Source organism: Segatella oulorum F0390, from assembly GCF_000224615.1.
GTDB lineage: Bacteria > Bacteroidota > Bacteroidia > Bacteroidales > Bacteroidaceae > Prevotella > Prevotella oulorum.
Map to the genome: position 1 here is coordinate 118,899 of NZ_JH114216.1, position 57,671 is coordinate 176,569.

46 protein-coding genes (1 of these 46 only partly in view) are annotated in these 57,671 nt (G+C 45.3%); 22 read left to right on the forward strand and 24 right to left on the reverse strand.

Annotated features, from left to right (window positions below; translation table 11 throughout):
* The 4 genes from HMPREF9431_RS06960 to HMPREF9431_RS06975 form a co-directional block, all read right to left on the reverse strand.
* The coding region (locus HMPREF9431_RS06960; RefSeq protein ID WP_004380496.1) for a transposase at positions 1 to 342 on the reverse strand (342 nt) is incomplete at its 3' end.
* 76 nt (positions 343 to 418) lie between these two features.
* On the reverse strand, positions 419 to 1,417 hold the full coding sequence (locus HMPREF9431_RS11975; protein ID WP_050795640.1) for a glycosyltransferase family 2 protein: 999 nt from the start codon (positions 1,415 to 1,417) through the stop codon (positions 419 to 421).
* An 82-nt stretch (positions 1,418 to 1,499) separates the two neighbouring features.
* On the reverse strand, positions 1,500 to 2,456 hold the full coding sequence (locus HMPREF9431_RS06970; RefSeq protein WP_004380498.1) for a lysophospholipid acyltransferase family protein: 957 nt from the start codon (positions 2,454 to 2,456) through the stop codon (positions 1,500 to 1,502).
* Positions 2,453 to 4,426, reverse strand: a complete 1,974-nt coding sequence (locus HMPREF9431_RS06975) for an LTA synthase family protein (protein WP_004380499.1) — start codon at positions 4,424 to 4,426, stop codon at positions 2,453 to 2,455. Before HMPREF9431_RS06975 ends, HMPREF9431_RS06970 begins: the two co-directional genes overlap by 4 nt.
* Positions 4,427 to 4,714: 288 nt before the next feature.
* Here HMPREF9431_RS06975 and HMPREF9431_RS06980 point away from each other — a divergent pair, with 288 nt between their 5' ends.
* Together HMPREF9431_RS06980 and HMPREF9431_RS06985 are read left to right on the forward strand one after the other, a co-directional pair.
* On the forward strand, positions 4,715 to 5,899 hold the full coding sequence (locus tag HMPREF9431_RS06980; RefSeq protein ID WP_004380500.1) for a glycosyltransferase family 87 protein: 1,185 nt from the start codon (positions 4,715 to 4,717) through the stop codon (positions 5,897 to 5,899).
* Positions 5,892 to 7,019, forward strand: coding sequence for a glycosyltransferase family 4 protein (locus HMPREF9431_RS06985; protein ID WP_004380501.1), 1,128 nt, complete (start codon positions 5,892 to 5,894; stop codon positions 7,017 to 7,019). The genes HMPREF9431_RS06980 and HMPREF9431_RS06985 overlap by 8 nt, the downstream gene beginning before the upstream one ends.
* On the opposite strand, the gene HMPREF9431_RS06990 is transcribed toward HMPREF9431_RS06985, so the two are convergent.
* Genes HMPREF9431_RS06990 through HMPREF9431_RS07000 form a run of 3 tightly spaced genes read right to left on the reverse strand, consistent with a single transcriptional unit; the run spans position 6,994 to position 9,197 of the window.
* Positions 6,994 to 7,401, reverse strand: coding sequence for a GtrA family protein (locus HMPREF9431_RS06990; protein ID WP_004380502.1), 408 nt, complete (start codon positions 7,399 to 7,401; stop codon positions 6,994 to 6,996). The genes HMPREF9431_RS06985 and HMPREF9431_RS06990 overlap by 26 nt on opposite strands.
* A 10-nt stretch (positions 7,402 to 7,411) precedes the next feature.
* On the reverse strand, positions 7,412 to 8,356 hold the full coding sequence (locus HMPREF9431_RS06995; RefSeq protein ID WP_004380503.1) for a glycosyltransferase family 2 protein: 945 nt from the start codon (positions 8,354 to 8,356) through the stop codon (positions 7,412 to 7,414).
* Positions 8,349 to 9,197: a polysaccharide deacetylase family protein gene (locus HMPREF9431_RS07000; RefSeq protein ID WP_262502403.1), complete on the reverse strand. Its 849-nt coding sequence runs from the start codon at positions 9,195 to 9,197 to the stop codon at positions 8,349 to 8,351. The genes HMPREF9431_RS06995 and HMPREF9431_RS07000 overlap by 8 nt, the downstream gene beginning before the upstream one ends.
* 854 nt (positions 9,198 to 10,051) lie before the next feature.
* On the opposite strand from HMPREF9431_RS07000, the gene HMPREF9431_RS07010 reads away from it, so the two are divergent.
* Entirely contained in the window at positions 10,052 to 10,600 is a 549-nt protein-coding gene (locus HMPREF9431_RS07010; protein WP_040561421.1) for a glutathione peroxidase, read from the forward strand.
* 258 nt (positions 10,601 to 10,858) lie between these two features.
* Here HMPREF9431_RS07010 and HMPREF9431_RS07015 read toward each other — a convergent pair whose 3' ends face one another.
* From HMPREF9431_RS07015 to HMPREF9431_RS07035, 5 genes are all read right to left on the reverse strand, one after another.
* On the reverse strand, positions 10,859 to 13,003 hold the full coding sequence (locus HMPREF9431_RS07015; protein WP_004380506.1) for a glycoside hydrolase family 97 protein: 2,145 nt from the start codon (positions 13,001 to 13,003) through the stop codon (positions 10,859 to 10,861).
* Between the two features lie 29 nt (positions 13,004 to 13,032).
* The gene (locus HMPREF9431_RS07020) at positions 13,033 to 14,487 is read right to left on the reverse strand and encodes an alpha-galactosidase (protein WP_040561300.1); all 1,455 of its coding nucleotides are present in this window, start codon (positions 14,485 to 14,487) and stop codon (positions 13,033 to 13,035) included.
* A 94-nt stretch (positions 14,488 to 14,581) separates the two neighbouring features.
* Positions 14,582 to 15,421 (reverse strand): SusF/SusE family outer membrane protein, encoded by an 840-nt coding sequence (locus HMPREF9431_RS07025; protein ID WP_004380508.1) that lies wholly within the window; start codon positions 15,419 to 15,421, stop codon positions 14,582 to 14,584.
* A 295-nt stretch (positions 15,422 to 15,716) separates the two neighbouring features.
* Entirely contained in the window at positions 15,717 to 17,450 is a 1,734-nt protein-coding gene (locus HMPREF9431_RS07030; RefSeq protein ID WP_040561302.1) for a RagB/SusD family nutrient uptake outer membrane protein, read from the reverse strand.
* Positions 17,451 to 17,476: 26 nt separating this feature from the next.
* Complete coding sequence (locus tag HMPREF9431_RS07035) at positions 17,477 to 20,461, reverse strand: SusC/RagA family TonB-linked outer membrane protein (protein WP_004380510.1); 2,985 nt, start codon at positions 20,459 to 20,461, stop codon at positions 17,477 to 17,479.
* A gap of 221 nt (positions 20,462 to 20,682) precedes the next feature.
* Between HMPREF9431_RS07035 and HMPREF9431_RS07040 the strand changes: the two genes are divergently transcribed.
* Together HMPREF9431_RS07040 and HMPREF9431_RS07045 are read left to right on the forward strand one after the other, a co-directional pair.
* A complete protein-coding gene (locus HMPREF9431_RS07040; RefSeq protein ID WP_004380511.1) occupies positions 20,683 to 22,344 on the forward strand; it encodes a DUF6377 domain-containing protein in 1,662 nt (553 codons plus the stop codon).
* A gap of 490 nt (positions 22,345 to 22,834) precedes the next feature.
* Positions 22,835 to 23,560, forward strand: a complete 726-nt coding sequence (locus HMPREF9431_RS07045) for a nitroreductase family protein (protein WP_004380512.1) — start codon at positions 22,835 to 22,837, stop codon at positions 23,558 to 23,560.
* A gap of 441 nt (positions 23,561 to 24,001) precedes the next feature.
* Here HMPREF9431_RS07045 and polA read toward each other — a convergent pair whose 3' ends face one another.
* Positions 24,002 to 26,764, reverse strand: a complete 2,763-nt coding sequence (gene polA / locus HMPREF9431_RS07050) for a DNA polymerase I (protein ID WP_004380513.1) — start codon at positions 26,762 to 26,764, stop codon at positions 24,002 to 24,004.
* A 105-nt stretch (positions 26,765 to 26,869) separates the two neighbouring features.
* Between polA and HMPREF9431_RS07055 the strand changes: the two genes are divergently transcribed.
* Positions 26,870 to 27,847: a polyprenyl synthetase family protein gene (locus HMPREF9431_RS07055; RefSeq protein ID WP_004380514.1), complete on the forward strand. Its 978-nt coding sequence runs from the start codon at positions 26,870 to 26,872 to the stop codon at positions 27,845 to 27,847.
* Between the two features lie 202 nt (positions 27,848 to 28,049).
* Here the strand turns inward: HMPREF9431_RS07055 and HMPREF9431_RS07060 are convergent, their stop codons facing one another.
* The 9 genes from HMPREF9431_RS07060 to mnmG all read right to left on the reverse strand — a co-directional run bounded on the left by HMPREF9431_RS07060 (position 28,050) and on the right by mnmG (position 37,527).
* Positions 28,050 to 29,429 (reverse strand): WG repeat-containing protein, encoded by a 1,380-nt coding sequence (locus HMPREF9431_RS07060; protein ID WP_004380515.1) that lies wholly within the window; start codon positions 29,427 to 29,429, stop codon positions 28,050 to 28,052.
* A 29-nt stretch (positions 29,430 to 29,458) separates the two neighbouring features.
* Positions 29,459 to 30,814 carry a WG repeat-containing protein gene (locus tag HMPREF9431_RS07065; RefSeq protein ID WP_004380516.1) on the reverse strand — a complete coding sequence of 452 codons (1,356 nt, stop codon included), beginning with the start codon at positions 30,812 to 30,814 and terminating at the stop codon, positions 29,459 to 29,461.
* A 99-nt stretch (positions 30,815 to 30,913) separates the two neighbouring features.
* Entirely contained in the window at positions 30,914 to 31,843 is a 930-nt protein-coding gene (gene deoC / locus HMPREF9431_RS07070; protein WP_004380517.1) for a deoxyribose-phosphate aldolase, read from the reverse strand.
* Between the two features lie 28 nt (positions 31,844 to 31,871).
* The gene (locus HMPREF9431_RS07075) at positions 31,872 to 32,198 is read right to left on the reverse strand and encodes a nucleotide pyrophosphohydrolase (RefSeq protein WP_025069954.1); all 327 of its coding nucleotides are present in this window, start codon (positions 32,196 to 32,198) and stop codon (positions 31,872 to 31,874) included.
* Between the two features lie 11 nt (positions 32,199 to 32,209).
* Positions 32,210 to 32,350: a hypothetical protein gene (locus HMPREF9431_RS12950; protein ID WP_004380519.1), complete on the reverse strand. Its 141-nt coding sequence runs from the start codon at positions 32,348 to 32,350 to the stop codon at positions 32,210 to 32,212.
* A gap of 149 nt (positions 32,351 to 32,499) precedes the next feature.
* Positions 32,500 to 32,952: a D-aminoacyl-tRNA deacylase gene (gene dtd / locus HMPREF9431_RS07080; RefSeq protein ID WP_004380520.1), complete on the reverse strand. Its 453-nt coding sequence runs from the start codon at positions 32,950 to 32,952 to the stop codon at positions 32,500 to 32,502.
* Between the two features lie 20 nt (positions 32,953 to 32,972).
* Entirely contained in the window at positions 32,973 to 34,820 is a 1,848-nt protein-coding gene (gene uvrC / locus HMPREF9431_RS07085; RefSeq protein WP_040561304.1) for an excinuclease ABC subunit UvrC, read from the reverse strand.
* Between the two features lie 76 nt (positions 34,821 to 34,896).
* Positions 34,897 to 35,427 carry an adenine phosphoribosyltransferase gene (locus HMPREF9431_RS07090; protein WP_004380522.1) on the reverse strand — a complete coding sequence of 177 codons (531 nt, stop codon included), beginning with the start codon at positions 35,425 to 35,427 and terminating at the stop codon, positions 34,897 to 34,899.
* Between the two features lie 228 nt (positions 35,428 to 35,655).
* Positions 35,656 to 37,527: a tRNA uridine-5-carboxymethylaminomethyl(34) synthesis enzyme MnmG gene (gene mnmG, locus HMPREF9431_RS07095; protein ID WP_004380524.1), complete on the reverse strand. Its 1,872-nt coding sequence runs from the start codon at positions 37,525 to 37,527 to the stop codon at positions 35,656 to 35,658.
* A 241-nt stretch (positions 37,528 to 37,768) separates the two neighbouring features.
* Between mnmG and HMPREF9431_RS07100 the strand changes: the two genes are divergently transcribed.
* The 15 genes from HMPREF9431_RS07100 to HMPREF9431_RS07170 all read left to right on the forward strand — a co-directional run bounded on the left by HMPREF9431_RS07100 (position 37,769) and on the right by HMPREF9431_RS07170 (position 55,269).
* Positions 37,769 to 38,446 carry a succinate dehydrogenase/fumarate reductase cytochrome b subunit gene (locus tag HMPREF9431_RS07100; protein ID WP_004380525.1) on the forward strand — a complete coding sequence of 226 codons (678 nt, stop codon included), beginning with the start codon at positions 37,769 to 37,771 and terminating at the stop codon, positions 38,444 to 38,446.
* A gap of 49 nt (positions 38,447 to 38,495) precedes the next feature.
* A complete protein-coding gene (locus HMPREF9431_RS07105) occupies positions 38,496 to 40,478 on the forward strand; it encodes a fumarate reductase/succinate dehydrogenase flavoprotein subunit (protein WP_004380526.1) in 1,983 nt (660 codons plus the stop codon).
* A gap of 17 nt (positions 40,479 to 40,495) precedes the next feature.
* Entirely contained in the window at positions 40,496 to 41,254 is a 759-nt protein-coding gene (locus HMPREF9431_RS07110) for a succinate dehydrogenase/fumarate reductase iron-sulfur subunit (protein WP_004380527.1), read from the forward strand.
* Positions 41,255 to 41,564: 310 nt separating this feature from the next.
* Entirely contained in the window at positions 41,565 to 42,125 is a 561-nt protein-coding gene (locus HMPREF9431_RS07115; protein ID WP_004380528.1) for a hypothetical protein, read from the forward strand.
* A gap of 87 nt (positions 42,126 to 42,212) precedes the next feature.
* Positions 42,213 to 42,725: a pantetheine-phosphate adenylyltransferase gene (coaD, locus tag HMPREF9431_RS07120; protein WP_004380529.1), complete on the forward strand. Its 513-nt coding sequence runs from the start codon at positions 42,213 to 42,215 to the stop codon at positions 42,723 to 42,725.
* A gap of 3 nt (positions 42,726 to 42,728) precedes the next feature.
* Positions 42,729 to 43,157, forward strand: coding sequence for an rRNA maturation RNase YbeY (gene ybeY, locus HMPREF9431_RS07125; RefSeq protein ID WP_004380530.1), 429 nt, complete (start codon positions 42,729 to 42,731; stop codon positions 43,155 to 43,157).
* Positions 43,158 to 43,464: 307 nt separating this feature from the next.
* A complete protein-coding gene (locus HMPREF9431_RS07130) occupies positions 43,465 to 43,935 on the forward strand; it encodes an MgtC/SapB family protein (protein ID WP_004380531.1) in 471 nt (156 codons plus the stop codon).
* A gap of 201 nt (positions 43,936 to 44,136) precedes the next feature.
* Positions 44,137 to 44,865 (forward strand): M15 family metallopeptidase, encoded by a 729-nt coding sequence (locus HMPREF9431_RS07135; RefSeq protein ID WP_004380533.1) that lies wholly within the window; start codon positions 44,137 to 44,139, stop codon positions 44,863 to 44,865.
* 78 nt (positions 44,866 to 44,943) lie between these two features.
* Positions 44,944 to 46,152, forward strand: coding sequence for a THUMP-like domain-containing protein (locus HMPREF9431_RS07140; RefSeq protein ID WP_155812984.1), 1,209 nt, complete (start codon positions 44,944 to 44,946; stop codon positions 46,150 to 46,152).
* A gap of 61 nt (positions 46,153 to 46,213) precedes the next feature.
* The gene (locus HMPREF9431_RS07145) at positions 46,214 to 47,362 is read left to right on the forward strand and encodes a hypothetical protein (protein WP_004380535.1); all 1,149 of its coding nucleotides are present in this window, start codon (positions 46,214 to 46,216) and stop codon (positions 47,360 to 47,362) included.
* Between the two features lie 35 nt (positions 47,363 to 47,397).
* Complete coding sequence (locus HMPREF9431_RS07150; RefSeq protein WP_004380536.1) at positions 47,398 to 49,380, forward strand: DNA topoisomerase IV subunit B; 1,983 nt, start codon at positions 47,398 to 47,400, stop codon at positions 49,378 to 49,380.
* 52 nt (positions 49,381 to 49,432) lie between these two features.
* On the forward strand, positions 49,433 to 51,052 hold the full coding sequence (locus tag HMPREF9431_RS07155) for a S41 family peptidase (protein WP_004380537.1): 1,620 nt from the start codon (positions 49,433 to 49,435) through the stop codon (positions 51,050 to 51,052).
* A 37-nt stretch (positions 51,053 to 51,089) separates the two neighbouring features.
* Entirely contained in the window at positions 51,090 to 52,418 is a 1,329-nt protein-coding gene (locus tag HMPREF9431_RS07160) for a helix-turn-helix transcriptional regulator (protein WP_040561307.1), read from the forward strand.
* Between the two features lie 231 nt (positions 52,419 to 52,649).
* A complete protein-coding gene (locus HMPREF9431_RS07165) occupies positions 52,650 to 52,868 on the forward strand; it encodes a hypothetical protein (protein WP_155812985.1) in 219 nt (72 codons plus the stop codon).
* Between the two features lie 319 nt (positions 52,869 to 53,187).
* The gene (locus HMPREF9431_RS07170) at positions 53,188 to 55,269 is read left to right on the forward strand and encodes a TonB-dependent receptor (protein ID WP_004380540.1); all 2,082 of its coding nucleotides are present in this window, start codon (positions 53,188 to 53,190) and stop codon (positions 55,267 to 55,269) included.
* Between the two features lie 133 nt (positions 55,270 to 55,402).
* Here the strand turns inward: HMPREF9431_RS07170 and HMPREF9431_RS07175 are convergent, their stop codons facing one another.
* Positions 55,403 to 56,074, reverse strand: a complete 672-nt coding sequence (locus HMPREF9431_RS07175) for a four helix bundle suffix domain-containing protein (RefSeq protein WP_004380541.1) — start codon at positions 56,072 to 56,074, stop codon at positions 55,403 to 55,405.
* 327 nt (positions 56,075 to 56,401) lie between these two features.
* Between HMPREF9431_RS07175 and HMPREF9431_RS07180 the strand changes: the two genes are divergently transcribed.
* Positions 56,402 to 56,662, forward strand: a complete 261-nt coding sequence (locus HMPREF9431_RS07180; RefSeq protein WP_004380542.1) for a SemiSWEET family transporter — start codon at positions 56,402 to 56,404, stop codon at positions 56,660 to 56,662.
* Positions 56,663 to 57,299: 637 nt separating this feature from the next.
* Here the strand turns inward: HMPREF9431_RS07180 and HMPREF9431_RS07190 are convergent.
* On the reverse strand, positions 57,300 to 57,671 hold the 3' portion of the coding sequence (locus tag HMPREF9431_RS07190) for a hypothetical protein (protein ID WP_004380543.1). Its footprint extends 111 nt past the window's final position; the window shows 372 of its 483 coding nt (coding positions 112-483); its start codon lies beyond the right edge, outside the window — the gene reads right to left on this strand; the stop codon is at positions 57,300 to 57,302.

A 57,671-nucleotide genomic window follows, 5' to 3' on the forward strand; every position in this document is an offset into this window, starting at 1 on the left:
CTCTATCACCTCACTAATCTGCTCGGTGGTAAGTCCCTTGGTATAAAGTTGATAAACCAAGGCAGCACGCTCTTCACATTCGCTACGAATAATCCCTAAAAGTACGGGATAGAAATTGCCGCTACGGCTACGTGGAATGCGCAAGACGAACGTATAGCCCTTACAATACCAACGACGAGGACGAAAGCCATTGCATTGCTCATTTTTATTCGCTTTGACGAATAATTCGCGCTCATGGGCCATCAAAGAATTCATAATCAACGATTGAAGCGTGACAAAACCTTCACTGCTACTTGTGTAATTCGAAATAATTTCCGAAATTTGTCCTTGTGTAAGTTCCATATTCTTGTTGTTTTTTATTACTTAATGCAAAGATAAGAATTATGTCGAGCTTACACACTTTTTTAGACACTACCTTTTACTCAAATAGCGTTTGATTTGCATTCCTATCCACAACGTTTTTCGATTTCGTTGAAGAAATGATGTGATAGTAAAGCCATGGCATGTTACGTAGTAGCCAATAGCGGAAGTATTGCTTCCTACCGGGCTTCCATTCGCGTGGTGTTTGCATTTGCCTGAGCTGCAAAGCAATGAGCTTTAAATAGTGTATGCAGGCCGGAGCTGAATGCAACGTGCGCACAAGACTGCGGGTGTACCACATCGTTCGCTCTATAAAGTAGCGATTGATTTCGTTGGTATGTTGTTGCAAAAGATGATGTTTGGTGATGTTTCTATACACAACAAACATGGCTTTGAGCCAGTAGATGTCGTCTTCTTGATGGGTGACGTGCGAGCTACTTCCCTTGGTTTGGCGATAATGATAGAGTGGAACGTGCAGGAAGACGGCCTTTTTCACCTGCAGCATCCATGAAGAAATGGTGGCATAATCTTCTACAATCTTGAAAGGATAGAACGGGGTTGAGATGCACTTTCGGCGAAAGAGCATCGTCCAAAGATAGCTTTCAATTTTAAAATCATAGAGGGCATAGAGCATTTCTTCCTGCGTTCGATGCTCAATGGTACCCGTGTTGCTTCCTCTAACGATTTCTTTTTGAGTGTCGTTCTCAAAAAATTCGCAAATCACGCAGTCGGCATTCTCCTGCGTTAGCGTTTGAAAGAGCCGCTCAAGAAAGGTTGGTTCAAGCCAATCATCACTGTCGGCAAAGGTGATAAAGTCACCTTTTGATTCGCGAAGCGCACGGTTTCGTGCCTGTGCCGGCCCCCTATTGTGTTGATGAATGACACGAATGCGCGTGTCTTTGGCTGCATATTCCTTGCAAATCTCTGCCGAAGCGTCTTTGCTTCCATCATCAACAAGGATGAGTTCCCAGTCTTGATAGGTTTGGACAAGCACGGAATCGATCATCGAGGAGATGAATTTTTCAGCGTTGTACACGGGTGTTATGATGCTGATCATAGTCTTTTTTGATGTGATTGCGCGTTGCATATTGCGACTTTTTAAAACCGTATGCAACCCATTCTCTTGAAGTAATTGAGATTTACCAAATCATATCTTTTCCTTTTTGCAAGCGCACTTTGCCATCAACATATTCAAAATGTTCGTCAAAGATGGCCCTTGTGCGTTTCCATCGGTTGTGACTCCAGAGGTAAATCTCGGGCTGTTGGCGAATAGACTGTTCCATTCTGCGGAAGTATTCATCGGTGATTTCGAAAGGTTTCGCCCGTTTGGTGTCTTCTCTAAGCACTTTAAACTCGCAGTTATAATGACCTCTTTTCACACGTTTCATATCGCCATACACAAAAACCTGGTCGGTATGCTTCACAATTCGCTCGGCTCCTGTGAGCACAGGTGTATCATGATGGAGGAAAGTTAGCCAGTGATGAATGTTCCACCAAAAGGGAGTTTGGTCGGAAATGTAGCCTACAATGACGGGCCTTTTGGCTTTCTTGAACTCCAAAATCTTGCGTAACGACTCTTGCATAGGGATGCAATAGGCACCGTTTCGCTCGCGAACATAGCGGAAAAGGCGTTCGAAATATTCGTTTTCTAAAGGGTGATAAAGTTGGCAACAAGTGGCATTTTGGGTCCAATAGGGCAGCGAAGTGATCCATTCCCAGTTGCCTAAATGACCTAAATACACGCCTACTGACCTCCCTTCAGCGGCATATTGATTTAGTTTTTCTACGCCGGTGAAGGTCATTCGCTTCAATAATTGCTCCTTACTCATCGTGATGAGTTTCACGGTTTCCACGATATAATCGCAAAACCACTTGTAGAAATTCTTTTCAATTTGGCGGAGTTCGTCCTCTGATTTCTCGGGGAAAGAGGTGCGAAGATTATGCCAAATCACGCGATGTCGGTAGCGAACAACATGCGACATCAGCAGGTATAGCCCGTCGGAAAGCAGGTATAAGGCCCAAAAAGGGAGCAAAGAGAGGAACCACCAAATGCCATAGGCGATGAAATAAGCAGTGTGTTGAAAAAATTTCTTCATTCTTTTGTAGCGTTGGGGCGAAGTTTATCGTTGACCATGCGGTACATATATTGATAGATAATCGCTTTGAGTTCGGTTTCCATTTGCTCTTGTTCTTTCACTTTTCCCACGAGATTATGCTGCATAAGCAAATCCGTTAGCTTGTAAATGGCTTTCGTTTGTGTGCCATCCCATTGCAAAACATAGCCATGTTTCACGTATTGATAGATGCCATTGAGGTAGTTAACGGCCCACGTATTGTCGTCAGAAGTATTGAATAAATCAGCGCCAAAAGCCATGTAAGGCTTAGGAAATCCCACATAATGGAGCAGCGTTGGCATGATATCTATTTGCTGAGCGATGGCGTTTTTGCGTTCAGCTTTGATTGTATTCGATGGATCATAGATGATAATCGGCGAGCAAAAGCCACCGATATCGGTCATGTATTGTGCATGATCGCTTTGGTTTGTATGGTCACTGGTGAGCACAAAAATCGTGTTTTTAAACCACTTCTGCTTGCTTGCTGTTGCAAAGAATTTGCCAATCGCCATGTCGGTGTAACGAATACACTTCTGAATCGGCAGATGTTCTTCCTTGTAAATGTTCTTATATTGGGCGGGAACGACGAACGGATCGTGGCTCGAAACGGTGAAAAGTGCCGTCATAAAGGGCTCTTTCATCTCGCTCATTTTCGCACAATAGTACTGAAGAAAGGGCTCATCCCATATTCCCCAGTTGCCATCGAAGTCTTCATCGCCCCCAAATCGCTTATCATCGTCGTAGTCTTGTCGACCATAATAGTGCTGAAAACCTATCTTTTTCGAGAATGCTAAGAAGCCCATCGACCCACGATTCGCACCATGAAAGAAGGCCGTTTGATAGCCCCATTGACTCAAAAGCCCAGGCATTCCCGTGTAATCATTCATCGAAGCGGGCGTTAAAATGAACGGTTCTCCGAAGCGAGGAATGCTACAAAGAATGGAAGGCATGCCGTCAATACTCTTTCGTCCGTTGCAAAATGAGTAGCGATAAACCAAGCTTTTGTCGATGAGGCGGTCCACATTGGGCGTGTAACCCTTGTACTTTCCGTCGAAAAAGTCACGGTTAAAGCCACCGATATATTCTCTTCCGAAGCTCTCAACAATCAAAATCACAATGTTTTTCTTGCGCGGTTGTGTGCTATCGGGCATGTGAATGGGGCTGAAAACCTGCGCTGCTGCCTGCACGTTCGGATAATAATTCGGCACCACAAAGTCGGCTTTACCGATTGTTCTCAACAAAGCGAAGGGCGTATTGAGCACCACTGCACAGTCAGTTGGGCGCTCAACAAACTGGTTTGCATTGCTGATGGTGATGGGACGCACACCAGATTGCAAGCCACCTCGTGCGCCAGCGACGATGCCTACGGTAGCAATGGCAAGACAAACAAACTGCTGCAAGCCATACATCCAGCGGCTTTTGGACGTTGGAAACGTGGCAATCGTGGTGCGAGGCATCACATAAAGCCGTTGCATGAGGGCCACAAGAAGAACAAAAGCCACGACAAGATACCAATGTGTTAAGGCGTTATGGAGCACTATACTCCCGAGATTATGCTCGTTATTAAATTCTTGAAACACACTCATTGTGGTGCGTCTTAGGGTGAAAGGAAAGTAAACTGCATCGGCTAAATTGATGGCTAAGGCAATGGAATTGACGCCAACAAACACCCATTTGCATAGCTTTTGATAGCCCGGTTGCTCCTTCATCCAAAGCGGAAAGAGCATCAATAACACATAAGGTATATGTGTATAGACAATCGCTGTGGTATCAAACAGTAAGCTACCCTTTATCCATTGTCCGATAGTGGCCCCTGAAAACCCTTCCGAAAAATAGCTCCAATTGCTGAAAACATAGATGAGTCGTGCGATGAAGTAGAGCACATAAGCTCCCAAAATATTACATATCAGGGCAACGCTACTGCCCCATTTCGATTGCAAAACATGCTTCATTTCGAACTTTAATCTTTCTATTCTTTTGCGAAGTTACACATTTTTGCAGCGAAAACCAAATTAAAGCGCAAGTTGTTTGTAGGGTTTACTGTCATCAGTGCGAAGAAATGATGGCGGAAAAGGCTACAATATCGTTCTCTATGCGAATGATTTATTTTTTGTATTCCTGCGGAATAGAACCAAATTTAATGTTTAACTTTGCACTATTGCATCTCAAACCATGCCCCATTGGCTTGCTCTTTGCCCTGCAAAGCGGTCGGAATAGGTGCATGTTAACAACAAAAGACAATGATGATATACGACAAACTGAAGGCCTTTTTGCGCCATCCGATTTTCCAAAACCGTTATTTTTTATTAAGCATCTGGACGATTTTAGCTCTCGTTGGCATGCTGAAATATCACCGAAGTGATAATAACTTCCTGATTTTCCGCGGTGTTTTTTGGCACACTTGGCAGCAAACGTCACTCTATGCCGCCTATCCGGCCGAATATTTTGATGTCAATCATTATGGACCTTTGTTCTCTTTGATCATTGCTCCCTTTGCTTTGCTGCCCCATTGGGTGGGACTTTTGTTTTGGTTGTTGTGCTTAACGTTGTGGCTTTACGCAGCTATCTATCGGTCGACGCTCGCCCATCGCCAGCAAGTTTTCATCTATTGGTTTTGCGGTTTTGCCTTGTTGACGGCTTTGTTTATGCAACAATTCAACATTGCCATAGCCGCAATGGTGCTCTCTTCCTTCTTTTTAGTGGAGAAAGAGCAAGAGCCTTGGGCGGCTTTCTTCATTGTTTTGGGCACATTGGTGAAGCTCTATGGCGTGGTAGGGCTGGCCTTTTTCCTCTTTTCTCGCCACAAAGGACGGTTCGTTCTTTGGTTGTTGCTGTGGTCGGTGGTGCTGTTTTGTCTGCCGATGCTCATTAGTTCGCCTCACTATGTTGTGGCACAATACCACGAATGGTGGGTTTGTTTGGCCGAAAAGAACACCGAAAACCTGCACGCATTGATGCAGAATATCTCGCTCTTGGGGATGGTTCGCCGCACAACCGGTTGCGAAAACTATTCCGATTTGTGGCTCATTGTGCCTGGAATGGCGCTCTTCGCCCTACCCTATCTGCGTTTTTCGCAATACAAGCACCTCGCTTTTCGTGAAGCCATCTTAGCCTCTGTGCTCATGTTTATCATTCTTTTCAGCACCGGAAGCGAGTCAAGTGGCTATATTATTGCGCTGTTAGGTGCGGCGATATGGTATGTTTCGGCACCTTTCGAGCGTGGCAAATGGGCAGTTTGGCTCATGGTTTTTGTGTTTATCCTGTCGGGAATGGGCAACAGTGACCTCATTCCGAAAGCCATTCGTACAACCATTATCCAGCCTTATGCACTGCGTGCGCTGCCCATTAGCCTGCTTTGGTTTTGTCTTTGCTATGAGTTATACACGAAAGATTATGCTCCTTTAAACGAAAACAGTCATGAATAAGTATGCAAGGATAGGTTATGATGCCAAGCGCATTGTGCGCAATGGCACCGGATTGGGTAGTTATGGCCGCACGTTGATTAACGATTTGGCGCCCCTTTTGCCCCAAACGCAGTTGCGATTGTATGCACCCGACGACGGAAAAGCGGTGTTGCGCGAACAAGTTTTGCCGGCAGAGAATGTGACGTTTGTTTATCCTTCTCATTTGCATCTGCGCTTGCAACGCGACCTATGGCGCATGCATGGTGTGGTGAAACGGTTGCAGCAAGATGGCGTTTCGCTCTATCATGGCCTTTCGGGTGAGCTGCCTTTCGGACTTAAGAAGGCGGGAATTGCGGGCATTGTGACGGTGCACGACTTGATTTTCCTGCGTCATCCCGAGTTCTATCCCGCGATAGATGCCTTTATTTACAAGCTGAAGTTCTATCAGATGTTGCAAGAAGCCACGCGTATTGTAGCCATCAGCGCGTGTACCCGGCGCGACATTCTGCACTATAGCAACTTTCCTGCCGATAAAATCGATTTGGTTTATCAAAGTTGTGACAGCTATTTCAGCCAGCCTGTTGGTGAAGATGCGTTGGCCGAAGCCCGTCAACGCTATCAGCTTCCGGCGCGCTATCTCTTGAATGTGGGCACGGTTGAGGTGCGCAAAAACATTCTTTTAGGCATTGAAGCGCTCCCCTTCCTGCCCCAGGATATGCACCTTGTGGTGGTGGGACGGAAGACTTCCTACCAAAAGAAGCTCGATAGTGCTATTCAATCTTTGGGCATTGGCGACAGAGTGCATTTCATTCAAGGCATTCCCAACAACCTTTTACCTGCCATTTACAGGCAAGCTGAGGCCTTTATCTATCCCTCTCGTTATGAAGGTTTCGGCATCCCTATTATCGAAGCCATACAGAGTGGGTTGCCCGTTGTGGCTGCAAAGGGTAGCTGTTTGGAAGAAGCTGGTGGCCCCGATAGCCTCTATGTGGATGCCGATGATGCCAAAGGGTTGGCCGAAGCGGTGGAGAAAGCCATGCAGAACCGCACAGAAATGGTGGAAAAGAGTCGACAGTATGTGAAACGATTTGAGAACCAAAACGTGGCCGGGCAAATTATTTCTTGTTACGAACGAATATGAAACGCAACAGCAGAAAGTTGACAGGCACGGCAATAGCCATTACTAAAATGGGAGCAAACCATTGATTTACGGCCATCCATAGGAACAGATGCAGCAGACTTATCTCTAAGAAATAGTTCAAAATATGACTGCCCACGAAGCCCAGGAAATTGTGTTTCGTGGGCTTTTTTTGAAAGGTGAAGTAGGTGGTGAGGGCATAATTGGCCACCAAACCCACGCCATAGCCGGCCGTATAGGCTAATGTGGCCGAGCAGAACAGCAGAAAAAGACAATAAACGCCATAGTGAAGCGCCGAGCAAAGCGTGCCCGTGAGCCCGAAACGTGCCACGCGCCAAAAGTCGTTTTGCCAGCGTTGCCACAGGGGTTGAAGCGTCTTTTGCATGCGTTGTGGCTTAATCTAAGATGTCGCTGATGTGATAAAGCGGGCGGTGTTTCACTTCTTCGTAGATTTTTCCGATGTAAACGCCCACCACACCGATGGCCATCATGAGCATGGCTCCCACCAACCAGATGCTTAAAATGATAGAAGCCCAGCCCGCAACCTCGGTGTGTGCCACGAAAGAATGAATGACATAGCCGCCGATGCCCAAACTGATGAGCAGGAAGAACAAGCCTAAATAGACCACGAAATAGATGGGTTTCACCGAGAACGAGGTGATGCCATCAAGTGCTAAATGCATCATCTTGCGCACCGTGTATTTGGAATGGCCTGCTTCGCGCGCACTGATTTCGTCGTCAACGGTGGTTGATGGCAGACCAATGAGGGGCACCAAACCGCGTAGATAGAGATTGCGTTCTTTGTAATCGGCCAGCATCAGCAGGGCTTTTCGGCTCATCAGGCGGAAGTCGGCATGGTTGAAAATGCTGTCAACGCCCATGGTTTTCTGCAGATGATAGAAGGTTTGGGCCGACATGCGTTTGAGCAATGGGTCGGCTTGTCGCGACACTTTCACGCCATAGACAATGTCGTGGCCTGCCAAGAAAGCATCAACCATTTCGGGAATACATTTGCGATAGTTGTCTTGCAGGTCGGCATCGAGCGTGATAACGGCATCGGCCCAGTTTTTAGCCGTCATCATTCCGGCCATGATGGCATTTTGATGACCGGCGTTATGGGATAGGTTGATGCCCCGAACGAGCGGATTGTCACGGTGTAATTGGCAAATAATGTCCCAGGTTTTGTCGCTACTGCCATCGTTAACCAGCACAATCATCGAGTCGGGAGCTATTTTTCCTTCGGCAATCAGCGCTTGAAAAAGGTCGGTGAGTTTGGCTACCGACTGCGCCAATCCCTCTTCTTCGTTGAAACAGGGCGAAACGGTTGCGAGTTTAATCATTGTTTTTTCGCTGTTGATCGACAAATGTTTTAAAGGTGACAAATGGCTGATGGTCGCGCTTCATGGCTTTGATGAAGCGGTCAAGTCGGGCAGATAGCGCTTCGCCACTATGGTTTTTGATGATGAAAGGCATCTTGTATTCGGGATGTTCTTTCAGTGCATAAAATTCCCAAGGATGAAAATAAGTAACGAAATAGCCATCGTGGCGGAGCACTTGTCGTGCCAAACGGTGGTATAAACGCTCGGGGAAATTGTGCAAAGCCAGCCAAAAAAGCGGAATGCGCAGGTGGGGACTGACGCTCGCAGGTATCTGCATGACGCCAGCTTTCATAAACCATGTGCGCGGAGTTCGCAGGTGCATGTAGCGCCCGGGAATAAAGGCTGGGTTCAAAGATGAATTGTATTGAAAGCCGGCGGCCTGAATATCGTGGTCGGAAACGGCGAACATGCGGGGCTGTCGGTAGCCATAAACGGGTTGTTGGGCCACGCGTTCAACGATTTCTTTCGACCGAAACACGTCGTCATCTTTGGGTTGCCAGTGGTCAACACCATGGCAAGCCACCTCGTGTCCCTCGTTGATGATGCGCTGAATGATGTGGGGTGCGTGCGCAGCAAAGTTGCCGGTGCAGAAGAATGTGGCCTGCACGCTATTGGCTTTCAGGATGTCTAAGATGCGTGTTGTGCCCGCCATAGACACGCGCATGCCCTCTTCTAAGGAGATGTCGACGCCATGTTCGCGCGGCACATCAAACTCTTCGGTGTCGAAGCTTAATAAAATCATGTCCTTGTTTGTTTTGCTATCTGTGCAAAGGTAGTTTTTTTTTCTGAATTGTTGGTTCACTAAGGCTCATTTTTGGTTGACGGCTGAGGGTTAAATTTTTCTTTTGTTTGTAGGGCAGGTGGCGCAATCACTTTTCTTTACAAAGGGCTTTCTGTAGTTTGTTTATTTCAAATGGCGAGACGATGGATGGCGTATGGACGAAATAGGAGCGCGTGTTCTAATCGGCTTATAGTCAACATGATAATAGAAGGGAGTGGCTTTTTCGCTGATTTTGATGGTGAAAAAGAGGGAAAAAGGGGCTGTTTTGCCTTGTTTTTTAGGTTGAATTTGTGCGTAAAACGGCTGTGTCTGTGCACAAAAGTGATAGACTTTACTCGCGAAAAGCATAGGGTTTGGGTGTAAAGATGGGTGGATTTGCGCGGAAAGGCATGTTTTGATGTGTCGGATTTTCTATTTGGAGGAGTTTTGATGAGGTGTTTTTTGGTAGAATTTATTTACAATAATGGGGTGTATAGATGGTGTGCTTTTAGGGCGCTGTCTGTCATTTTGCATTGGTTCTTCTGTGAATTAGGAGGCAGAAATCTCATTTTTTGTGTGGGAAAGCAATGTGGGGAAATCCTTGTTTTCTGGGTGAATGATAGCCTGTTATCACAAAAATGTTGTTCAAAATGTGCGAAACTACATCGCAAACGATTTTAGTTTAAAAAGTATTAAAGTTTTAAATGCCTTCTTTGTATGGCGTAACAAAAACGCTATCTTTGCAAACGGAGAAAAGATTTTTTCACGAATAAAATTAAAATTACAATAAGATGGCATTGAATTATGACAAAGACGGGCTGGACAAGGATTTCGAAAAAGATGGTCGTTTGGCACGGAATATGTTTAACATCACAACGAATAAAAAACAAAAGGAAATGAAAACAGTTTATGATTTCAGTTTGACCGATAAGAAGGGCAACAGCGTTAGTTTGGCTGATTATAAAGGAAAGGTGCTTTTGATTGTAAATACTGCAACGGGATGTGGCTTCACACCGCAGTATGAAGCATTGGAAACAATGTATAAAAAGCTGCGTGATAAGGGCTTTGAAATATTGGATGTGCCTTGCAATCAGTTTGGACATCAGACACCAGGTAGCGATGAAGAGGTGACAGAATTTTGCACAATGAAGTTTGGAACCGACTTCCCTCAGTTTAAAAAGAGCGATGTGAATGGCGCCAATGCGTTGCCTTTGTTCACTTGGTTGAAGGAAGAAAAGGGCTATGCCGGTAGTGCATACGAAGCGAAATTGGCGAAGGTGATGGAAGATCTTTATAACAAAGCCAATGCGGAGCCGCGCAAACAGAACGATATCCAATGGAACTTCACGAAGTTTTTGATTGATCGTGAGGGTAAGGTTGTAGCTCGTTTTGAGCCTACCGTGGATATGAAAGAAGTGGAAAAGGCTGTAGAAGCGCAACTCTAAGCGCAGGAACGCATCGGCTTTCACAACGAAATGGGGTGAGATCGTAGCTGCATGGTTGGTGCAGGGCTGCGTTCTCACCCTTTTTTATGGGATGAACCGCGGACAAGGCTAATCGCCTTTTAGCGGGCATTTAAAAGGCCTTTGAGGGCATATCGTGGCTATTGATGGCATGGTTTGCAGCAAAAAGGACATGAAAAAAGCAGGAATGCGGTTCTACACCCGCATTCCTGCTTCGTTGTTTTTAGGTTGTTTGAGGGGTTATTTGTTAGCGATGAGGCTAATAGCAAAGCCACCTCCGGGCGCTTCTTTCAGCTTAAGGGTGTCGCCTTTCTTAATCTTTCGCTTCGTAATGGTATAGGCTGATGGGTTTTTATCGTAGTGAGCGTTGGCTGCATCAGCATAGATGGTGGCCGTATAGGTGCGTCCTTTGTCGAGGAAGTCGAATTTGATGGTCGACAAATGGCCGTCGGCATCGCACTTTCCACCTACAAACCAGTTGTTGGTTCCTTTGGCTTTGCGTGCCACTGTGATATACTTTGCAGGTTCAGCCTCAAGATATTTCGAGTCATCCCAGTCGCAAGCCACGTTGCGAATGAATTGGAATGCATCGTTGTACTTCTCATAATTCTCGGGAAGGTCGGCTGCCATTTGCAATGGACTGTACATGGTGAGGTATAAAGCTAATTGCCCTACGAGTGTAGTGTGTACGTAACTTTGGTTGTCACACCACTTGTTCATCTTGGTTTCTAAGATACCTGGCGTGTAATCCATTGGGCCTCCTTGCAGACGAGTGAATGGAAGAATGAGCGTATGATAGGGTGCATTGCCGCCAAAAGCTTCGTATTCGGTGCCGCGTGCGCTCTCGTTTCCGACCAAGTTAGGATAGGTTCGGCACAAACCTGTGGGGCGAACGGCCTCGTGTGCATTCACCATAATATGCTTTTCTGCTGCCTTTTGGATGGCACGCAGGTAGTGATTGTTGGTGTTTTGACTGTAATGATGCTCGCCACGAGGGATAATATCGCCCACGTAACCACTCTTAACGGCATCGTAACCATACTTCTTCATGAGGTCGTATGCCGCGTCTATGCGACGCTCATAGTTGTCAGTTGAGGCCGAAGTCTCATGATGCATCATGAGCTTTACGCCCTTACTATGTGCGTATTCGTTGAGTTCTTTGATGTCAAAGTCGGGATATGGGGTGACAAAGTCGAAGACATTATCCTTCCAATGACCAAACCAATCTTCCCAACCAATGTTCCATCCTTCGACAAGCACTTGCTGAAAACCATTCTTTGCAGCAAAGTCGATGTAGCGTTTCACATTGGCTGTGTTGGCCGGATGAATGCCATTGGGCTTCACTTTGGTGTAATCGGTCACACCAATGTGCACGGAAGGCAGATCAAAGGTGTAGGCCCAAGGTTTGCCTCCTGCAATCATTTCCCACCAAACACCACAATATTTCGTGGGATGTATCCAGCTTGTGTCCTTAATTTTGCAGGGTTCGTTGAGGTTTAAGATAAGGTTACTGGCCAACATATCGCGTGCATCGTCGCTCACCATCACGGTACGCCATGGTGTATTGAATGGCGTTTGGACGTAGGCTTTGTTGCCAACTGCGTCGGGAGTGAGCCAACTTTCGAAGACAAAGTTCTTGTCATCGAGGTTGAGATGCATGGCAGGATAGTTGATTAATGCGGCTTCATGCAGGTTGATATAGAGGCCATCATTGGTCTTTAACTGCAAAGATGTCTGCACACCTGTGGGTGAAAAGGGAGTTTGTGATGAGTTTTCGGTCACAGCTTCCTTCATCTTTCCGCGGATTTCTGACAGCTTTGAGATGACAGACTCGTATTCCTGAGTGTCGTAATCGCCTGGAATCCAGTAGGCAGTATGGTCACCTGCCATGGCAAACTGCGTGCGTTCACGCGACACAATGAAATAGTTCAGCTCGTTTTGTTGCGGAAATTCATAGCGAAATCCCATGCCATCGTTGTACACTCTGAAACGAATAACGATGTTTCTCTTGCTCTCTGGTTGGTTGAGGTCTACCTCAAGTTCGTTGTAATGATTGCGGATGGTGGCCGTTTCTCCCCACACGGGCTTCCAAGTTTCATCGAAAGTGGTGGTCTTATGAGCTGTTTCTGTGAAGCCATCCATGAGATTTGTCTCATTCATTCCTTTGCTTACATGCTTGTCTTTCTTGAGTTCTAAACCCAAATGTGACGGCAAGATGACCGGTTTTTTCTTATAGGTCATCTCATAAGTAGGCACGCCTCCGTTTTGAAGTGAGAACGTTACGACGATGTTTCCATTAGGCGATGTCACCGTTTGTGCGTCAAGTGACGCGGGCAAAGCCAAGAAAATGGCTGCAAATGCAGTGCTAAAAACTTTCTTTTTCATATCTTATCTGTTATGATCCTATACAAAATTTAGTTAGCTTTAGTAAGTTTATAGATCTTACATCCATGCGCAGGAACGTTTGCTTCGATAGTACCTTTGACCGTTCCCTTATTGCTATGTTCCCATAAGTCGCGTACATTGTAAGTGTCATGCAAACCGATTTGGTTTAAATCGAGCTTGCGTGTGTCGGCATTCTTCTCTCGATTGAAGAGTCCAATGACCCAAGATCCGTCCTTCATTGAGCCATACCACAGCTCACCATCTACCGACCAAAGGTTCCTTTCCAATGGTTTTCCAACGAAACCATCCTTTTGTAGAGCGAGCATCTCGTCGTTTTGGAAGAACGTTAAGTCGTGTCCTGTGGGCATATCGGTGACGGAAATGGGGCCACCTGCCATCAAAGGCAGCGACACTACGCTCATCTTTTCATTGTCATCGGCATAGCTTCCGATGCGAATGAAGTCGCCATCGAGACGCACTTTCTTGCGACCAGAAATCTTAGACCAGTTGATAAAACCATCGAAAGCATTCTCGGAATTGGGCCATCCGCCACGCAAACTGCCGCGATTGTTTTCGGAAAAGCGATACCATCCGCCTTCCAATGCGTCGGCATCAATGCGAATCATGTTGCCCGCATACTTCTCAATGATGGCATTATTCTTGAGATGTGGCATCACAAGCGACACGTATATGCCATATTTCTGTGCATATTTGTTAATCCATTGCATGCCCTTCACATAGCGTTCGCGGCCATAACCTTTATCAATGATGTCGGTATAGTTCATGCCATCCTCATACCATGAGAGGAAATCCATGCGGATAAACTTCACACCCATATCCGAATAATGTTTGAAGAAGCCTTCAAAATATTGCTCAGCACCGGGATGATCGGTCACCACCCAGCTGAAATAATCGTTCTTTGCAGGGTGCTTTACGTCTTTATCTTTTTTGGGATCGTAGCGCAAACTGCCCACAGTGATGTTGTCTGTGCCGGGAATTATGGCATCGGCATTGGTATAATGCAGCCAAAAGGGGCTGTCATAGACTCCCAATTTCAACCCTTTTGCATGGAGTTTGCTAATGATAGTTGACAGTTCTACCTCGGGAGAATTGTCGCTTTTTTGCGTGTGACTGTAGCGCGTCATATAGCCGTTATCGCCACTCATGGAGGCAAATCCGTCGGTCACGAGCATGTCATAGCCGTGGGATTTCAAGTTGTTGGCCACATAATCAATTGCGTTATCCCAATCGGTTTCGGTGAAGATGTTGGGAAAAGAATTATCTTTCTCCTGCTGACGCAGCGCACCATACACGCTCCAATATAAGGGGGCATGATCCATATTGGGTGCTTCTGCAAGCGGAGTAAGTCCTATTGTGGGATCAACTTTGTCGACACTAAGGTCGCTTGTCACATCCCATTCGTTGTTGTTGCAGCTTGTCAAGAGACAGATTGCTGCCATGTAGAGTATAAATGTTTTCTTCATTTTTGGTTGATGTTGGGTGGGGAGGGTGGCGAAAGCCCTTACACCTTATTATAAAGTGGATCTCCCCTCCCCTATTCTGTTTGTTGAATTGCACTTAGGGTTGGAACGATTCAACCTTGATTTCACGTTTGGTGAGGTCGAATACCACCTTATAGGTTCCCGCTTCGGTCACATTCCACTTGTTATCGGCACCGCCTATTTCCATGCCTTGCTTGGAAACACCCGTGTGATTGAGTGTTACACCGGCGTCGGGTGCTTGCAGATAAGGACCGGCATAGCCTACAACCGTGGTGCCACTGTACACCAATTTCAACTCGCCTGTGTTGAGATGGCCGGTGTAAGTGTATTGAAGTGGCGTGTCAGATGTCTTGGTAAACATCGTAACATTGCTTTCATTGTCGGTCCATCCGCAAGGAGCTGCACTGCCAATCATACCTAATTTTGTAGAGACGATGGGCGTAACGGGCTCGGGACCATTATAGGTTACTTGAATTTTATAGTTGCGAAGGTTGATTAAAACCTTATACATGCCCGCCTTTGTCACCTTCCATTTGGCATCGTTTCCATTCTCTTTGCGCACCTCAATGCCATCTTTTGCCACACCATTTTCATTGATTTCGGTGCCGCTTTCGGGCGCAAAAATGAAGGTTCCACCCCAGTCTCCTTTGGTTAAAGGCAATTTCATTTCGCCCACTTTGAGCTTGCCTTCGTAGGTAAAAATGAATTTGTCGTTGGGCGATAGCGTCATTTCTGTTGGCGCACCAATGTTCCATCCGGCCGGCGTTGCATCGCCAACCATGTAGAGATGATTTAACTTTAAAGGCAATTCGCCTTCGATAACGACAATATCTTTGTCGTCGTTGCACGATTGAAGTGCCGTGGGTGCAACCAAGGCAAGCAGTGCATAGGCTGCATATTGAAATAATTTCTTCATATCATCAATATTTTTTTATGAGGGTCTTTGCATCAATGATTGCTTAAAGCGGTCGAAGCGGAACGGCAAATGGCGCGGAAAGGATTTGCAAAAGATAGCATTTTGGGCTGTAATAGCGTGCATATTGCGTGTGAAACTGCACCATTTTGCGCGACAATCTGCATGCTTTTATTTTCCAATCTTTATTGCGTTGCTGCTCAACGGCTTAGGAAAGGGTTGCTTGTACCCTCTCCTTCGCGGTTGACTTTCTTCTGAACCATTGTTGCATAAGACCTTTTGTGCTGTTGAATTAATTTTATTCTCCGTAGCCGGGGTTCTGCTTTATGTTGCCCCGTGCAGCCCCAATGATGTCCGTATGGAAGGGGAATATCTCGGTATGCTTGTCAGAATCGGCTTCCTTATCCCACCAAGCATCTTGGAATTTGCCAAAGCGGATGAGGTCAACACGGCGGCGTCCTTCGGCAAAGAATTCGCGTCCCCATTCAAAGAGCATCTCGTTCATGTCGAGTGTTGCACTGCCTGCGGGCGCATAAAGCACGGTTGACCAGTCGGAAGCAGGATAGTTGCGCTTGCGAACGGAATTCAACAGTTGCGCAGCACCTGTGGTATCGCCTGCGCGGAGCTTGCATTCGGCCAAGCTATAGATGATTTCGGGCAGACGGATTTCGCAGTAATCGGCCTCCAACATGCCTTTCTCTTGGTCGGAATAGAGGGGATATTTCGCAAACATCCATCCCGAATTGTCGTCGCCATTCTCTAAAGAACTTTCGCTGGTTGATAGCCATTGCGAACCGTCTGTTGCGCCAAACTTGCCGACAGCATCGCGCAAATCGAGCGTGAATTTGCCGTTGTGGTCTTTCAAATAAACGGTGTTTCCGTTGGCATCTTGGTAGGCAATCTTGCCATAGACAAACATACCTTCGCGCTTGTTGTTGCCCAAATTGGTGTATTTCTGCAAACGATAGTCTGAAGGATATTGTTTGAAACGGGCAATTGGACGGCCGAGTTCAAAGGTGTAAGCCGTACCATTGGGGCGCAAACTGGGCGATGCCGAGTATTTGATGTTGTGCGAACCTTGCTTGTTTTTGGTGTCCTTCAGCCACTCGTTGGCTTTAGATGGTACCGACCACCAATACATATCGCCACCATAATGCCAGTGAGAATAGCCTTCAGAACCGGGGAATGCAAAGATAACCTCGTCGCTGGTTTGGTTGTTCCAATCGAAAGCTTCGTCCCAACGGCTGCCAATCTGATAGGTGCCATAGGTGCCATTGAGGATGGCTTGTGCCACCGTTGCGCAGTCATTGTAGTGATCTTCGCCGATGTAAACCTTGGCATTGAGATACAATCTCACCAACAAGGCAGCTGCAGCTGCTTGTGTCCACGATCCTTGATGGTTCTGATTGCCGCCCAAAGTGGTTTTCTTGGCCAACAGGGGGATGGCATTTTTCAGTTCGCTCTCAATGAAATCGTAGATTTGTTTGGGGGGAACTTGTGTTTGAATATTCTTGCTTAAATCATAATAACTCGTAGCAAATGGAACATGACGGAATGCATCTAAGAGGCGTAAATAGAACCAAGCGCGCAACACTCTGTTCTGTGCTTTGAGGTTATTGAACTCTGCATCGGAGAAACCAAATTGCGAAGCGCTGAGCTTATCGAGGTCTTCAATGACCAAGTTCGCTTGCATAATGCCTTGGAAACAGCCGTTATATTCGGCCTGTGCCTCACCGTTTGTGACCAACCATTTATGCCTATGCAGGCGAGCCCAGCGTCCTCCGTCGTCCCACCAGTCTTCTCTTGTAGGCGTAATTAATTGGTCTGCGGTCTCCTCATTGAGCACTTGGCGACTCTGAACACTCCAAAAACCGTGTTCAAATGGACGGAAGACGGAGCGAATGACGTCTTCCTTGGTGTTATAATAGTTGTTAGAGTCAATCTGATCGTAGAGCGTTTCGCCTAAATCGGTGCACCCAACAAGGCTGAAAGCCAGCAGCATCGACGCTACATATTTAATACTCTTTTTCATAATCGTCTGATAAAAGTTGATTTATTTTAGAAGTCTAATTGCATGCCAAGCATGAATTGACGCGTAGAAGGATAGTAAGTGCGTGACCCAGTTGCACCCGGATTTAATCCGTTTATCTGATAGTTTGATGGGTCAATGCCCGAGAACTTTGTGATAGTGAACAGGTTACTTACGGTTGCATAGATGCGAATGGCATCGATATACTTCTTATTTAGGTTCAAAGAGTAGCCTAAATTGATAGACGAAAGTTTGAGATAATCGCCCGGTTCTAAGAAGTAATCACACACAATGGGGTTCTGAGAAACCAGCAAGTTTTTGCTGTATGCCTTGTCCATTACGTTGCCTTGGAAGTTCTTAGTGCCATAATAAAAATCATGAATGTTGAAGATTTTGAAGCCCAAAGCGGTTTGGAAGAACAACGATGCATCCCAGTTTTTGTAACGGAATGTATGTGTCATGGAGCCAGTAAACTGCGGAAGTCCATTGCCTACATACTGTCTGTCGTCGTCAGTCGCGTTATCTGCCAGTACAAGGTCGCCGTTTTTGTCATAAACAATCCATCGTCCTTGCTTGTCAATGCCGGCATATTTCAACATATAGAAGTTGCCAATGCGCTTTCCTTTCTCAATTCTTTGCAGTGTATGGAATGGATATGGGTCCTCAGGACTAACCACATCGTAGTAGTTTTGACCGACAAACTGTGTGTTACTGAAGTCCACAAACTTGTTGCTCATGGTAGAACCTATGACGTTAACGGTGTAACTAAAGTCCTTTGTTTTAATGGCATTCCAAGTAATATCGAACTCAAATCCGCTGTTACGCATCGTACCAACGTTCACAAATGTCTGGTCAAACAGGTAAGGAGGAATAGAAACTTTATAGTCACCTAACAAGTCTTGTTGCCGTCTGTTGTAATAGTTGAACGAGCCATAGAGCGTTCCTTTGAGCAACGTCCAGTCCAAACCGATGTTCCAGTTCTTGCCTTTTTCCCAACGAAGATCAGGGTTTACATTCTTTCCTGGGCCCCAAACTTGATAGTATTTGCCATTATACATATAATAACCAAAGCCCGACATGGTGTTCAACGATTTGTAACTGTCGAAGTTCTGATTGCCCGTTACGCCATAGTCTGCACGCAACTTCAAGTCGGTTAGCCAGCTCTTTGTGCCTTGCATAAAGGGTTCATCCGAGATTCTCCAGCCGATACTAACGGCAGGAAAGTTACCCCATTTGTGGTTTTTACCAAACTTTGACGACCCTTCATGGCGCAAAGAAGCGGTCAACATGTAGCGCCCTTTCCAGTCATAGCTAATGCGTCCGAAGAAAGCTATTAGCTTAGCATCGTTCATATAGCTACCCATTCCAACCTCACCTTCTTCTTTTGCATAGGTACCTGTGCCGAGATTGTTGTCTTGTAGCGCATTGTTTGGGAAGTCTTTGTTCTCTGCATTCAGGCCAGAATACTTGTCATACTGGTAAGAATAGCCCACCATCACCTTGAGATTGTGGTCACCAAAAGAGTTACTGTAGTTCGTAATCCACTCCAAACTGTGCAGCGACGATTTCGAATAATCTTGTTTAGCTTCCCCAGAATGGCCGCCATTGATGGCCAATGTGCTGGTTGATGGGCGGAACCATTGGTTGTAATTATCATACTGATGGTCGGCAAATGTCAACTGTGTAGTAAGCACTTGCTTGCCCGAATCTTTCAAAAGAAGTGGGAAGAGATTTAATTTCACCGTTCCATCCCAATCTAATAATTTCGTTGTGCCAGTGTGCTTCTCAAGATTAAGCATCTCAACAGGGTTGTAACTGGCGGGTTGTCCCTTGAAGTTATAATATAAAGTGGGGTTCTGAAGATCACGAATTGGTGTCGTAGGATTAGCTTCTACGGCATTGCGGAACACGTCCCATTGTGCATTTTTGCGATAAGCTATGCGCGGAGCGATATTCAAATTGAATGTTATCAATCCGCTCTTCGTGGTATGATTCAGCGCAATACGTCCACCATATTCCTGACGACCGGAGTATTTGTCAATACCTTTTGCATCACGATAGTCCACCGAAGCGCGGTAGTTTGACTTTGCGTTTCCGCCACTAAGTGTCAGCGTATGTTGCGTGCGGACGCCCACACGGCTCACCTCTTTCATCCAATCTGTCGATGCACCTAAGTCATAACCGCTACCAGAAGCAATGCGATTGGCACGGTATTCATCGGCATCAAGCATGTCTAACTCTTTCTTAATGACATCGAAAGACACGGTTCCATTATAAGAAGTATGCAGGTTTCCGTCGCGCGATCCCTTTTTCGTGGTTACCAAAATCACACCGTTTGATCCGCGCGTACCATAGATAGCACTGGCTGCTCCGTCCTTTAAAATGTCGAAACTCTCAATATCATTGGGGTTGATATTGGTGAGATTGCCGCCGGGAATGCCATCAATCACAATCAAAGGTCCTAAGCCTGCGGCACGCGATGACACACCTCTCACTTGAATACTGGCTTGATTATTGGGGTCACCCGCACCCGTATTTGTGATGCTTACACCAGGAACTTTGCCCTGAATCATCATCGAAGGGTCCACCGTTGCAAGCTTAGTGAAGTCCTTAGATGATACATGTGAGATGGCAGAAGTTAATTCCTTCTTATCCATTGTGCCATAACCAATGACCACGACTTCGCCCAAATTGGCAGCGTCTTCCTTTAATGTTACATTAACTTTACTTTGTCCTTTAATGTTAATCGTCTGTGTTACATATCCTATATAAGATACTTTCAACACCGCGTTACCATTTTTTACTTTCAGCGTAAAGACACCGTTAATGTCTGATACCGTACCGTTTTGCGTTCCATTTTCGACTACATTCGCACCGATAATAGGCTCTCCGGACGCATCTTTAATCACGCCTTCTACGTTGAATGCGCCTTGTGCAAAACCACAAAGTGGCATACATAGCGCAAAGAGAATCACAAGAAATAATCTTGTTTGCCGATTAATTGAATTTGGCATAATCGTAAATTTAGGTTTTACTTTAATAATTTTTGTTGTGACAAAGATAATATTTTTTCACCGTATTGTGCCAGTAAGTAGTGTAGAAGTAGATGTTTAATATCTCTTGTCAATTATAAAATACTGATTATCAACATAGGAAAATGTTTCAAATATATATACAAGTAGATGTATATATTCCTTATAATTGTTTATCTTTGCATTCAATCAATGGAAAATTAATGGTAAAACAGTTGTTTCTTTGTGCTCTTTTGAGTCTCACTTCAGCAGTTCATGCAGGCAATCGCTCCACACAATTAGCCCGCTTAAATAGTGTTTTGGCACAGCAACCCTATTATTTAAAGGCGCGTGAGCAGCATATTGAGCGCCTGAAGGTGCAGCTACAGCACGAGCAACGCGTGCAACAACGGCTGCAACTCTATGATCAGCTCTATCAAAACTATTATGTGTTTCAGTTTGATTCGGCCATGAAATATATTGATCGAAGCATTGAATATGCGAAGCACGAGGAGCAAACGGGCTATTATGCCCAAAACATCATTCAGAAAGCCGACCTGCTTTCTATCGGCGGCCTTTATAGTCAGGCCCTCGAAAGTATCGGTTTGCTTGAGCCTTCCACGCTCTCTGCCACGTTGAAATTTAGTTATTATCTGACACTTTTTCACATTTATATCTATTGGGCTGATTATTGTAATGACGCTGTTTATGCGCCCCGGTATCGCGAATTGGGGCGGAAAAACCTGGTTCTCGCGATGCTTTTCTTGGATAAGCATGATAAACGCTATAGCTATTACATGGGCGAATATAGCGGGTATATTCTCAACAATCCCTTAGAGGCACGGAAATATTATCTGCAAAGCGTTGCTACGATGCCCGAAGATACACGCATACATGCCATGACTTGCTTTGCTTTAGCTTGCAATTATAATGCTGCCGGCGACACAGATAATTATGAAAACTATCTTCTTATGGCGTGTATCAGCGATGCAAAGAGTCTCACAATGGAGAACATGGCCTTGCAAAACTTGGCGATGTACACGCTTGAACATGGCGAAGGAACCTTAGCGATTGAGGATGCACAGCGCTACATTAACATCTCACTCAACAATGCAAAATTCTATAATAGCCGCTTGCGCATCATCGAAGTGTCTAATCGTTTGCCCGTCATTGTCAACAGTTACCAGCGCCAGTTGCAGCAAACAAACAGCTTTTTTCGCAACAGTCTGTTGGTCATTTCGCTTTTTGCCATTTTCCTTTTCGTCTCTATCGCCTTCATTTTCAGGCAAAACCATCGCCTCACCCATAGCCGAAAAAAGCTGCAAGTGTCTAATCATCGGCTGTCAGAGATGAACGAACGGCAGAGCATGCTCAACGAACAGTTGCACGAACTGAACGAGAGATTGATGGTGACCAATAAAAAGCGTGAAGGGTTGGTGAAGCTTTATATAGGCCTTTGTTCACGTTTCATCAACCGATTGAAGAAACAACAGACCTTAGTGAAGCGGAAGATTAAGGCCAACCAGGCGCAAGAACTGCTCACACAGCTCTCTTCTGATCGCCTTTCTGAAGAGGATGCAACCATCTTTCTTTCGCGTTTTGACAAGGCTTTCCTCGACCTCTACCCCACTTTCCCTGCCGAATTGAATGCACTTTTACGCCCCGAAGGTCAGATTTTTCAGGTCGATAAACACACCATGACCACCGAACAACGCATCATGGCCTTGGTGCGTTTGGGCGTAACCGAGAGTGCAGAAATCGCCAATCTGCTGTTCTATTCATCGCAAACCATTTATAACTATCGTTCGGCCATTCGTTCAAAGGCCCTTGATAAGGCTAACTTTGAGCAGCAGGTGGCACAACTTTGCACCGTAATGCCCGATTAGGTTCTATGTTGTTGCGCCGCATGGTGGGCATCAGATGCACACAATCAGAACCCCCGGAACAAGTTTATGCGCTTGTCTCGGGGTTCTTTTCTCCCTCATCCAGCTTCTTTTTACCTATATGTTTGAGCCAATACCTGTTTCGTTCTTGTTTCCGTGAGGAATCAAATACTTGCTTTCCTTTGGGCTTCTGACCTGAAAGTGTAATCCTTCCAAGGTGCAACCGATGGCGTTCCCATGCTCCATCGTTGCCACAAAGCTGCAACACTGTTGTTTACGTCAATTTCTTTTTCCTTTTTTGTCTAATGGTTTTTTCTACAAGGCAAACCTACCAAAAATATCAATCGCTTCCTAATTTTTAGCCTAAAAATTGTAGAAAAAGCTGCTTTTTTATGATTTATTACCTACTTTTGCAACAGAGAAGTTGTTTTGTTGCATCCCAAGCGGTGCACAAGACCATTGTAAACAGGGTAAATGAATTATTTTATTGGCTATGAGTTTAATAGAACTTTTAAATTATCGGCGTGCAGTTCGTCATTTTGATGAAACGCAATCCATCGACCCTTCGCGTGTGGAAGCGTGTGTGAAGTTGGCCACATTGGCGCCAACGAGTTCGAATATGCAGCTTTGGGAGGCCTATCATGTCACGGATAGTGCCCTGAAAGGCCAGTTGGCGCATGCTTGTTTGGATCAGCTTGCGGCACAGTCGGCCGACCAGTTTGTGGTGTTTGTCACGCGACAGGACCGCTATAAGGCGCATGCTAAGGCCATTTTGGCACACGAGATGGAGCATATTAAGCGCACCGCACCGGCCGAAAAACAGGAGAAGCGTATCCAGAAAATGACGCAATATTACGCGAAACTCATGCCGTTTCTCTATTCACGTGGCTGTCGGGTGTGGGGCATGGTACGCAAACTGCTTGCCTTTTGCATCGGTCTAAGGCAGCCTATTTTGCGCGATGTAAGCGAAACCGACATGCGTGTGACGGTGCATCAGAGTTGCTCTTTGGCTATACAAACGTTTCTTTTGGCCATGGCCGAAGCCGGATATGACACGTGTCCGCTCGGAGGCTTTGATAACAAGTTGGTGAAGAAGGCGTTAAAATTGCCACGCGGAAGCCAAGTTTGCATGGTGATTGCCTGCGGAAAACGGGCTGAAGACGGTGTCTGGGGTGAACGGTTCCGCCTGCCTTTCGAGACATTCTACCATCAGGTTTAGGGCGTGAGACGGTGCGTTACGGCGTGGTTTGCCTGCTTGATGGTTGCAAAGGCATAGCGTTTTTCGTACCATAAGACATGGATTGGCGCCCCCTATCTTTTCTGTTATCTTATCGCATGGTCTGTATCATCAAATAAAATGATAGAGATTACTGCGTAAAAAGGTGCAGATTGTCAAGCAAAATGGCATAGATTGCAAGGTAATCTATGCCATTTTATTTTTGTTTGTAGCCGACTTATTGCGGCCATCACATCGCAGTCGGGCGAAGATAACTTATCCTCTTCTGCGTCATCGTGCAGCCATAAGCCCTTTTATGAGGGTGGGCCGTGGTGTGATGGATGCACTTTTGTCTGTTGGGTGCCTGTGAAATCGGGTGGGAGAGGGCATTTAGAAACAGGCATGCTGCCAGCTTTCGGGTGCCCTCTCTTGGCCTGTTGCACCTTAGTGTGCCTCCAACCAGTTGGCACCCCAGCCCGCATCGGCCAGCAAGGGCACACTGAGGGGGTAGGCATTTTGCATCTCTTCGAGCACAATGCGTTCCACTTTCTCTTTCTCTTCGGGCAACACCGAGAAGTTAAGTTCATCGTGTACCTGGAGAATCATCTTCGAACGGATGCCTTCTTGCTTAAATCTTTCCGCAATATGAATCATTGCTATCTTGATGATGTCGGCTTCAGAGCCCTGGATAGGGGCATTGATGGCGTTGCGTTCGGCAAAGCCTCGCACGGTGTTGTTGCGCGAATTGATGTCGGGGAGATAGCGTTTCCGGCCGAATAGTGTCACGGCATAACCTGTCTTTTTGGCCTCAGCAATGGCTTGATCCATATAGGCTTTCACTTTGGGATAGGTGGAAAAATAGCCTTCGATGAGCTGTTTTGCCTCCTTGTTGTCAATGCCCATGCGTTGCGAAAGCCCAAAGGTTGTAATGCCATAGATAATGCCAAAATTGGCTTGTTTGGCCTTTTTTCGCTCTAAAGGGGTTACCTCTTCAACGGGTTTGTGGGCTATTTTTGCCGCTGTAGCCGCATGAATATCTATGCCTTCTCTGAACGATTCTTGCATGTTTTCGTCGCCACTGAGGTGCGCCATGATGCGAAGTTCGATTTGAGAATAGTCAGCTGAAAAGAACAAGCAGCCGGGTTCGGGAATGAAACATTTGCGAATTTCTTTGCCATCTTCGCTCCTCACGGGGATATTTTGCAGGTTAGGGTCGCTCGAAGAGAGGCGTCCTGTGGCCGTAAGTGCCTGATTAAACGAGGTATGGATGTGGCCTGTGCGAGGATTAATGAGCTTCGGTAGCGCATCAATATAGGTGCTTAGCAGTTTCTTTAAGCCGCGATAGTCCAAGATAAGCGCCACGATGGGGTTCTTACTGCTGAGCGATTGCAACACTTCTTCATTGGTAACATACTGTCCTGTCTTTGTCTTTTTGGGCTTTTCCATGATGTTGAGCTTGCCAAAGAGGATGTCGCCCACTTGTTTCGGACTTGAAATGTTGAACGATTCGCCTGCTATTTCATAGATTTCCCGCTCAATTTGCTGCATTCTCTCGGTGTAAGCAACCGATGTTTCGCGTAGTGCTTCGGTGTCAAGGCGCACGCCTGTGCGTTCCATCTCGGCTAAAACGGGTACTAAAGGCATCTCGATATTCCAGAAAAGCGACTCGGTTCCGGTGGCTTTGAGCTGTGGTTCGAGCACGTTTTTCAGTTGAAGTGTGATGTCAGCATCTTCACATGCATATTCAAACACGTCCTTGGGGGCGAGCATCCGCATGGACTTTTGCCCCTTTCCAGGTGCGCCTATCAGCTCATCGATGTGGATTGTCTTGTAGTTTAAAAGCGTTTCGGCCATGTAATCCATGTTATGACGCAATTCGGGTTGCACCACATAGTGGGCCAACATCGTGTCAAACATTCTGCCTTTTAGTGTGATGTCGTAATTTTGTAGCACCTCATAATCATACTTTATGTTCTGACCAATTTTAAGAATTGCAGGGTCTTCGTAGAGAGGTTTAAAGATATTAACATATTGTAAGGCCTCTTTACGATTGGAAGGAATGGCTACATAGTAGGCTTCATGTTCGGCATTGGAAAACGATAAACCTACTAATTCGGCATCAATAGCATGGGTTGAGGTCGTTTCTGTGTCTAAACTGATGAATGATTTTGTCCTAAGAAAATCACAAAGTTGTTGCGCTTCTTCCTGACTTTCAATAAGTTTATAATCGTGTTTTATGGTTTTTATGCTCTCAAAATGCGATTTTTCAACACTTTCTGATAGATTACTCGGAATACTTGCGAATAAATCGGGTTGCAAAGTGCTGTTTTTCGCTTTTTCAGCGCCGCCATTTAAAATTTTATTTGCTAAGGTCTTAAATTCTAATTCGGCAAAAATTTCGCGCAGTTTTGCTTCATCCGGTTTTTGAATTTCCAAAACATCGAGTTGTAGTTCGATGGGCACATCGGTTTTAATCGTTGCCAGAAATTTCGACATTTTAATATCTTCGGTGGCAGCTTCTACATTCAATCGCATCTTACCTTTTAGTTGAGTTGTGTTTGAAAGCAGACCTTCAACCGATCCAAACGCATTGATAAGTTTCACAGCTGTCTTCTCTCCAACGCCGGGACAACCAGGAAAATTGTCGACAGCATCGCCCATAAGTGCCAGCAAGTCGATGACTTGTTCGGGGCGTTCGACACCATATTTCGCCTGAATTTGTTGCGGACCGATGATGTCATAACCGCCACCATGGCGAGGTTTATACATGAAAACGTTGTCTTTTACCAACTGCCCGTAGTCCTTATCGGGCGTAAGCATGTAGGTTTCCACGCCTTCCTGACCGGCTTTTGTGGCCAATGTGCCAATGACATCATCGGCTTCAAACCCCTCTTTTTGCAGGATAGGGATGTGAAATGCGTGCAGGATTTCCTGAATGATGGGCACACTTTGTCGGATAGCTTCGGGCGTTTCTTCACGTTGTGCCTTGTAGGGTGGGTAGGCTTCATGGCGGAAAGTCTTGCCCAAATCGAATGCCACGCCAAGGTGAGTGGGTTGCTCTTTGGTGATGATCTCGTGCAGGGTGTTGACAAATCCTAATATGGCCGAAGTGTTAAGTCCCTTAGAATTGATGCGCGGTGCACGGATAAGTGCATAATATGACCTGAAAATCAGGGCGTAGGCATCGATTAAAAATAATTTATTCATTGCTCTCTTATTTGGTGTAAAATTACGAAAAAAAACGCATTTATCCCTTAATACGCCTATTATTCCCGTAGAAAATGCGTATTTTTGTAACAAAGAAATGAACGCATGGACTATTTATCGCTCATTAAAAGCCCCATTCACGAGGAATTAAATGATTTTGTAACACTCTTTAATCGGTCGTTAAAGCATGAAAACGGCCTGCTGTCACGCGTGTTAGAACATATTCGTCAGCGTGGCGGAAAGCGCATGCGGCCGATGCTTACCTTATTGATGGCGAAGAACTTCGGCATCGTTTCCGAAGAAACACAGTATGCTGCGGTCGGCTTAGAGCTGTTGCATACGGCCAGTTTGGTGCACGATGATGTCGTTGATGAGAGCAATAAACGGCGCGGACAGGCCAGTGTAAACGCGCTTTTCGACAATAAAGTGAGTGTGTTAGTGGGCGATTATATCCTGTCAACAGCCTTGCTTTCAGTTTCCTATACGCATTCAGAGCTGATTGTTCGCTATCTTTCTGAGTTAGGAAGGACGCTTTCTGATGGAGAAATCTTGCAGTTGAGCAACATCGATAACACACAGATTAGCGAGGAAGCCTACTATGAAATTATTAAGAAAAAGACGGCCGTTTTGTTTGAAATGTGTGCTGTTATCGGTGCAGTGAGTGCTGGAGCGTCTGACGATGAGGTGGTTGCTGCGCGACAATTTGGGCAGGACTTGGGCATAATTTTTCAGATTCGCGATGACATTTTCGACTATTATGAGGAGACAGAGGTGGGGAAACCCACGGGAAACGACATGCTTGAAGGTAAGCTGACCTTGCCCGTTATCTATGCTTTGCAGTCGACTGGCGACGAAGCGATGTTGGCTTTAGCGCATAAAGTGAAGCAACAAGAGGTGAATGCAGCTGAAATTGCCTCGTTAGTGGCGTTTACAAAGGCGCATGGGGGCATTGAATATGCCGAACAACAGATGGCTAAACGCCATGCAGCCTGCATGCAGTTTATTGACGAAAGGGTAGGGGATGCGGCCATTAAAACCGCATTAACAGCCTATTTGGATTATGTCATTGCGCGCAAAAGTTAGTTTCTCAATCCCTTAATTCATAGTAGTTTATCCCATGTTTGGTGTAAATGGGTACACGTTCAGCACATATTGCTTGGTAATATGTGCTGAATTAGTTCATAAAGTGCACCAAATTAAAAAGTAATTTGCATCATATTAGTGTGTAAAGTGATGCATATTGGGGCATAGCTCGTACCGAATTAATTTCCAAACACCTAATTTTTTATTTGATTTCTTTGAGGTTATAGTCCAATTTCTGGATGATGGTATCGGTAGTTAGCTCTCTGATTTCAAGGCGATTAAAGAACGTTTTAATTTTGCATGGCTTTAATTTGATGCGTATGTCGTTATTCAAATCGATAACACCTTGCTCATTTTCCTTTTCGACAATAAATAGACTGTCGTTTGGTGTAGAGGAAATGTTATCATATTCAAAAGGAACAAGGGTTTTATTTTCACGGTTAACAATACCAAATTTCTTCCCTTTTGAGACAATAAAGGTGCTTTTATACATGTTGGTCGTTATTGATTCGTATGCTAATGGAAGTAAAATTTTTTCTTCATCCGCATCAAAGAAGGCTTTTAATCCATCCTTTTCGAGGATACAATAAGAAGGGGACGCCTGGACATTGTCGTAGGAAGAGTTGGTAAGCATCTGCATTTTCTTCATGCTGAACAGCTTTTTTTTGCCTTGTATATCGTCTAATTTAACGATGCCGTTATCGTCGATTTGTTTTATACTTTTATATGAAAAAGGCAGAATGATGTTGTTATCAATGTCTATCATACCGTAACATCTGTTTTGATAGGCAATGAAATAAACTTGTCGATTATTGTTAAGATTATTCATAATTAGCAGTTCTTTTTCGTATTGTGGCTTAATAATAGTCAGTCCTTCACTATTAATAACTCCCCATAATCCATCCTTTTCGAAGCTATAATCTGAGGCTGAGTGTTTGTAGTCGTAGTAGATGGGACCCTTAGTTTGATTGATGGTGATTCCTTTTACAATGTCTTTATCGTTGAATATATAGTCACAGGGTGTTTCTTTTCTAAGTGTCCAGAATCCATTCGTATAAGTGATATACGCATATATGGGTGCTACAACGATATTTCCTTTTGCATCACAGATTCCGTAGTGTTCTTTTTTGACAATGAAATAATCTGTCTCTTGTGATGCATCTACTCTTTTCTGTTCAATATATAGGTAGATTGGAGGGAGGATTTGATTGCCATCATGGCTGTAAAGACCTACATTCTTTCCTTTTCTTACAAGCCAATAGTCGTTTTGGGAGGCGTAGTAGCTTGCTTTTATCTCGTCTATCTCATCATATTCTATGGGAATACATTGCTTTCCGCTTTTGTAATAGATGCCATGTTTACCGTTCTTGATGACGTGATAGAAAACATTACGGGTTGGGAAAATAGAGTCAATATCGGTGATAATGGGCCTATTTTGGGCATCGTCCAGGCTGAGTTTGCCATTGTTTTGTTGGCGGATGTTGGTTGTTGCTATGAATTTTACAGTGATTTGAATGTCTTGTGCATAGACACTTATTGTTGTACATGCCATGATGAGCAGGAGGATTGCAATCTTTTTCATACGTTTATATGTTTTATGATGTATCATTTTTATTTGATTTCTTTGAAGTTATAGTCCAATTTCTTAATGGTTTGAAATGTTGTAATGTTGATGAGTTCTATGCGATCATCATAGGTGTATATGAGATAAGGTGTCATTCCATAAACCAATTCGTTCTTCAGGTTGACAATGCCATATTGCTTTTCTTTCTTGATAACAAAGAGATTGGGCTTGCAGGTGGCTTGGATTTCATCGTAACCATAGGGGATAATCTGCTTGTCTTCGCGGTTGACAACTGCCGTTTTTCCCTCTATGGTGACAATGAAGTGCTCATTATCATCGAGGCCTGATATGGAATTGTATTTGAAAGGGAAGAGAATTTGCATGTGGTGGTAGTCGACAGCTGTTTCAAGGCCATTCTTTTTGAGATATAGATACCGATCAGTGACGTTGCTCTTGTCATAGAAGAGGTTGAGCGCTAATTGCTTTTTAGCCATGTTATAGAGCTGTTTTCCCTCGTCGGTAGTGAGTTCTATGGTATTGTAGAAATAGGTATGTTCGATTTTTTTGTATTGAAAGGGGAGTACAATCTTGTTGTCTATGTCAATCAATCCAAATTGGTTGTCTTTGCAGGCGATGAAATAAGCGGTGCTGTCTGAGTGGATATAGCCGACTTTCTCTAATGGTTTGTCATACTGAACAGCGATGACCGGCTGTCCATTTTCACGTAGAAGTCCCCATGCTTTGCCCTGTTTATAATTGAAATAGAAAAGTTTTTGTTCTTTTTTTTGTATTGTAATGGGCATAGCATCGTCTAATGTGATGTCTTTAATGATATCTTTATAGTTGAAGAGATAATGGCAACTGTCCCCTTTTGTTAGCTTAAAATACCTCAAATATCTATATTCTATGGCGGTGTATTGTGGGTCGACAATAAATTCCCCATTGTTGTTACATAGCCCATATAGCCCTTTTTTTACGATGAAATAGTTGCTTGCAGTGGTACAGTAGCTACAGGCTACCTCTATACTATCATAGAGTGGCGGCAGAATTTCTTTGCCCATGTATGAATAAAGGCCTTGTTTGTCTTCCTTGTTGACGAGCCAATAACGGTTGTTATAGGAAGTAATGGTGCTGAATGCGATGGGGATTAAGCATTTTCCTTCGGTGTCATACAATCCTTTCTGCCCCTCTTTGCTTATCATGAAGCTATCAAAGTGCGTGCCGAAAATCGTATCAGCATCAACGATAATAGGCTTCTTGTGGAAGTCGTTGAGGCAGAATTTGCCATTGCTTTGCTTGCAAATGCTGGCCTTTTGATAATAGACCGCGACGCCTATCTGGGCTTTTAGGGACATCAGCGATAGGGTGAAAAGCGAAAGGATAAGGGCCATTTTCTTTTTCATAAGATAAAAATGGTTAGCGGAGTGGGAAACATGAGTGCTATATGAAGCAGAAACGCCCGCCTCTCTATGATAAGAAAGCGGAGCGTTTCGAGTTGTTTTTTAGAAGAATTTGGTTTCTGTGCCGAGGATTTCACTGAGCAACAAGTTGGTCAAACGGCTGGTTCCCATGCGAAACCATTGATTGGTGAGCCATTTTTCGCCCAGAACCTCTTTTACAATCGTGTAGTAGGTGATGGCATCCATGACCGAGTTAATGCCGCCAGCGGGCTTAAAACCTATCTGTATGCCTGTTTTATCGTAGTAGGCTTTGATGGCTTGACACATCACATACGCCGCTTCTGGCGTGGCACTTACCTTTTCTTTACCCGTGGAAGTCTTGATATAGTCGGCACCGGCATACATCGAAAGCAGCGCAGCCTTCATGATGTTGCTGTCATTTTCTAAGTCGCCTGTCTCCAAAATCACTTTCATGGGTACGTCGCCACACGCTTGTTTGAGTTCGTTAATATCATCGCAAACGCCCTCATAATCTTCACTTAAGAACTTACCTACAGGCATAACAATGTCAATTTCGGTAGCCCCATCGGCAATGGCTAATTGCGTTTCAGCCACTTTCACTTCCATTCGGGCTTGCGATGAGGGGAAGTTGCCCGAGACATTGGTGATAGCTACGCCGTCAACTTCGAGGCTATTGCTCACCAATTCGGTGAAAACAGGATAGACGCAGATGGCGGCTACATGGGGAAGGTCGGGGTAATCGCGGTCGAATTGATTGACTTTTTCGACCATTTGAAGCACCTTTTCTTCGGTGTCGGTGGTGCTAAGGGTGGTGAGTTCGATGCTGCCCAAGAGGAATTTCTTTACCTCGTGTGTGTTGTTTTGTGGCACTTTCTCGGCCACAATCTGTGCAACGGCGGCCTGAACATCGGCATCGTTGACCTGAGTGTCGTACAACTTGAGCATCTCTTCGTATTTGCTTTGTGTGTCGTCACTGCGAGTTGACTCGCTGATAGGAAGGATTGTTTTCATTTTAATAAATTGATTTTTGGGTGGATATTTATAATTTTAATTTCTCATTTTGCTGGTGTCGGTCGTGGTCGCGCTGCGTCTTTTTAGCAAAACTCTTGCGTATTTCGGCCGAAAGGTCGATGCCTGTTTGATTGGCTAAGCACACAAGCACCCACAACACATCGGCCATCTCCTCGCCAAGGTTGGGCTTTTCGCCCGGTTTGAAGCTCTGTTCGCCATAGGTTCGGGCAATAACACGGGCCAATTCGCCCACTTCTTCGGTGAGACAAGCCATATTGGTGAGCTCGTTAAAATAGCGAACGCCATAGGTTTTTATCCATTCGTCGACTGCTGTTTGCAGCGCTTTGAGGGTGATTTCTTCGTTCATTATGTAAAAGTTTTTAGGGGAAAGAGCAAGCCAAAGACAATACCGAAGAGCAAAGTGAGCGCTGCTAATGCAAGCAGGTAGACGACTAATGCTTTCAATGCCTTGTTGTTGTGAGAGGGAGTGCTTTGGTCTTGTTTCATCACCACCATTTTATAGTTTACAAAAGTGGGCTATATTGTAATGTAAAATGCACTATATTGTGCACGAAAGTGTGCTGTATTGTTGACTAATCTGCATGCTTTTAAATTGCATTATGGGGTGGGGTGCGGCGGCAGGTGCACACCTTGGCTCATTCTTTTGCCTTGCTATCCATGCAAATTGTTACGGGACCGTCGTTGATGAGCGCCACTTTCATGTCGGCACCAAACGTGCCTGTTTGCACTTTTTGGCCCAACTTTTGCGACAGTTCGTCGCAAAAGTACTGGTAGAGCGGGATGGCTGTCTCATGTTTGGCGGCGCGAATCCACGACGGACGGTTGCCCTTTTTGTAGCTTGCAAAGAGTGTAAATTGCGAAACGACGAGCATTTCGCCTTGAATATCTTGTATGGAGCGGTTCATAACACCTTGCTCATCATCGAAGATACGTAGGTTTATAACTTTGTGTATCAGCCAGTTGGCATCTTCTTGGGTGTCGCTTTCTTCGATGCCTAATAGGATGACAAGCCCTTTTTCAATAGCAGCCTCCACCTGATGGTGGATGGTTACGGAGGCTTGTGCACAGCGTTGTATCACAATTCTCATGCAACAAATTTACAAATTTATTATGAATTGTCTGTGGCTTCAGGATGAAAATGTTTGTAAACGAGATTGCCTTTTACTCGTCCTAATATCTTGTTAATCTCCTGATTATCAGCATTTTTTATTGCATTTATGGTTTTTAATTGCTTCAGCAGTGCTTCTTTGCCTTTCGGACCGAGTCCTTTAATATCGTCAAGTTCGCTGTGTAGTGCATGCTTGGAGCGTTTATTGCGGTGGAAGGTGATGGCATAGCGGTGCACTTCGTCTTGTATTTCGGTGAGCACATGAAAGAGTTCACTCTTCATGTCTAAGCCAACAACCACGGGAGGATTGCCAAAGAGTAACTCGTTGGTGCGGTGATGGTTGTCTTTTGCGAGGCCGGCAATGGGGATATGAAGATGGAGTTCGTCTTCAACTACTGCTCTAACGACTTCCATTTGTCCTTTACCGCCATCGGTAATGATGAGGTCGGGTAGGGGAGTTTGTTCTTCTATCATGCGCGAATAGCGCCGCCTGACGACCTCTTGCATCGAGGCATAGTCGTCGGAACCTACCACTGTTTTGATATTATACTTGCGATAATCCTTGCGCGAGGGCTTCATCCGCTTGTAAACAATGCAGCCTGCAACCGCATCTGTGCCTGAAATGTTGCTGTTATCAAAGCATTCAATGTGGAGGGGAAGTCTATCTAACTGCAATTTGGTTTGCAGTTCTTTCATCAATCGCGTTTGCTTTTGTTCGGGATTGAGCTTCTCTGCTTGTTTCAGCCGGTCGAATTTGTATTGTTTTACATTCATCTCTGAGAGATCTAACAGATGCTTCTTGTCTCCTTTTCGGGGGACAGTGAAAGTAGATTCTTTGATGTTCCAGCTTATTTCAAACGGCACAATAATTTCTTTTGCCTGACTGTTGAAGCGTGAACGAATATCGGTAATCGCCATGAGAAGCAATTCTTCATCGCTCTCTTCCAACTTCCTTTTGTATTCATAGGTGAAACTTTGGTTGATCATTCCTTGGCGCACGTGAATGTAATTGATGTAAACATTCTTTTTGTTGTCATCATCTATAATCGAAAACACATCTACATCGTCAATGGTATGGCTGACAACTTCGCTCTTGGTAACGAAGTCTTGTAACAGCATGAGTTTCTCTTTGTAGTCTTGTGCAGCTTCAAATTTGAGGAGTTCTGAATTCTTCAGCATGAGCTTCTCTAAGTGCATGGCCACTGCTCTGTTGTTGCCTTTGAGAATTTCACGTGCTTGTTTCATGTTCTCTTGATAGTCTTCGTAGCTTTGTTTGTTGATACATGGGGCATCACAATTATGGAGATGATATTCCAAACAGGGCTTGAAACGGCCTTGCTGAATGCTTTCTTTGGTTAAAGGTAGATGGCAAGTGCGGGGCTTGTACAGTCGTTTAATGATGTTGAGGATGGCATTCATGCTCCCAACATGGGGGTAGGGACCATAGAATGTGCCGGTATGTTTCTTGATGGTTCGTGTTTTAAAGATGCGTGGAAAGTACTCGTTTGTGATACAAATGCTGGGATAGGTCTTCCCATCTTTGAGCAGAACGTTGTACCGGGGATTATATTTCTTGATGAGATTGTTCTCTAATAGGAGGGCATCCTCTTCGCTATTAACAACCGTGTAGCTAATATCTTGTATCTTAGAAACAAGAACTTTTGTTTTATAGCGGTCCACTTCTTTGTGGAAATAGGAAGACACCCGAGCCTTGAGTCGCTTGGCTTTCCCTATATATATAATGGTATGCTGATCATCATAGAACTGATAGCTGCCCGGTTTGTCGGGCATATTGAGCACAATATTCTTCAAACGGGCTAATCTTTTCTCGTTTTCTTCTTTGGTCATTGTTGCGAATCTCCTTTGTATAAAGAAGAAATCGCTCATTTTGTTTCACGTGAAACGTAAACGAACGATTCTATTTTTAAAACTTTAAAAGCGACGTTATCTCAATATCTTGGTCGAAACGGGAGCGGCTTTCGGGGAATTCGCTTGCCAATTCGATAATGAAATTGCAATAAATTTTTTTGGGATTGAACTTCTTTACCAAATCGCATGCTGCCTTCATTGTGCCACCTGTTGCCAAAAGGTCGTCGTGAAGCAGAACAACATCGCTCTCACTGATGGCATCTTTGTGGATCTCTATGGTGTCAATACCATATTCCTTAGCGTAGCTTTCTTGAACAGTCTCGCACGGAAGCTTGCCGGGTTTACGGCATAACACTACGCCGGCACCTAACGATGTGGCTACGGCTGAGGACATAACAAAACCTCTACTTTCGATACCTACAATTTTAGTAATTCCCTTATCAGCATACAATGCACACATCTCTCGTGTGATTTCTTTCAACGCTTCTGGGTTTTTGAATAGTGTTGTGACATCTCTAAAGTTTACACCTTTAATAGGCCAATCTGGAATGCAGCGCAGATTGTCTAATAATAATGGGTTGTTCATATCTTTCTTTGTTAATGATGATTTTCTTATACCTTATTATATATATGGAATTTCTTTCTGAATGTTGATAGAAGGTGATATGCGTTTGCTTGGGAAAGCGTGAAACAGATGCGATATTATCGTCGCTTTTAATATTTAAGTTGTCGAGTATCAGTACATTATTCATATTGCTGTTTCACGTGAAACCTTGTTGTTTTTGTGCAGATGTGGCCGCTATTCGTTGGCCTTCTATCGTCCTAAAAGCACAAGAAGCACGTTAATATCGCTGGGAGATACACCGGGTATGCGGCTGGCTTGCGCTAAAGTTTCAGGATTTATAGCCGATAACTTCTGCCTTCCTTCAGTAGAAATCTCGTGAAGTTCGTCATAATGGAATCTATTTTTAATCTTTATGTGTTCCAATCGGCGCATTTTGTCTGCAATAATACGTTCTCTTTCAATATAACCTTTATATTTAATGCGAATCTCTGCGGCCTCAATAATCTCTTCTTTTCGATTTAAAGGAGCTTCGATTGCAGTCTTAAGTTCCGGGATAATGGTTGAAAGATTTTGGAGATTTAGTTGTGGACGTGCAATAAGATCGGCTAATTTGCAGCCTGCTCGCAAAGGAGTTGTATCAAACTTTGCAAGGAGTGGATTGATTTCTTGCGCTTTAATGGGGAACTCTTCGCAGAATGTAACGAGACGTTGGATAGCTTCTTTTTTCTCCATCCACCAGTCATAGCGATCACGTTTGGCTATACCTAATTCGTAAGCGCGTTCAGTTAAGCGCGCATCTGCATCGTCTTGGCGGAGCAATATGCGATATTCTGCCCGAGAAGTGAACATACGATAGGGTTCGTCTACACCTTTAGTTGTGAGATCATCGATGAGTACTCCGATGTAACTTTCGTCCCTTTTCATCACGAAAGGCTGTCCTCCTGCACAACGAATAGCAGCATTTATTCCCGCAACAAGGCCTTGACCGCCCGCTTCTTCATAGCCTGTTGTGCCGTTAACTTGTCCGGCAAAGAACAAACCTGCAACGACCTTCGACTCTAAAGACTGTTGTAATTGGGTGGGATCGAAGTAATCATATTCGATAGCATAGCCAGGTCTATAGATTTTAATGTCGCGAAAGGCCGGAATATGGCGTAGGGCTTCTAACTGAATATCCATTGGCATACTCGATGAAAAGCCATTTAAATACATTTCATTCGTATCTTCTCCTTCAGGTTCTAAGAATAAAGGATGCTGCTCTTTATCGGGGAATGTCACCAATTTTGTTTCTATCGAAGGACAATAGCGTGGCCCAGTGCTTTGAATTTGTCCGTTGAAAAGGGGAGAATCTGCAAGTCCTTTTTGCAAAGTTTCATGCACTTTGCAATTTGTATAGGTTGTCCAACAAGGTAATTGTCTTAGCATTCTATGTGGACCTATATAACTAAATTGGTGGAAATCGCTATCACCTTGTTGCACATCCATGGCTTCAAAATGCACACTTCGCTTATCGATTCTGACAGGAGTTCCCGTTTTCATGCGAGTTGATCGAATGCCAAAACGGGTGATACTCTCGGTGAAATGGTGCACAGAAGGTTCTGCACAGCGACCGCCTTCCACCATTTTTCGACCGATATGCATCAGTCCATTGAGGAAAGTTCCTGCGGTAACGATTACGCTTTTGGCTTTGAATTCTGCACCCCAAATGGTTCTTACGCCCACAGCTTCACCGTTTTCAACGAGCAATTCGTCGGCTTGGTCTTGCCAAATGTCCAGATTTTCAGTCGCATCAAGTGTTGTTCTCCATGCCCAAATAAACTTCTCTCGGTCGCATTGTGCACGAGGGCTCCACACAGCAGGGCCTTTTCCGATATTCAACATGCGAAACTGTATGGCTGTTTTATCAGTAATAAGTCCCATATTTCCGCCCAAAGCATCAATCTCTCTTACGATTTGTCCCTTGGCAATTCCACCCACTGCGGGATTGCAACTCATTTGAGCTATCTTGTTCATATCCATTGTTATCAGACAAGTTTTAGCGCCCATGTTGGCTGAAGCCGTAGCTGCTTCGGCGCCGGCATGCCCACCTCCGATAACAATCACGTCGTAATTGAAGTGCATTTTGTTTCCTAATATTTTTCGCAAAAGTAAGAAATAAAATCCGATTTTTTGAGGAATTGCTTTGATTTATCCTCAAAATATAGTATTTTTGCACCGCATTTCTTAGGATAAATCGCATAAAAGGAAGTGTTCTCTACCTAAAATTAGGTATTTAAGGCATTTTGTTTTTTACAGTTTACACGCAATATTGTAAAATAAATTGATATAATTCAAACATTAAATATTTAAAAATCAATCATTTATGTGGTTAATTAATTCTTCTATTGGCAGAAAAGTCGTGATGTCTTTAACAGGTGTTGCGCTTGTTCTATTCATGACATTCCATGCCTGCATGAATGTTGTTGCGCTCTTTTCAGGGGATGCTTACAACATGATTTGCAAGCTTTTGGGCGCTAATTGGTATGCTGTTGTCGCAACAGTCGGATTGGGTGCGTTGGCAGTGTGTCACATTGTTTATGCATTTATCCTTACTGCTCAAAACCGAAGAGCACGTGGTTCAGAGCGTTATGCAGTGACTTCAAAGCCTGATTCGGTAGAGTGGGCGAGCCAAAATATGCTCGTTTTGGGTCTTATCGTATGCTTAGGTCTACTTCTTCACTTGTTTAATTTTTGGTATAACATGATGTTTGCTGAGTTAAGCGGCATGCACACCGACATTGATCCGACGCATGGTTTTGAGTTAATCAAAGTTACTTTCAGCAACAAACTTTATGTTGTACTCTACATTTTGTGGATTGTTGCTTTATGGTTCCATCTTTCTCATGGCTTCTGGAGTGCACTTCAAACCATTGGTATAAATGGGAAAGTGTGGTTTAATCGTTGGAAGACGATCGGCATTGTTTATGTAACCCTGTTAATGTTGGCTTTCCTTGTTGTTGTTTTAGCGTTTGCTTTTGGGTGCGCACCAAGTCTTTATTAAGGCCATCTATATAATAAGGTAAGATGAAATTATTTAATTGAAGATCATTATGACGAAGATATTAGATTCAAAAATACCTGCAGGACCTGTTGCAGAGAAATGGACTAACTACAAAGCACATCAGCGTTTGGTTAATCCTAAGAACAAATTAAAGTTAGATGTCATCGTGGTTGGCACCGGTTTAGCTGGTGCCAGTGCTGCAGCTTCATTGGGAGAGATGGGCTTTAACGTGCTGAACTTCTGCATACAAGACTCACCTCGTCGCGCACACTCTATTGCAGCGCAAGGCGGAATCAATGCAGCTAAGAACTATCAAAACGATGGTGACTCCATTTATCGTTTGTTTTATGACACCGTTAAGGGCGGAGACTATCGTGCACGTGAAGCAAATGTTTATCGCTTAGCCGAGGTATCCAACGATATTATCGACCAATGTGTAGCGCAAGGGGTGCCTTTTGCACGTGAATATGGTGGCATGTTGGCCAATCGTTCATTTGGTGGTGCACAGGTAAGTCGCACTTTTTATGCCAAAGGACAGACCGGACAGCAGCTGCTTTTGGGTGCTTATTCTTCATTAAGTGCACAGATTCAAGCAGGCAAAGTGAAGCTTTTCACGCGTTATGAGATGGAGGATGTCGTTATTGTAGACGGTCATGCACGTGGCATTATCGCTAAGAATCTCGTAACAGGTGCATTAGAACGTTTCACCGCCAATGCCGTTGTTATCGCAACAGGCGGCTATGGTAACACCTATTTCCTATCAACCAATGCCATGGGATGTAACTGTACGGCAGCCATTCAGTGCTATCGTAAGGGCGCATACATGGCAAATCCTTCTTATGTTCAAATCCATCCTACCTGCATTCCGGTGCATGGTGACAAGCAGTCTAAGCTCACATTGATGTCCGAATCCTTGCGTAATGATGGCCGTATTTGGGTGCCTAAGAAGCTCGAAGATGCCAAAGCCCTTCAAGAAGGTACGAAGAAAGGTTCGGATATTCCCGAAGAAGACCGCGATTATTATTTGGAACGTCGTTATCCTGCATTTGGAAACCTTGTGCCACGTGATGTTGCTTCACGTGCAGCTAAGGAGCGTTGCGACAAGGGTTATGGTGTGAATAACACCGGTTTAGCCGTGTTCCTCGATTTTTCCGAGTCTATTAATCGTCTCGGTATCGACACCATTCTTCAGCGTTATGGCAACCTTTTCGACATGTATGAAGAGATTACCGATGTTAATCCGGGCGAGTTTGCCAAGGAGATTAACGGCGTGAAGTATTACAACCCCATGATGATTTTCCCGGCCATCCACTATACTATGGGCGGTATTTGGGTCGATTACGAACTCATGACCACCGTTCCCGGCTTGTTTGCTATTGGAGAATGCAACTTCTCTGACCACGGAGCGAACCGCTTAGGCGCCTCTGCTTTGATGCAAGGCTTAGCAGATGGTTACTTTGTTCTGCCTTACACGATTCAGAATTACTTAGCCGATCAGTCGCTTTGGGGCAAGGTTTCTACCGATTTACCCGAGTTCAAGGCTGCTGAGGAAGGCGTAGAAAAGGAGATTAATCGTTTGATGGGCATTCAAGGTAAGCGCTCTGTTGATTCCATTCACAAAGAGTTAGGTCATATCATGTGGGAACATGTGGGTATGGGACGCACCAAAGAAGGACTCGAAACCGGCTTAAAGCTGTTGAAAGAACTGCGCGAAGAGTTCAATACCAACCTCTTTATCCCGGGTAAAAAGGAAGGTTTGAATGTCGAATTAGATAAGGCTATCCACTTGCGCGATTTCATTTTGATGGGCGAATTGGTTGCTTATGACGCACTTCATCGCGAGGAAAGTTGTGGCGGTCACTTCCGCGAAGAGCACCAAACAGAAGAAGGTGAGGCGAAACGTGACGACGAACATTTCTTCTATGTAGGCTGCTGGGCATATCAAGGCGACGACAATACGGCGCCCGAACTCATCAAAGAGCCCCTCGAATACGAGGCGATTAAGGTACAAACACGTAATTATAAGAACTAAGTTGAAGTAAAAAGATTATGGCAAAAGCAATTTCTTTCACAATCAAATATTGGAAACAGAATGGTCCTAAAGACCAAGGTCATTTCGATACACACGAGATGAAGAACATCCCCGATGATACTTCATTCCTCGAGATGCTTGATATTCTCAACGAAGAACTTATCGCAGCCGGTCAAGAACCTTTCGTTTTCGACCACGACTGCCGTGAGGGTATCTGCGGTATGTGCTCACTTTACATCAATGGTACGCCGCATGGCAAGACCGAACGCGGTGCAACCACCTGCCAACTCTATATGCGTCGTTTCAACGAGGGTGATGTTATCACCGTCGAACCCTGGCGTTCTGCCGGCTTTCCAGTGATTAAAGACTGCATGGTTGACCGTTCAGCTTTTGATAAAATCATTCAGGCTGGCGGCTATACTACCATCAGAACGGGGCAAGCTCAGGATGCCAATGCCATCCTTATTCCTAAAGAAGCTGCCGACGAAGCGATGGATTGCGCCACTTGTATTGGCTGTGGTGCTTGCGTAGCTGCATGTAAAAATGGTTCGGCCATGCTCTTTGTCAGCTCAAAAGTGAGCCAGTTGGCACTCCTTCCACAAGGCAAACCCGAGGCCGCTAAGCGTGCAAAGGCAATGGTTTTGCGCATGGATGAGCTTGGTTTTGGTAACTGTACCAACACACGTGCCTGCGAAGCTGTGTGTCCAAAGAACGAGAAGATTGCCAATATCGCTCGTTTAAACCGCGAGTTTATCAAAGCAAAATTGGCTGATTAAACAGAACATGTGCTCCCTTTTCGGGGGAGACGATTCTATAAAAGGTGGGAAGTCCACACGGGCTTCCCGCCTTTTTTGTTTCCCTAACCCCGTTAAAGAAATTGCTACATTCCCGCTTTTATATATAGGGCATGCATCATCGTTTTCAAGAGTATAAAGTAAAAGTATAATCTCTTCATTTCCTTTTTAATGGCAATTCTTTCCCTTTTTGTAGATTTTTTGATTAGAATAAAAGAAAAATAGGCTAATGTCTTGATGTAACGTTATTTATATTTAACTTTGTAATCGAATTAATTTAATAGTATAGTGTATGAATAAAAGGTTTAATAAAGTCTTTTTATCGCTTCTTCTATTAGTGATAAGTAATGCTTATGCGTATGGACAAGCATCGAAAAGCATTTCCTTAGAGTTAGGAGGAGCTTCAACTGTATTCGGATTTCATTATGATGCACGTTTTAGTGCTTATACTAATTGGGGTTATCGTGTAGGATTATCCTTTCTTAGATCTAAAAGTGATGATTACTTTGGTGCTGTAACCCGTGGGATAAATGGTTACACAATCCCCTTTGCAGTGAATTATTTAACAGGAAAAGGCAAGCATCATTTTGAAGTAGGTACAGGGTTTGATATCGGACTATATCGTTGTCATTTCCTTGATTGGCAGGATAATGAAGTAAAAGAGACACGCGTTGGATCATTTGTATTCGAGGATTTGGGCTATCGTTACCAAGATTCTAAGGGGTTGCTACTACGTGCAGGACTCAATATCAGTATACCTTTCGTTGCACAGATAGCAGGGACGAATATTCTTTATGCTGCGCGTAAGACATCTTTTGTCTATCCCTATATTGGTGTCGGTTACGCCTTTTAAGGGCTTTCTTTCCCATCTTTTGATGAAAAATGCGGAAAGGGCAACGTAAATTTGCATGCCATCGCAGAAAATCGTAATTTTGTAACGATGGAAACAACAAAGCGGATAGCACTTTTCACAGGCACTTTCGACCCTTTCACCATTGGTCATCAGTCGATTGTTGCGCGCGCATTGCCCCTGTTCGATCAACTGATTATCGCCGTGGCAGTGAGCAAACTCAAACATACGCAGGCCGAAATCAGTGCACGTGTGGCTGCCATTGAAGCGGTCTATGCCGGAAATCCGGCCGTAACCGTAAAGGCTTATGACGACCTCACCGTAGAGATGGCAGCGCGCGAAGGCGCCCATTTCATCGTGCGGGGCGTGCGTTCGGTGAACGATTTCGAATACGAGCGCGAGCAAGCCGACATCAATCGTCAGTTGAGCGGCGTTGAAACGGTGTTGCTTTTTGCCGAACCTCAGCTCTCAAGCCTTAGCTCTACGATGGTGCGTGAGCTGCAATTCTTTGGTAAAGACGTGTCGGCATGGGTGGCAAAACCTACGCACAACAAAGACATTCAGGCTATCTCTGCCGACAATCATAATAAAAAACAAGTTTAGGATATGATTACCTATCATGCAGAAGGCGTGAAAATGCCACATCTTAAAAAGCGCATTCTCAACCAATGGATCAGGCAAGTTGCTGCCCGTCATGGGCGAAAGGTTGGCGATATTGGCTATATGTTTGTCAACGACGACAGGATTTTAGAGGTCAATAACACCTATCTTGGCCACGACTACTACACCGATATCATCACATTTGATTACGATGAAGCCGACACCATTAGTGGCGATTTGGTGATTAGTTTAGACACCGTGCGCACCAATGCCGACTTGTTCCATAAAGCTTATGCCGACGAATTGCACCGGGTGATCATTCATGGCATCCTTCATCTCTGTGGCATCAACGACAAAGGACCCGGAGAACGCGAAGTGATGGAAGCCCATGAGAACGAGGCTTTAGCCCTGTTAGCCAAATTGTTGCCGGCATAGCGCAAACAAGCCGTCAGGTAATCGCTTCTTAAAAGCATATCTATTGTGCGGCAAAGTGGTGCATATTGCGCGATAATCTCATAGAGATTGCAAGCCAATAGCGCATAGATTGTTTCCCACTCTGCTCCTTATTGTGCAATGGCTATGGATGGAATGTTGTGTCGATGGGGGATGATGGGCATCCTATAGCGGGGCTATGTGCTCGTTTTGCCCCCTTCTCTGTGCCCTGATTAAATTTATATCGTGAGAGGTTGCAAGCCTCTTTTTTTTATGTAAGTTTGCAACTACGATTGTAAAGGACAGGATCATGCTCACATTAGAATTTATCATACGCATCTTTGTAGCCGCACTTTTGGGCGGTTTCATCGGTTTAGAACGCGAATATCGCGAGAAAGCCGCAGGCCTTCGCACCCATTTCTTGGTGGCTTTAGGTTCGGCTTTGTTCATGATTGTGTCGTCCTATGGGTTCGAGGGCGTGTTGAAAGACCCCAACATGCGTTTAGATGTGTCGCGTATTGCTGCACAAGTGGTGTCGGGTATCGGTTTCATCGGTGCCGGAACCATCATTTTTCAAAAGAATGCCGTACGTGGATTAACCACTGCTGCAGGCGTATGGGTGACTGCAGCAATAGGTCTTGCGTGTGGTGCTGGCATGTATTTGTTGGCCACCATCTCAACAATTTTGGTGTTAGTGGGTATGGAAGCCTTTAATTATGTGTTGCGACAACTCAATCGTTTCCATGGCACAGATGAAGAAAAGACAGACCATGCAGCATAAAGGGCATGCAAAAGGCACTGGCAAGGCACGGTCCTGAGCGGTTTGTATAGCTTGGAATGTCTGTCTATGGTGCACTGCTTGAACCGCTATCAGCATTGCTTGAACGCATTGTTTATCTCTTTTTTGTGCTTCCTATAGGGACATTCGTGTTGGGATAGCGTTTCAATTTCGGTTTTAGTTGTAAAATGAAAATAACAAAATATGTTGAAATTCCATCGATTTCATCGGCAAAAATGGGGTAGGGCTGTTGCTTCTTTTGCCTTCTTTTCGTTGTTTTGCTGTCTCGTTGCAGCGCAGTCGTCACAGCCTTTAACCACGAAACGCAGTGCCACGGCGCAGCAATTAGCATGGCAAGGCTATCAACAGGTGCAGCAATGCGACCCAACAATTCATGTAAGTTTGATGTATGCACGTCCCGATAACTTCTGTGGTGTGGTGTTATACAATGACCTTCGTGAGGCGTTTTTACATCCCGAGGCCATGAAAGCTCTGCAAAAAGCACAGTCCTATTTAAAACAACTGCGCCCCGACCTCAGCTTAAAGGTCTACGATGCCGCACGCCCCATGCACATTCAGCAACGCATGTGGGACGAAGTGAAGTATACTTCGAAAGCCATTTATGTGTCCAATCCTGCGCATGGTGGCGGCATGCACAACTATGGAATGGCTGTAGACATCACCCTTTGTACGCTAAAAGGCGACACACTCGATATGGGAACGAAGATTGATTACATGGGCAAGGCGGCGCATATCGACCATGAGGCGGCGTTGGTTTCTGCCCATATCATCTCGCCAGAAGCACGAAGAAATCGGCAACTTTTGCGGAAAGTGATGCGTCATGGCGGTTTTATACCGTTGCGAACCGAGTGGTGGCATTTCAATAAATGTTCGCGTGCGGTGGCAAAGAAATATTATAAAGTCATTCCATAACACTTTCAAGTGTGCTGCCATGACGATGAATTGGGCGTTTTTTCTATCCGCATGGGCGTTGAAATCGTTGTTTATCAGATGGAGTTAACAAAACAGAATTTAGAAAAAGTGCAAACTTTCGTGCGCGAACACCGTCAGGATGATGTGCGAAGGTTGGCACTTCAGGCCGCCAAATATCCCGATATGGACTTTTCGTTTGTCCTTCATCAAATCAAGGGATGGCAGCTTGCGCGCAAAAAACTGCCCTCATGGGCTACCCATGAGCAGTTGCTTTATCCGCAACAGCTGTCGATGGAGCAATGTTCAAGCGAGCAAACGGCACGCTATAAGCAGCAACTTGTGCATCGGTTGTGTGGCAAAGGGCTGGGCGAGAGCACGTTGATTGACCTCACAGGAGGTTTAGGTGTCGACTTTTCTTTCATGGCTCAGGGGTTTCGACAGGCCTATTATGTGGAGCAACAAGCCGAGTTGTGCGCGTTAGCAAAGCACAATTTTCCACTTTTAGGCCTGCCTTCTGCACGGGTGATTAGCGGCGATGGCACCACTTTCTTACGAAGTATGTCTGACCGAGCAGGGGTTATTTATCTTGATCCTGCGCGTCGCGATGCCGCAGGAAGCAAGACCTATGCCATTGAAGACTGCACGCCCGATGTGGCTTTGCTATCCGATGAGTTGGTTGAAAAGGCACAATGGGTGGTGGTTAAGCTGTCGCCCATGTTGGATTGGCATGCGGCTGTGGCACAGTTGAAGCATGTCTGCGAGGTGCATATCGTCAGTGTTGGCGGCGAATGCAAGGAACTGTTGTTGGTGATGCAGCGGCATGTCGGCGAGCACTCCTTGCAACTTTATGCCGTGAATGACGGCAACGTGTTTGCCTGTTCAGCCGAGGAGGCGCAGCAAAGGGCACCCCTCCTTCGAACATCCACTTTCGACTATCTGTTTGAACCCCATGCCTCGTTGATGAAAGCAGGTTGTTTTGCCGCTTTGTCGGCGCGCTATGGGGTGGAAGCCTTGGCCACAAACACCCATCTTTTTGCAGCTATGATGCCTGTAAACGATTTTCCCGGACGGCAGTTTCGGGTGCTCTCGGTGACTCCTTTTGCCAAAAAGAGCCTGAAATCAGCCTTACACGGGATCGATAAAGCCAATCTTGCGGTGCGCAATTTCCCACTTTCTGTGGCCGAATTGCGTAAGCGATTAAAGTTGAAAGAGGGTGGCGAATACTATTTGTTTGCTACAACCATCGGCACAATGCACGCCTTAATTATTTGCAAAAAAGCAATGTAAATTTTGCCTTTTGCATAAAATTAACTACATTTGCGTGTTTGAGAATTAAATGGATAATTTAATGTCGGCAATAGAAATTAAGAAAGTGGCCAGCAAAGCTGACCTGACAACATTTATAGATTTTCATTATTCGCTCTACAAAGGGAATGCTTTCGACGCGCCAAACCTCTATCGTGATGAGTTAGATACGCTCTCGTCCAACAAGAATGCGGCTTTTGATTTCTGCGAAGCAGCCTATTTCTTGGCTTACAAGGAGGGGCAGTTGGTGGGGCGTGTGGCTGCCATCATCAACTATCGTGCCAACGAAAAATGGCACACAAAGGCGGTACGTTTTGGCTGGATTGACTTTATTGACGACATAGAAGTGAGTAGAGCGTTGCTCAAAGCCGTAGAAGATTATGGCCGAAGCAAGGGCATGGACAACGTAGTTGGGCCGTTAGGGTTTACCGATTTCGACCCCGAAGGCATGCTCATAGAAGGTTTTGACCAATTGGGCACGATGGCAACGATTTATAATTATCCCTATTATCCGCAGCACATGGAGCGACTTGGCGGCTGGAGGAAGGATAACGACTATGTGGAATACAAGCTCATCGTGCCGAAAGAAATCCCGGAGAAGTACACCAAGGTAGCCGAGATGATTGAAAGCCGCTACAATCTTCATGTGCGTGCGATGACAAAAAAGGAGGTCTATCAAGGTGGTTTGGGCTATAAGGTGTTTGAGATCATCAACGAAACCTTTAAAGATTTGTATGGTTATTCCGAACTTACCGAGAAGCAAATCTATCAATATATTGACACTTATCTGCCGTATGGCGATTTAAACTGGATGCCGATTGTCGAAGATTGGAACTGCAACCCCCATAAAATTGTGGGCGTAGGGCTCACGATTCCTTCGCTGTCGCGCGCCCTTCAGAAACTCCATAACGGGCGATTGCTGCCTTTTGGTTGGTGGCATATTCTGAAAGTGTTGAAGTTTCACCAAACCAATATTGTCGATTTACTGTTGATAGGCGTCCTTCCTGAATATCGTGTGAAAGGCGCTAACGCTCTGTTGTTCTCGCATTTGATACCCATCTATCAGAAATATGGTATTGCATGGGGGGAGACCCACGTGGAGATGGAGACCAATGAAAAGGTGCAAAACCAATGGCAATATTTGGAAACGGTGTTGCATAAGCGTCGCCGTTGCTACCGAAAGGACTTATAAAACGTTGTAATTTTTCGCATAACAGCAGCAAAGATATGACAGAAAACGAAATAAAGAACGAAGAAATCAATCATAAGCCCCAAGAGACCGTGGCTTATACCGACGACAACATTCGGCATTTGTCGGATATGGAGCACGTCAGAACGCGCCCGGGAATGTATATAGGGCGCTTGGGTGACGGCAATTTACCTGAAGATGGTATTTATGTTTTGCTGAAAGAAGTCATCGATAACAGCATCGATGAGTTTAAAATGCACGCGGGCGACCGCATTGAAATCGACGTTGAAGAGAATCTTCGCGTGCGGGTCCGCGACTATGGCCGGGGCATTCCGCAAGGCAAATTGGTTGAAGCCGTGAGCATGTTGAACACAGGTGGGAAATATGATTCGAAAGCTTTTAAGAAGAGTGTGGGCCTGAATGGTGTGGGTGTTAAGGCTGTAAACGCCTTGAGTTCGCACTTCGAAGTGAAGTCTTATCGCGATGGAAAGGTGCGTGAATTGGTGTTCGAAAAGGGTAATCTGCTATCGGATAAAACGGAAGATAGCAACGATGAAAACGGCACTTACATTTATTTCGTGCCCGACAACACGCTCTTTAAAGGCTATAGTTTCCACGAAGACATCGTTGAAACCATGCTGCGTAACTATACTTATCTGAATAGTGGTCTCACCATTATGTATAATGGGCGGCGTATCAAGAGCCGCAATGGCTTGGAAGACCTGCTCAACGACACCATGACCAATGATGGCTTGTATCCCATTATCCACATTGTGGGCGAAGATATTGAGATTGCTTTCACGCATGCCAATCAGTATGGCGAAGAGTATCACAGCTTTGTCAACGGACAACACACTACGCAAGGCGGTACACACCAGAGTGCTTTTAAGGAACATATTGCGAAAACCATCAAGGAGTTTTTCAATAAAAACTACGAGTATACCGATATTCGCAATGGCATTGTGGCTGCGATTGCGCTGAATGTGGAAGAGCCAGTGTTTGAAAGTCAAACGAAGATTAAGCTCGGCTCGACGCAAATGTCGCCCGATGGCGAATCGATTAATAAATATGTCGGTGACTTTATCAAGCAGAATGTTGATAATTTCTTGCACATTCATCCCGATGTAGCCGAGGTTTTAGAAGGTAAAATCAAGGAGAGTGAGCGCGAAAGAAAGGCTATGGCGGGCGTAACGAAGTTGGCAAGAGAGCGTGCAAAGAAAGCAAACCTGCACAATCGTAAGCTGCGGGACTGCCGCATTCACTTCAGTGACAGCAAAAACAGTCGCAAAGAAGAGAGTGCTATCTTCATCACCGAGGGCGATTCGGCCAGCGGAAGCATCACGAAAAGCCGTGATGTCAACACGCAGGCCGTGTTCTCTTTGCGTGGAAAACCGCTCAATTCGTTTGGTTTAACGAAGAAAGTGGTCTATGAAAACGAAGAATTTAACTTGCTGCAAGCGGCCTTAGATATTGAGGAAGGGCTTGACGGGTTGCGCTATAATAAAGTGATTGTAGCGACAGATGCCGATGTCGATGGCATGCATATTCGGCTGCTTATCATTACTTTTTTCTTGCAATTCTTCCCTGAATTGATTAAAAAAGGACATGTTTATGTGTTGCAGACGCCGCTTTTCCGTGTGCGAAACAAGCGTACGAAGATTAAAAATAAGCAGGTGATAGCCGATGCTGACGCCCGTTTAGACCCGAAAGAGAAGAAGAACGACTTTATCACACGCTATTGTTACACCGACGAAGAGCGTCTGAATGCCATTCAAAATTTAGGCCCCGACCCCGAAATCACACGCTTTAAAGGGCTCGGAGAGATTAGTCCTGATGAGTTTGTGCATTTCATTGGTGCCGATATGCGGTTGGAACAGGTGACTCTTCACAAGAATGATCAGGTGGGAAAGCTGTTGGAATATTACATGGGTAAGAACACCATGGAGCGGCAAAACTTCATCATCGACAACTTAGTGATTGAAGAAGACCTACCCGAAGCCGATACGGAGCCGATGGAATGAAGCTGAAAGGCAAGGAAAGGACGATGTAAAAACGAATAAAAGAAAAGGAATAATGAAACAAATGCAACACATATTTTCTGTCGCTACCCATGATTTGAAGCGGGTAGGGATGGTCTTTTTGTTAGGATTGACCTGCTGTTTGGCGCTCCAAGCACAGCATTCTCGCCGCGATGATGATGCCGCTTTGCGCAAATTGCAGTTGGCAGAGATGGCCATTTACAATCTCTATGTCGACTCAGTGAACCAAAATAAGCTCGTAGAAGACGGCATTCGGGGGATGATAGAGAAGCTCGATCCACACTCATCTTATTCAACTGCGCAGGAAACCAAAGCGATGAACGAACCGCTTCAAGGCTCGTTTGAGGGTATTGGTGTGCAGTTTAATGTGGTGCAAGATACGCTTTTAGTCATTCAACCCGTTTCGAATGGACCTTCAGAGCGTGTGGGAATCTTGGCCGGTGACCGCATTGTGACGGTGAATGACAGTGCCATTGCGGGCGTAAAGATGTCGAAGGAAGAGATCATGCGGCGTCTCCGTGGGCCCAAAGGGTCGAAGGTTCGCTTGGGTATTGTGAGGCGTGGCATCAAAGGTGTGCTCACTTTTGTCGTGGTCCGCGATAAAATTCCCGTGAAAACGTTGGATGCTTACTACATGATTCGCCCCACAATAGGCTACATTCGCATTGGCAGCTTCGGCTTAACCACCTACAAAGAGTTTATGGAAGCCGTAGCCATTTTGAAGCAACAAGGCATGAACGACCTTATCCTTGACCTCGAAGAGAATGGCGGAGGCTATTTAAATGCGGCGGTAGATATTGCCAATGAGTTTCTTAAACGCAACGACCTCATCGTCTATACTTTAGGGAGAAGTGTGCCGAAACAGGAGTTCCGGGCCGACGGAAAAGGTCGTTTGCTCGCAGGGAAAGTAGTGGTTCTCATCAACGAATTTACGGCTTCGGCAGCCGAAATCGTTACGGGTGCGTTGCAAGATCAAGACCGTGGCGAGGTTGTTGGACGTCGTTCGTTTGGAAAAGGCTTGGTGCAACGGCCGATAGAGTTCCCTGATGGCAGCATGATTCGTCTCACGATTGCCCATTATTACACGCCTTCCGGCCGCTGTATACAGAAACCTTATACGAAGGGTGATGCGCGGAGTTATGCGTTGGACATTGAGAATCGTTTCGAACATGGCGAACTTTATAGCGCCGACAGCATTCATTTTGCCGACTCTTTAAAGTATAAAACGCTGCGAAAACAGCGCCTTGTCTATGGCGGTGGCGGCATTATGCCCGACTATTTCGTGCCGCTCGACACCACACTTTATACGCCTTTCTACCGACAGTTGGCTGCTCGGAGCTACATCATCAATGCCAATTTGAAATATGTGGATGCACATCGCAAGGCATTGAAGCAACAATATCCCGACTTTGCCACCTTCCTTGCACGCTATGAAGTGCCACAATCGTTGCTTGACGACATTCGAAAGACGGCCGAAAAAGACAAGGTTAAGCCCAAAGATGAGGCAGAATGGAAGAAAAGTCTGCCGCAACTGCGCCTTCAACTCAAAGCGCTTGTGGCACGAGACCTTTGGGATATGAGCCAATATTTCCAAGTGGTGAACGAGGCAAATCCTATTGTTCAAAAGGCCATTGCGCTGTTTCAGCAGCATTAGGCCACTTAGTATAACACGCTGAATCGTATTATTCCACATGAGAAAAAGTTTTTTTCTAATTCTGATGGTAGGGGCTTTCATGGCTACCGCCATCTTTTCCTGTCGGTCAAAGCAGCCCACACCGCAGAAAGTTTCGGATGCTATTGAAGATACAGCATCGTCGAAAGATGCCTATTTCCGTGCCATTACGAAGATTGCTTATGCCAAATACCTCAAAGGAGAGACCAAATCGAGCTTGGAATATGCCTACATTGCGTTGGGAAGGTCTATCGAAGAGCAGTCTGAACACTACGAGGCCACGCTCTCATTCCTTATCGGAATCAACAAAGCCAATATAGGAGATTACAACGGAGCGATGCCCTATTTTCGGCGGACCATCAATATTTATAACGGCATGAGCACGCCGAAAGACCCTTGGAATGGGCTTTATCAAAAGGTTTATACGTTGCTCAACACCATGCAAGTGATGCAAAATGCAGGTAAATATGACGATGCCATCCGCATGTTGCCCGATTTAAATCGTTCGCTTCGCTTATTGGCCGAGACGCCAGACACGTTGGGTTTGAAGGAGAGTGGCAATCATTCGTATGGTTTTATGCCCCGTTCGGCCTTTAAATTGGCAAAGTCGAGCGAGACAATGATTTTCGAAATGCAGCAACGTCAGCAAGAAGCCGAGCTGCGAACCCTACGCATTGCCCTCATCATGGGTGGCGTAATCTTTGTGTTGTTGTGCTTCATCGTGTTCCGCATCGTGCGCTATAACCGCATCATCACCCGCAAGAATGCTTCGGCTGTCGACACCATTAACCGCCTGTTGCAATATCGGGAAGCGTTGAAAAACGAGCGCCTTCAGAATGAATTGCTCAAAGAAGCTGTGGCCGAAGAGAAAGAAAAACAAACAAAAACGGCAGCAGAAGCCCCCGTTGAAGTTGCAAAAACCGATGTAGAGAGCGTGAAAACGGCTACCGATGAGGCTAAAGAAGATGCCGACCGTGCCCTCTTTTCGAAGCTCTCTGAAGTGATTATGCGCAAGAAGATGTTCTTGCAACCCAAACTTTCGCGCGAGGATGTCATCAACGAGGTGTATGTTCCGCACAATAAATTTGCCCAACTTTTCACACGATTTTCGGGTATGTCGTTCACCAAATATATCAATGAACTGCGTTTAGAATATGCTGCCGAGCTGTTAAGAGACCGTCCTGACTACACGATTGAGGCCATAGGCGAGGAGTGTGGCATGCCCATAGCGCAAACATTCTATCGTAATTTCTCCGATAAATTTGGGGTTACGCCGGCTGATTTTCGTCATTTATCTCACAAAAATGCACAAAAACAGCAGATAATGAATAATCGTGATAAGGAGTGAAGGATTGTGATACGCTTTTTCATGTAATCGCAATATCTTTGCATCGAAGGTTTAAGTTTTAGACTATTAAGTACTCAACTTTGTAAATCACATTAGCCCGTGAGGGTTTAAGTTATTTCATTTTTCGCATTCAAAATTTGTATTTAGAGAGTTATGATGTGTAAGTGTTCATTTTGTTGCATGATGGTCTTAGGACTATTTCCTTTGCGAAGGACAACGGAATGGACCACATTGAAAGATATGCTGCCTGCTGAAGGTAGCATATTTTTTTTGTTTCGGGTGGGTAAAACCACCGAGCACGGTCACCGTTCTGTACTGTTTTTGGCAAAAATCATGGAATACGCCCACCGTTTTCCCTTGTTTTTGAGAAAAAAGGTCGAAAACGTAGGGCGGTTTCAGCTGTTTTTATGGAAAACAAAGGAAACCGCCCTACGGATGCTTCTGTTTTGATTGAAACCACCATAACACGGCCACCGTTCTCGTGTTTTTAGCAGAAAAAGGCCGAGATACGGGTGTTTCTCGCCTGTTTTTGAGAAAAATGGTCGAGATACGGGTGCCGAACGCTTGTTTTTATTAAAAATGATTGAGATGCGGGTGTATCTCATTTGTTTTTGAAAAAAATAGCCAAAATACGGGTGTATCTCACTCGTTTTCATGAAAAATGGCTGAGATACGGGTGTGTTTCGCATGCTTTTGGATAAAAACGCCTGTTTTTTTGTAATTTTGCGGGCGGTTTGAAATCATGCAAACCACAAAAGAATTTATTATAATGTACAAGACAATTTTCAACACGTGCCCACGAATGGTGTTCAAACACTTCACCAACAAGGGCTATGCGCTGTTTGCTTGTCTTGGCAAAGAAGTGTTGATTGGCACACTGTCTGTGGCATCGCTCACCTATGCAAAGGCTGAAGGGATGAGCAATGACAGTGCGGCTGTCGACACGATTGCCAAGAAAGCCATGAAGGAGTATAGCCTTGCGGGGGTCGAAGTGACTGCTTCGAAGGCACCGCTGATGCACAATCAGCAAGCGAGAATGGTAACTGTACTGACGCAGAAGGATGTTAACGCTGCGCCGGTGCAAAGTGTTAACGACCTATTGAAACACGTTGTCAGCGTGGATGTGCGGCAAAGAGGCTCCTTAGGTGCACAGACTGACATCGGTATCCGGGGTGGAAACTGCGAGCAAACGGCGCTCCTTTTCAACGGCATACCCGTTGGAAATCCGCATACCGCCCACAATGCATTCGATTTTCCCATCGGAAAGCACGAACTGACGCGCATCGAAGTGCTCGAAGGTCCGGCAGGAAGTGTCTATGGCACCGCCTCGCTTTTGGGTGCCATTCATTTGGTATCGGTGCCTCCTTTGGCTTCAAGTGCCACGGTTTATGCGTCGGGAGGAAGCTTTGGTTATGGCGAAATGGGCGGCCGTGTGAACCTTGTTCGCGGACCGTGGAACCAGCAAGTCTCCGCTTCTTATGTGCGAAGCGATGGCTATCAGCGCAATAAGCAGGGCGGTCTCAACACCGATTATCGTGGCGTGAAGGCGCTCTATCAGGGCTATTACGACACCGATGCGCTGCTGTTGCAATGGCATGCCGGGCTGAGCAATCGTCGTTTTGGTTCGAGCACCAACTATAGTGCGAAGTATGATGACCAGTTTGAGCACACGTTAAACAGCTATACGGCGTTGCAGGCGGCTACGAAACGTGGCTTTTTGAAGCTGCGTTCGTCGGTCTATTGGAACCGCTTTTACGACCGTTTTGAGCTGTTTCGTGGGCGCAGCGACCGCTATCCTTTCAACTATCATCGCACGAATGTTGTAGGTGCCAGCGTCAATTCCTATTTCGATACCGCGTTGGGTCGCACGGCTTTTGGGGCAGAATGGCAGCGCGAAATGTTGGTGAGCACCAACTTGGGCACGCCACTTTCGGCTCCGAAAAGCATTCATGGTGTGACGGGAGCTACCTATAAAATGGGTTGTTTCCGCACCAATGTGCAGCTTTTTGCCGAGCACAATCTCACCATCAACCGCTTTTCGGCCTCGTTAGGTCTCGTGGGTGTGAAGAACAGTCATGCCGATATGGGGTTGCGTTTCTATCCCAATGTCAACCTTTCTTATCGTCTTGGTCAGGCTTGGCAGCTCTATTCGAGCTTCAATTCGTCGCTCAGAATGCCTTCAATCACCGAGCTGTTTTATTCGGTTGGCGGACATAAGGCCAACCCAAATCTGCGTCCCGAGGAGCTGACGGCGTGGGAATTGGGCACGAAATACGAAGCGAATGGGGTGGCTGCGCGTGCCCATCTGTTCCACAATCGCTACACCCATCTCATCGATTGGATTAACAGTGGCGAGACCGATGCATCGGGTTCGTTGCTTTGGAGGTCGGTCAATTTCGGCAAGATTAAAGCCTTTGGCGTTGAAACCAATGTGGCTTTCGACTTCAAACAGCTGCTTCCTGCGCAACAGGTGCTGCAACAACTGCAGTTGGGTTATTGTTTTATCCAGCAAAATCAGCATGAGCCTGCGGGCATTCGCAGCCGCTATGCGTTGGAATATCTCAAGCAAAAGTTTGTGGCTGCTGCGCAGTTTCATGTTGTTTCGCTGCTGCATTTGCAGGTGAACTATCGTTTCCAGCATCGCATGGGGCAATATTTGGATGCTTCAGGAGCAGCCCATCGCTATGGTTCTTATGGCCTTTTAGATGCCAAATTCCTGTGGCAAGCACCACGTTGGCAAGCTTATGTTGAGGGAAACAATCTGCTCAACCGGCATTATTTCGATGTGGGCAACGTGCCACAGCCCGGTTGTTGGGTGGTCGCTGGTGCCGCTTTCAACATTCAACTCTAATAAAATGGTTAAGGCAAGCCCCGATGTTTCGCGGGCTTGCCGCTGTTTAGGGCTGCATTGTTGATGGTTTTTTCTAATTTTCTAGGGTTCCTAGTTTCCCTAGGACTCCTAGGAAGATTAGAAAATCTATCAACTACCCTTTCTCCTTCCTCATTCTTTCTATCTCGGCTTTCAGCCTTTCGTTTTCAGCTTTCAGCTGCGAGTTCTCCGTTTGCAGGCTTTTGAGCAAGGCATCTTGCGCCTTTCGGTAGCCTGTTCTGGCAGCATACATGCGTTCTTTGATGCCGCCTTGCTCCACAAACAACTTCTCTAATCGGGCAAGATAGCTGCAAAGCATCTTGTCGGTGATGTGGCAAAGCGTGATGAGGGTATTGCAAAACTCCTCGGCAGTCCATTTATCTGCATAAACCAAGTAGTCGTGAGGCTTGTTGTGTTGCTTGCAAAAGGCGAGCATTGTGTTATAGCGTGGGTGCATGTTTGTCCAGCGAAGAAGGCTGCGTGTGTGCAGATGATCTTCATAATCTTCGCGCAGTTCCTGCAGAGAGGCACGTGCTACGTTGAGCAGTTTCAGTTCCATTTCACTGGATGTACTACCATCTTCAATGCCTTCCACGATGTTTTGTTTGCCCGATCGGGCTGCTTGCACCATCTGATCTACGGTGCGGTCGCCATATTTGGGCAGGAATCGACGGCAGAATACATAGGTGAGTTGATAGATGGCATCGGCCTTTTGATAGATAAACAATTCGGTGTAGGGCGTGTTTTGCCGCAGCACTCCTTGTTGTGATTTCGCTTTTTGCTCCATATCGTTATGTTAAGGTTGCGCAGTCAGTCACTTTCTTGTGGAAACAGCATCAGCACCATAGCCTTGTTAGTGCCGGACGATGGCGTGATGGCCTGTTGCTTGGCTTACAAATTTACGGTTTTTGTGGCGTGAAGACAAGGAAACATGACAGAAATGACACCAATGTTTTGTAGGAATAAGTGGAAATCGCTATATTTGCAGCGTATGACGGCGGTGCATTGAGGTGTTTTTTGTAGCTACGGAAGGTTGCATGTGGCCTGTAAACACCGTTGGAAGCAAGCTTGTAGAAGGGGATAAGATTTAAATATTTATTCAATATTCAAGATAATGACAAAAGAAAAGTTTTTTGAAAAATTAGGTTGGATTGGTATGATGACCTCCGTGTTGATGTATGTTTTCTACATTGCACAGATTCAAAACAACCTCTCAGGCCAAAAAGGCACGTTCATTCAGCCTCTCATGGCAGCCATCAACTGTACACTTTGGGTGTGCTATGGTCTCTTTAAAGAGAAGCGCGATTTGCCTCTTGCATTAGCCAATGCTCCAGGTATCATCTTTGGTTTAATCACCGCTTTCACCGCTTTGTAAGCCTGTCGGGCTGCAATACCCCCCAAAAAGAGCCTCCTTCTTGCGCGCTTTCTTCGAAACGTGGATGAGAAAGGCTCTCTTTTGATGCCTTAATCTTTGGTTATGGAAGATTTTGTTCAAGCGATGTTTGAATTCAAGGAATGCCGACGAGAACTTGATTTGCACTGAAGTGGAATAGACTTTCTACACAATAATATGGAGACAAGCAAGAATTTCGGTCATAATTTTGCGTTGGATCGGAGAAATAACCCTGCGGAGTTGCGTCTCTTAGGGGGCGATAGGATGAAAAAAGGGTGGGGGAAACAATGTCATTGGCTATTCCTGTTTGTGGGTTTGCAAGGTTGTGGTGGCACGAGGACTATCGTCTTAGGTCGCCATTTGCATGCTATTCTGACGTAAAGTCGTTGCTTTTGGTGGGTAATCTCTATCAAATTGTGAGGCGATTTATACTGCATTGTGAAGCAAACCCTATGCTTTTGTCGAAAGCTATACTCACAAAAGCGAAAAGGCTCACACCCCATTAAGGAGTGCAAGCCTTTCTTTTTATCAGTTATGAAACATTTGAGAGAAATGAAACTTCGCAGTTTCGGTTTTGTTTTAATGTAAAATGATTTATAGAGAAAGCATAAAATATTTCTTATTTGATGAGCGATGGGGTGGGCTGTTGCGGCACATCAATGCAGCTTTGGTGCATGGTGTCGACAGCAGCCGAGTCACTAATCGCTACCGATTGCCCATGTTGCAGAGCCGGAGTGCCTGCAGTGGGCGCAGGGGTGGTGTTGGATTTGAACGAAACCTGTGCAGCGTTGCCCAAAGTAAGCATAATGGCTACGATGGCAGCTGCCTTGAATAGCGGCTTAAGCTTTTGCTGGAACGTGATGATTTTGGCTTTCACCGTCTCAGGTTCGCAAATCATGGACATCATCTTCTCGTCGAAATTGGCACCTAACCGGTCGTCTTCCACCTCTTGTGCTTGATAGCTAAAGAGGGCTTTATAGCGCAACAAGTC

Bases quoted from the DNA above. Each gene is read 5' to 3' on its own strand.
- HMPREF9431_RS07100 (WP_004380525.1), top strand. From the start codon at position 37,769: ATGTGGTTAATTAATTCTTCTATTGGCAGAAAAGTCGTGATGTCTTTA.
- HMPREF9431_RS07170 (WP_004380540.1), top strand. From the start codon at position 53,188: ATGTACAAGACAATTTTCAACACGTGCCCACGAATGGTGTTCAAACAC.
- HMPREF9431_RS07060 (WP_004380515.1), bottom strand. From the start codon at position 29,429: ATGAAAAAGATTGCAATCCTCCTGCTCATCATGGCATGTACAACAATA.
- mnmG (WP_004380524.1), bottom strand. From the start codon at position 37,527: ATGCACTTCAATTACGACGTGATTGTTATCGGAGGTGGGCATGCCGGC.
- HMPREF9431_RS07045 (WP_004380512.1), top strand. From the start codon at position 22,835: ATGAGTTTAATAGAACTTTTAAATTATCGGCGTGCAGTTCGTCATTTT.
- HMPREF9431_RS07105 (WP_004380526.1), top strand. From the start codon at position 38,496: ATGACGAAGATATTAGATTCAAAAATACCTGCAGGACCTGTTGCAGAG.
- uvrC (WP_040561304.1), bottom strand. From the start codon at position 34,820: ATGACCAAAGAAGAAAACGAGAAAAGATTAGCCCGTTTGAAGAATATT.
- HMPREF9431_RS07020 (WP_040561300.1), bottom strand. From the start codon at position 14,487: ATGAAGAAAACATTTATACTCTACATGGCAGCAATCTGTCTCTTGACA.
- HMPREF9431_RS07035 (WP_004380510.1), bottom strand. From the start codon at position 20,461: ATGCCAAATTCAATTAATCGGCAAACAAGATTATTTCTTGTGATTCTC.
- HMPREF9431_RS11975 (WP_050795640.1), bottom strand. From the start codon at position 1,417: ATGATCAGCATCATAACACCCGTGTACAACGCTGAAAAATTCATCTCC.
- HMPREF9431_RS07015 (WP_004380506.1), bottom strand. From the start codon at position 13,003: ATGAAAAAGAAAGTTTTTAGCACTGCATTTGCAGCCATTTTCTTGGCT.
- polA (WP_004380513.1), bottom strand. From the start codon at position 26,764: ATGAATAAATTATTTTTAATCGATGCCTACGCCCTGATTTTCAGGTCA.
- HMPREF9431_RS07140 (WP_155812984.1), top strand. From the start codon at position 44,944: ATGGAGTTAACAAAACAGAATTTAGAAAAAGTGCAAACTTTCGTGCGC.
- HMPREF9431_RS06970 (WP_004380498.1), bottom strand. From the start codon at position 2,456: ATGAAGAAATTTTTTCAACACACTGCTTATTTCATCGCCTATGGCATT.
- HMPREF9431_RS07115 (WP_004380528.1), top strand. From the start codon at position 41,565: ATGAATAAAAGGTTTAATAAAGTCTTTTTATCGCTTCTTCTATTAGTG.
- ybeY (WP_004380530.1), top strand. From the start codon at position 42,729: ATGATTACCTATCATGCAGAAGGCGTGAAAATGCCACATCTTAAAAAG.
- HMPREF9431_RS06995 (WP_004380503.1), bottom strand. From the start codon at position 8,356: ATGATTAAACTCGCAACCGTTTCGCCCTGTTTCAACGAAGAAGAGGGA.
- HMPREF9431_RS07135 (WP_004380533.1), top strand. From the start codon at position 44,137: ATGTTGAAATTCCATCGATTTCATCGGCAAAAATGGGGTAGGGCTGTT.
- HMPREF9431_RS07065 (WP_004380516.1), bottom strand. From the start codon at position 30,814: ATGAAAAAGAAAATGGCCCTTATCCTTTCGCTTTTCACCCTATCGCTG.
- HMPREF9431_RS07150 (WP_004380536.1), top strand. From the start codon at position 47,398: ATGACAGAAAACGAAATAAAGAACGAAGAAATCAATCATAAGCCCCAA.
- HMPREF9431_RS06980 (WP_004380500.1), top strand. From the start codon at position 4,715: ATGATGATATACGACAAACTGAAGGCCTTTTTGCGCCATCCGATTTTC.
- HMPREF9431_RS07010 (WP_040561421.1), top strand. From the start codon at position 10,052: ATGAAAACAGTTTATGATTTCAGTTTGACCGATAAGAAGGGCAACAGC.
- HMPREF9431_RS07030 (WP_040561302.1), bottom strand. From the start codon at position 17,450: ATGAAAAAGAGTATTAAATATGTAGCGTCGATGCTGCTGGCTTTCAGC.
- HMPREF9431_RS07025 (WP_004380508.1), bottom strand. From the start codon at position 15,421: ATGAAGAAATTATTTCAATATGCAGCCTATGCACTGCTTGCCTTGGTT.
- HMPREF9431_RS07175 (WP_004380541.1), bottom strand. From the start codon at position 56,074: ATGGAGCAAAAAGCGAAATCACAACAAGGAGTGCTGCGGCAAAACACG.
- HMPREF9431_RS06975 (WP_004380499.1), bottom strand. From the start codon at position 4,426: ATGAAGCATGTTTTGCAATCGAAATGGGGCAGTAGCGTTGCCCTGATA.
- HMPREF9431_RS07130 (WP_004380531.1), top strand. From the start codon at position 43,465: ATGCTCACATTAGAATTTATCATACGCATCTTTGTAGCCGCACTTTTG.
- HMPREF9431_RS07160 (WP_040561307.1), top strand. From the start codon at position 51,090: ATGAGAAAAAGTTTTTTTCTAATTCTGATGGTAGGGGCTTTCATGGCT.
- HMPREF9431_RS07090 (WP_004380522.1), bottom strand. From the start codon at position 35,427: ATGAACAACCCATTATTATTAGACAATCTGCGCTGCATTCCAGATTGG.
- HMPREF9431_RS07110 (WP_004380527.1), top strand. From the start codon at position 40,496: ATGGCAAAAGCAATTTCTTTCACAATCAAATATTGGAAACAGAATGGT.
- HMPREF9431_RS07040 (WP_004380511.1), top strand. From the start codon at position 20,683: ATGGTAAAACAGTTGTTTCTTTGTGCTCTTTTGAGTCTCACTTCAGCA.
- HMPREF9431_RS07155 (WP_004380537.1), top strand. From the start codon at position 49,433: ATGAAACAAATGCAACACATATTTTCTGTCGCTACCCATGATTTGAAG.
- HMPREF9431_RS06990 (WP_004380502.1), bottom strand. From the start codon at position 7,401: ATGCAAAAGACGCTTCAACCCCTGTGGCAACGCTGGCAAAACGACTTT.
- HMPREF9431_RS07145 (WP_004380535.1), top strand. From the start codon at position 46,214: ATGTCGGCAATAGAAATTAAGAAAGTGGCCAGCAAAGCTGACCTGACA.
- deoC (WP_004380517.1), bottom strand. From the start codon at position 31,843: ATGAAAACAATCCTTCCTATCAGCGAGTCAACTCGCAGTGACGACACA.
- HMPREF9431_RS12950 (WP_004380519.1), bottom strand. From the start codon at position 32,350: ATGAAACAAGACCAAAGCACTCCCTCTCACAACAACAAGGCATTGAAA.
- HMPREF9431_RS07055 (WP_004380514.1), top strand. From the start codon at position 26,870: ATGGACTATTTATCGCTCATTAAAAGCCCCATTCACGAGGAATTAAAT.
- HMPREF9431_RS07180 (WP_004380542.1), top strand. From the start codon at position 56,402: ATGACAAAAGAAAAGTTTTTTGAAAAATTAGGTTGGATTGGTATGATG.
- HMPREF9431_RS06985 (WP_004380501.1), top strand. From the start codon at position 5,892: ATGAATAAGTATGCAAGGATAGGTTATGATGCCAAGCGCATTGTGCGC.
- coaD (WP_004380529.1), top strand. From the start codon at position 42,213: ATGGAAACAACAAAGCGGATAGCACTTTTCACAGGCACTTTCGACCCT.
- dtd (WP_004380520.1), bottom strand. From the start codon at position 32,952: ATGAGAATTGTGATACAACGCTGTGCACAAGCCTCCGTAACCATCCAC.